Annotated in this window: 41 protein-coding genes and 3 pseudogenes; 22 read left to right on the top strand and 22 right to left on the bottom strand. The window is 59.7% G+C overall.

All coding sequences use genetic code 11. The features are described from left to right. The first annotated feature begins 5 nt into the window (after nt 1-5). A complete protein-coding gene (locus PQR08_RS35305; RefSeq protein ID WP_408163991.1) occupies nt 6-401 on the top strand; it encodes an H-NS histone family protein in 396 nt (131 codons plus the stop codon). Nucleotides 402-663: 262 nt separating this feature from the next. Continuing rightward, a complete protein-coding gene (locus PQR08_RS35300) occupies nt 664-1227 on the top strand; it encodes a sugar O-acetyltransferase (RefSeq protein ID WP_035511512.1) in 564 nt (187 codons plus the stop codon). Nucleotides 1228-1276: 49 nt separating this feature from the next. Here PQR08_RS35300 and PQR08_RS35295 read toward each other — a convergent pair whose 3' ends face one another. After that, nucleotides 1277-2239 carry a LysR family transcriptional regulator gene (locus PQR08_RS35295; protein ID WP_035511498.1) on the bottom strand — a complete coding sequence of 321 codons (963 nt, stop codon included), beginning with the start codon at nt 2237-2239 and terminating at the stop codon, nt 1277-1279. A 116-nt stretch (nt 2240-2355) separates the two neighbouring features. Here PQR08_RS35295 and PQR08_RS35290 point away from each other — a divergent pair, with 116 nt between their 5' ends. The 3 genes and pseudogenes from PQR08_RS35290 to PQR08_RS35280 all read left to right on the top strand — a co-directional run bounded on the left by PQR08_RS35290 (nt 2356) and on the right by PQR08_RS35280 (nt 7432). Further along, entirely contained in the window at nt 2356-3522 is a 1167-nt protein-coding gene (locus PQR08_RS35290; RefSeq protein ID WP_408163980.1) for a mandelate racemase/muconate lactonizing enzyme family protein, read from the top strand. Between the two features lie 157 nt (nt 3523-3679). Next, nucleotides 3680-5038, top strand: a complete 1359-nt coding sequence (dctA, locus tag PQR08_RS35285) for a C4-dicarboxylate transporter DctA (RefSeq protein WP_408163978.1) — start codon at nt 3680-3682, stop codon at nt 5036-5038. Between the two features lie 75 nt (nt 5039-5113). After that, nucleotides 5114-7432: pseudogene (locus tag PQR08_RS35280) on the top strand (NADP-dependent malic enzyme). 162 nt (nt 7433-7594) lie between these two features. On the opposite strand, the gene PQR08_RS35275 reads toward PQR08_RS35280, so the two are convergent. Both PQR08_RS35275 and PQR08_RS35270 read right to left on the bottom strand, forming a co-directional pair. Then, the gene (locus tag PQR08_RS35275; protein WP_408163977.1) at nt 7595-7846 is read right to left on the bottom strand and encodes a hypothetical protein; all 252 of its coding nucleotides are present in this window, start codon (nt 7844-7846) and stop codon (nt 7595-7597) included. 23 nt (nt 7847-7869) lie between these two features. Then, nucleotides 7870-8648, bottom strand: a pseudogene (locus tag PQR08_RS35270) (hypothetical protein). Between the two features lie 1462 nt (nt 8649-10110). Here PQR08_RS35270 and PQR08_RS35265 point away from each other — a divergent pair. Then, nucleotides 10111-10938 carry a S1 family peptidase gene (locus PQR08_RS35265; RefSeq protein ID WP_408163975.1) on the top strand — a complete coding sequence of 276 codons (828 nt, stop codon included), beginning with the start codon at nt 10111-10113 and terminating at the stop codon, nt 10936-10938. A gap of 20 nt (nt 10939-10958) precedes the next feature. After that, complete coding sequence (locus PQR08_RS35260; RefSeq protein ID WP_408163973.1) at nt 10959-11393, top strand: DUF4019 domain-containing protein; 435 nt, start codon at nt 10959-10961, stop codon at nt 11391-11393. A 14-nt stretch (nt 11394-11407) separates the two neighbouring features. On the opposite strand, the gene PQR08_RS35255 is transcribed toward PQR08_RS35260, so the two are convergent. From PQR08_RS35255 to PQR08_RS35215, 9 genes are all read right to left on the bottom strand, one after another. Continuing rightward, nucleotides 11408-12133, bottom strand: coding sequence for a M12 family metallopeptidase (locus PQR08_RS35255; protein ID WP_408163989.1), 726 nt, complete (start codon nt 12131-12133; stop codon nt 11408-11410). 2 nt (nt 12134-12135) lie between these two features. Next, nucleotides 12136-12657: a hypothetical protein gene (locus PQR08_RS35250; protein ID WP_408163971.1), complete on the bottom strand. Its 522-nt coding sequence runs from the start codon at nt 12655-12657 to the stop codon at nt 12136-12138. A 683-nt stretch (nt 12658-13340) separates the two neighbouring features. Further along, on the bottom strand, nt 13341-13550 hold the full coding sequence (locus tag PQR08_RS35245; RefSeq protein ID WP_408163969.1) for a hypothetical protein: 210 nt from the start codon (nt 13548-13550) through the stop codon (nt 13341-13343). A 673-nt stretch (nt 13551-14223) separates the two neighbouring features. Further along, nucleotides 14224-15369 carry a hypothetical protein gene (locus PQR08_RS35240; RefSeq protein ID WP_408163967.1) on the bottom strand — a complete coding sequence of 382 codons (1146 nt, stop codon included), beginning with the start codon at nt 15367-15369 and terminating at the stop codon, nt 14224-14226. Between the two features lie 243 nt (nt 15370-15612). Further along, nucleotides 15613-16251: a hypothetical protein gene (locus tag PQR08_RS35235; RefSeq protein ID WP_408163965.1), complete on the bottom strand. Its 639-nt coding sequence runs from the start codon at nt 16249-16251 to the stop codon at nt 15613-15615. Nucleotides 16252-16296: 45 nt separating this feature from the next. Then, nucleotides 16297-16908 (bottom strand): RNA 2'-phosphotransferase, encoded by a 612-nt coding sequence (locus PQR08_RS35230; protein ID WP_408163987.1) that lies wholly within the window; start codon nt 16906-16908, stop codon nt 16297-16299. Between the two features lie 152 nt (nt 16909-17060). Then, entirely contained in the window at nt 17061-17432 is a 372-nt protein-coding gene (locus tag PQR08_RS35225; protein ID WP_408163964.1) for a putative phosphothreonine lyase domain-containing protein, read from the bottom strand. 32 nt (nt 17433-17464) lie between these two features. Further along, entirely contained in the window at nt 17465-17833 is a 369-nt protein-coding gene (locus PQR08_RS35220; RefSeq protein WP_408163962.1) for a hypothetical protein, read from the bottom strand. A gap of 33 nt (nt 17834-17866) precedes the next feature. Then, the gene (locus PQR08_RS35215) at nt 17867-18496 is read right to left on the bottom strand and encodes a hypothetical protein (protein WP_408163960.1); all 630 of its coding nucleotides are present in this window, start codon (nt 18494-18496) and stop codon (nt 17867-17869) included. Nucleotides 18497-18722: 226 nt separating this feature from the next. Here PQR08_RS35215 and PQR08_RS35210 point away from each other — a divergent pair, with 226 nt between their 5' ends. Next, a complete protein-coding gene (locus PQR08_RS35210; protein WP_408163958.1) occupies nt 18723-19007 on the top strand; it encodes a hypothetical protein in 285 nt (94 codons plus the stop codon). 378 nt (nt 19008-19385) lie between these two features. Beyond that, nucleotides 19386-19643: a helix-turn-helix domain-containing protein gene (locus PQR08_RS35205; protein ID WP_408163985.1), complete on the top strand. Its 258-nt coding sequence runs from the start codon at nt 19386-19388 to the stop codon at nt 19641-19643. A 415-nt stretch (nt 19644-20058) separates the two neighbouring features. Here the strand turns inward: PQR08_RS35205 and PQR08_RS35200 are convergent. The 6 genes and pseudogenes from PQR08_RS35200 to PQR08_RS35175 form a co-directional block, all read right to left on the bottom strand. Next, nucleotides 20059-20304, bottom strand: a pseudogene (locus PQR08_RS35200) (dCTP deaminase/dUTPase family protein); the annotation flags it as partial. 11 nt (nt 20305-20315) lie between these two features. Continuing rightward, complete coding sequence (locus PQR08_RS35195) at nt 20316-21317, bottom strand: LLM class flavin-dependent oxidoreductase (protein WP_408163956.1); 1002 nt, start codon at nt 21315-21317, stop codon at nt 20316-20318. A 4-nt stretch (nt 21318-21321) separates the two neighbouring features. Next, nucleotides 21322-22530, bottom strand: a complete 1209-nt coding sequence (coaBC, locus tag PQR08_RS35190) for a bifunctional phosphopantothenoylcysteine decarboxylase/phosphopantothenate--cysteine ligase CoaBC (protein ID WP_408163954.1) — start codon at nt 22528-22530, stop codon at nt 21322-21324. Between the two features lie 55 nt (nt 22531-22585). After that, a complete protein-coding gene (lspA, locus tag PQR08_RS35185) occupies nt 22586-23092 on the bottom strand; it encodes a signal peptidase II (RefSeq protein WP_187607340.1) in 507 nt (168 codons plus the stop codon). Beyond that, entirely contained in the window at nt 23092-25923 is a 2832-nt protein-coding gene (gene ileS, locus PQR08_RS35180) for an isoleucine--tRNA ligase (protein WP_408163952.1), read from the bottom strand. Before ileS ends, lspA begins: the two co-directional genes overlap by 1 nt. Before the next feature lie 92 nt (nt 25924-26015). Further along, nucleotides 26016-27011, bottom strand: coding sequence for a bifunctional riboflavin kinase/FAD synthetase (locus PQR08_RS35175; protein WP_238295172.1), 996 nt, complete (start codon nt 27009-27011; stop codon nt 26016-26018). A gap of 150 nt (nt 27012-27161) precedes the next feature. Here PQR08_RS35175 and purN point away from each other — a divergent pair, with 150 nt between their 5' ends. The 6 genes from purN to nadC all read left to right on the top strand — a co-directional run bounded on the left by purN (nt 27162) and on the right by nadC (nt 34044). Beyond that, nucleotides 27162-27812 carry a phosphoribosylglycinamide formyltransferase gene (gene purN / locus PQR08_RS35170; protein WP_408163949.1) on the top strand — a complete coding sequence of 217 codons (651 nt, stop codon included), beginning with the start codon at nt 27162-27164 and terminating at the stop codon, nt 27810-27812. Beyond that, complete coding sequence (locus PQR08_RS35165; RefSeq protein ID WP_187607336.1) at nt 27809-29107, top strand: RsmB/NOP family class I SAM-dependent RNA methyltransferase; 1299 nt, start codon at nt 27809-27811, stop codon at nt 29105-29107. The genes purN and PQR08_RS35165 overlap by 4 nt, the downstream gene beginning before the upstream one ends. A gap of 3 nt (nt 29108-29110) precedes the next feature. Continuing rightward, nucleotides 29111-30475: a mechanosensitive ion channel family protein gene (locus PQR08_RS35160; protein WP_408163947.1), complete on the top strand. Its 1365-nt coding sequence runs from the start codon at nt 29111-29113 to the stop codon at nt 30473-30475. Between the two features lie 241 nt (nt 30476-30716). After that, the gene (locus PQR08_RS35155; protein WP_035497896.1) at nt 30717-31913 is read left to right on the top strand and encodes a DesA family fatty acid desaturase; all 1197 of its coding nucleotides are present in this window, start codon (nt 30717-30719) and stop codon (nt 31911-31913) included. Nucleotides 31914-32032: 119 nt separating this feature from the next. After that, nucleotides 32033-33160 carry a quinolinate synthase NadA gene (nadA, locus tag PQR08_RS35150; RefSeq protein WP_408163945.1) on the top strand — a complete coding sequence of 376 codons (1128 nt, stop codon included), beginning with the start codon at nt 32033-32035 and terminating at the stop codon, nt 33158-33160. Next, the gene (gene nadC / locus PQR08_RS35145; protein WP_408163983.1) at nt 33160-34044 is read left to right on the top strand and encodes a carboxylating nicotinate-nucleotide diphosphorylase; all 885 of its coding nucleotides are present in this window, start codon (nt 33160-33162) and stop codon (nt 34042-34044) included. The genes nadA and nadC overlap by 1 nt, the downstream gene beginning before the upstream one ends. Here the strand turns inward: nadC and nadB are convergent. The 4 genes from nadB to radC all read right to left on the bottom strand — a co-directional run bounded on the left by nadB (nt 34041) and on the right by radC (nt 37155). After that, nucleotides 34041-35639, bottom strand: a complete 1599-nt coding sequence (nadB, locus tag PQR08_RS35140; RefSeq protein ID WP_187607332.1) for an L-aspartate oxidase — start codon at nt 35637-35639, stop codon at nt 34041-34043. The genes nadC and nadB overlap by 4 nt on opposite strands. Before the next feature lie 184 nt (nt 35640-35823). After that, nucleotides 35824-35991 carry a 50S ribosomal protein L33 gene (rpmG, locus tag PQR08_RS35135; protein ID WP_007180630.1) on the bottom strand — a complete coding sequence of 56 codons (168 nt, stop codon included), beginning with the start codon at nt 35989-35991 and terminating at the stop codon, nt 35824-35826. 11 nt (nt 35992-36002) lie between these two features. Further along, nucleotides 36003-36236: a 50S ribosomal protein L28 gene (rpmB, locus tag PQR08_RS35130; protein WP_008351171.1), complete on the bottom strand. Its 234-nt coding sequence runs from the start codon at nt 36234-36236 to the stop codon at nt 36003-36005. A 244-nt stretch (nt 36237-36480) separates the two neighbouring features. Further along, the gene (gene radC, locus PQR08_RS35125; RefSeq protein WP_238210523.1) at nt 36481-37155 is read right to left on the bottom strand and encodes a RadC family protein; all 675 of its coding nucleotides are present in this window, start codon (nt 37153-37155) and stop codon (nt 36481-36483) included. Between the two features lie 276 nt (nt 37156-37431). On the opposite strand from radC, the gene PQR08_RS35120 reads away from it, so the two are divergent. The 7 genes from PQR08_RS35120 (at nt 37432) to PQR08_RS35090 (ending at nt 44382) form a co-directional block, all read left to right on the top strand. Then, complete coding sequence (locus PQR08_RS35120; protein ID WP_035497901.1) at nt 37432-37887, top strand: FKBP-type peptidyl-prolyl cis-trans isomerase; 456 nt, start codon at nt 37432-37434, stop codon at nt 37885-37887. Between the two features lie 2 nt (nt 37888-37889). After that, on the top strand, nt 37890-38852 hold the full coding sequence (ispH, locus tag PQR08_RS35115; protein WP_238295178.1) for a 4-hydroxy-3-methylbut-2-enyl diphosphate reductase: 963 nt from the start codon (nt 37890-37892) through the stop codon (nt 38850-38852). Between the two features lie 431 nt (nt 38853-39283). Next, on the top strand, nt 39284-40510 hold the full coding sequence (locus PQR08_RS35110) for a branched-chain amino acid ABC transporter substrate-binding protein (RefSeq protein ID WP_408163942.1): 1227 nt from the start codon (nt 39284-39286) through the stop codon (nt 40508-40510). Nucleotides 40511-40723: 213 nt separating this feature from the next. Then, on the top strand, nt 40724-41674 hold the full coding sequence (locus PQR08_RS35105) for a branched-chain amino acid ABC transporter permease (RefSeq protein WP_035497904.1): 951 nt from the start codon (nt 40724-40726) through the stop codon (nt 41672-41674). A 24-nt stretch (nt 41675-41698) separates the two neighbouring features. Then, nucleotides 41699-42868 carry an ABC transporter permease subunit gene (locus PQR08_RS35100; protein ID WP_408163940.1) on the top strand — a complete coding sequence of 390 codons (1170 nt, stop codon included), beginning with the start codon at nt 41699-41701 and terminating at the stop codon, nt 42866-42868. A gap of 15 nt (nt 42869-42883) precedes the next feature. After that, a complete protein-coding gene (locus tag PQR08_RS35095) occupies nt 42884-43660 on the top strand; it encodes an ABC transporter ATP-binding protein (RefSeq protein ID WP_035497906.1) in 777 nt (258 codons plus the stop codon). Between the two features lie 17 nt (nt 43661-43677). Beyond that, nucleotides 43678-44382 (top strand): ABC transporter ATP-binding protein, encoded by a 705-nt coding sequence (locus PQR08_RS35090; RefSeq protein ID WP_008351154.1) that lies wholly within the window; start codon nt 43678-43680, stop codon nt 44380-44382. The last annotated feature ends 71 nt before the right edge of the window (nt 44383-44453 follow it).

Here is a 44453-nt window from a genome sequence, read left to right as displayed (position 1 = left end):
GAGCCATGCACCAGCTTATCGATTCAGGGCGCCTCAAGGGTTCGCTGCGCCGGGCTCACGCCCGCCCTCGACCCGCCAAACCGCCCACTCGGATTTCAAAAGAGGCAGACAAACAATTGGCTGAATTAAAAGAGCGCGAGACGCGCCAAGCGTTAAATGAAATCGTGGCAAAGATGCGCGAGTACGGCATCTCCATCAACGAACTGATAGGCCGCAAGGCGGACTCTCTGTCTGATGAGCATTCAGCGAAGTATCGAGACCCGGTGACTGGGTCAACTTGGAGCGGACGGGGGCGCGCACCCGGCTGGCTTGCCGGCAAGGACCGTAACGAGTTCCTGGTCGATACACAGGCAGCCACTCGAGGCAAAGTTCAAGCGGCGTTGTTTGCTCGGGAACGGTGAGTAATAGTCGCTTGCAAACTCTTGGTAAGGGTTTATACTGAGTTCGTCTCCTCCATGTCTCAACCGACTTGGATTCAAGCCTGCGTTCACGCAGGCTTTTCTTTTTCGGTTGTCGTTTTTCGAGGCCCTGACTTTGACGTCAGCGTTGCGCTTCACTCCGTCACGCAGGCTTCAATTTCGCCGTAAGGTTCGAAGCGTCTCGTTGGAGTTATGCTACGTGACGTCGCGGTCGCGAACGGCCAGCCTTGAATGCGAGGTACATATGGTCCGAACAGAGAAAGAGAAGATGCTGGCAGGCGAGTTGTACACGGCCAGCTCTCCAGAGATACAGGCTGACCAGGCTGAGGCCCGAGCGTGGTTGCAGCGGTTCAACGCAAACATCGACATGCCGCTTGCCGAGCGATACCAGCTGTTGAAAGACCGCTTCGCCAATGTCGGAGTGGACTCGATGGTCCGCCCGCCGTTCTTCTGTGACTACGGATACAACATCACGCTGGGGGCTGGCGTATTTCTCAACTATGGCTGCACCATCCTTGATGTCGTGACAGTGGAAATCGGCGACATGACGCAGATTGCCACCGGTGTGCAAATTCTGACCGCTGACCATCCGCGCGACCCAGCGGTCCGGGCAAGTGGCCTAGAGTTCGGACGTCCCATTCGGATTGGGCGCAACGTTTGGATAGGCGCGGGCGCAATCATCCTTCCGGGAATCACCATCGGTGACAACGCATTGATTGGCGCCGGCAGCATCGTCACTCGCGACGTTCCGGCAGGGACGACGGCGGTAGGTAATCCGGCTCGAATTCGTATGGGCGAAACACGATAAATCGCGAGTTGGCGCGGCAGACGGACAAGCCATATCCCCCAGTCGTTCCTCAGTTCCTCGTCGAGCGCTTTCGCCTTTCGCGAAGCTCAACACCTGCGTCGACCGGCGTAAATGGTGCCTGAAACCGCGTCACCAGAAAGTCGATAAACGCGCGCGCTCGGGCCGTTTGGTTCTTCTGACGGGGGTAGTACACAAAGAGGTCAGCCGAAGGAAGGACTGTATTTGGAAGCACAAGGCTCAGCCTTCCGCTCTGTACATATTTAGCCAAGTCCCATTCCGAGCGAATCAGGATTCCGTGTCCCTCGAGTGCCCACCGAAGCACGATGTCACCGTCGTTGCTCGACAGAGCGCCTTTGACTTTGATGGCCTCCGTATGGTCGTTGACGATATAACGCCAAACACCATACGCGTCGTCGTTCTGGCGGTGGATGATGCACCGATGGTTGGCCAGGTCCTCAACCCGCTCCGGAACACCATGTTTCTCTAAATACTTCGGAGACGCACAAAGGAAACGGCGGTTGCTCATGATGCGGCGCGCGCTCAGACGACTATCGGGTAACTCGCCGAACCTAATTGCCATGTCGAACGCACCCTCGACCAGGTCGACAGGACGGTCAGTCACCTCAAATTGCACTTCAACACTCGGGTATCGCTTGGCAAATTCCGATACCAATGGGGCAATCGTCGTCCTGCCGAACCCGAGCGTCGCGTTGATGCGCAGCAACCCCTGCGGGTCGCGTTTTGCCCCAGAAATGGCCTCCTCCATTTCGCGCACCTGCCCGACTATCTGAGACGCATATCGTAGATACGTCTCGCCCTCGGGCGTGAGGCTAACGCTTCGAGTCGTTCGATTGACCAAGCGCACACCGAGACGCTGCTCGATAACCCCGAGTCGCTTCGTCGCGGCCGGCGGAGACAGGTCAAGGGCACGCGCAGCACCGGACAGGCTCCTGAGCTTCGCCAGCAAAATGAAGAATTCGAAGTCGGTCGCGGTCTGAGTTTCAGTATTCACCGAATGTGAAAAATGAAATGAATGTAAGTGCAGTTTAGCAGCGTTTTTCGCGGTTAAGCTACTTCCACATTGCAATGAACGCGTAGCAACACCTTCCAAACTCAGGAGACAGTGCCGTGAGAATCGTTGAAATCCGGGAAAAGACCGTTCCCATCAGCTCGCCCATCCGCAACGCCTACATCGACTTCAGCAAGATGACGCTGAGCCTGGTAGCGGTTATCACCGACGTTATTCGTGATGGCAAGCCGGTGGTGGGATACGGCTTCAATTCGAATGGCCGGTACGGCCAGGGGAAATTGATGCGCGAGCGCTTCATTCCTCGCATTCTGGAAGCAGACCCGGCTTCGCTGGTGAATGATGCGGGCGACAATCTCGACCCACACAAAATCTGGGCGACCATGTTCACGAACGAGAAGCCCGGTGGTCACGGCGAACGTTCGGTCGCAATTGGCACCATCGACATGGCCATCTGGGATGCGGTGGCGAAGATTGAAGGCAAACCGCTGTTCCAGTTGCTGGCGGACCGCTACGGCAATGGTCAGCCTGACCGCAAGATTTTCGTGTACGCAGCGGGCGGTTACTACTACCCGGGCCAGGACCACGAGAAGCTCAAAGATGAGATGCGCAGCTACATCGACCGTGGATATACGGTCGTGAAGAAGAAGATTGGTGGCGCATCGCTCAACGAAGACCTGCGTCGTATCGATTCAATTCTCAGCGTGCTGCAAGATGGCCAGAAGTTGGCAGTGGACGCGAATGGCCGCTTCGACCTTGACACTGCCATCCAATATGCGAAGGCGCTGTCGCAATATGACCTGTTCTGGTACGAGGAACCGGGTGACCCGCTGGACTTCGAGCTGCAAGCCACGCTTCGTAATTACTACAAGAATCCGATGGCGACAGGCGAAGACCTGTTCTCGATGCAGGACGCCCGCAACCTCATCCGCTACGGTGGCATGCGGCCCGACCGCGACTGGCTCCAATTCGACTGTGCACTGAGCTACGGGCTTGTGGAGTATCTCCGCACACTCGACATGCTTCGTGAACACGGTTGGTCCCCAAGCCGTTGCATTCCGCACGGTGGGCATCAAATGTCGCTCAACATCGCAGCGGGCCTGGGCCTCGGTGGAAACGAGTCGTATCCGGACTTGTTCCAGCCATACGGCGGCTTCCCTGACGGCGTCAAGGTCGACAACGGCTACATCACGATGCCGGACCTGCCGGGAATCGGCTTCGAAGGCAAAGCGGACCTCTTCGCTGAGATGAAGAAGCTCTCTGCCTAAAACCAGACACCAGCAATAAGCACCGACGGTTCTCGCCGGTGCGGCAAAAAAACAAAAGCAAAGCAACGAAACCGGGCCGTGCTCATCACAGCGGGGATGCTCCGCTGTGGCCGCTCGCCCATTTTCTACGATAAGACGCCATGCATAGGAGACAAACATGCTGGTATCACGAGTCAGAAAATCGCTCTCGAAGCTCTACGTGCAAGTTCTCATCGGCATTATCGCCGGCATCTTGCTAGGGCATTTCTATCCAGACATCGGCTCGCAACTCAAGCCCCTTGGAGACCTCTTCATCAAGCTTATTCGGATGCTCCTCGCTCCGATTATCTTCGCGTCAGTAGTCGTTGGCATTGCGCGCATGAACGACCTTCACGAAGCGGGACGCGTAGGTGTCAAAGCGGTCCTGTATTTCGAAGTGGCATCGACAGTCGCGCTTATTGTCGGCATGGTTGTCGTCAATGTCGTAAAACCTGGCAGCGGCATGAACATTGACCCAGCACACATTGATGGGTCTGCTATTGCCACCTATACCCAGGCCGCAAAGCAACACGGTACGCTCGACTTTCTCATGAGCATCGTGCCGAACAGCATCGTGGGTGCTTTCGCAAACGGTGAGATGCTGCCGATTATCTTCTTCTCGCTGCTGCTTGCCATATCGCTCGCGAAACTCGGCCCACGAACGGCACCGTTTGTGGACATGCTCGATATGTTCCTCCAGGGAATGTTCGGCGTTGTTCGAATCGTGATGTACGTGGCACCCATCGGCGCCTTCGGCGGTATGGCGTTCACTATCGCAAAGTACGGCATCGGGACACTTGCGTCATTCGGTCAGTTGATGCTCTGCCTTTATCTCACTTCCATCTTCTTTGTAGTCGTTGTTCTTGGCCTGGTCATGCAGATGTGCGGCCTGTCGCTCTTCAAGTATCTCCGTTACATCAAGGACGAGATTCTCATCACGTTGGGCACCGCATCAACGGAAGCCGTACTGCCGCAGATGCTCGTGAAGATGGAGCGCATGGGTTGCTCGCGTTCGGTCGTTGGGATGGTGTTGCCGACCGGCTACACGTTCAACGCAGACGGAACGGCCATCTACCTGACGATGGCAGCCCTTTTTATCGCTCAAGCCATGAACGTTCACCTGAGCATCTGGGACCAGTTGCTTGTCCTGGGCGTACTTCTGCTGACATCGAAAGGCTCGGCGGGCGTGGCCGGCGCAGGTTTCGTCGCGCTTGCAGCGACGTTGGCCTCGATGCACAAGATTCCCGTCGAAGGACTGGTTTTGCTGCTCGGCGTCGACCGCTTCCTCAATGAGGCCCGCGCTGTGACCAATCTCATTGGAAACGGCGTAGCAACCGTGGTCGTTGCCCGATGGGAGGGACAGCTCGACATGGAAATAGCCCGGGCCATGTTGGACAAGAAGACCACCGTTGAAGTAGATGACCTGGCGACGCGCGACTTTCCCGAAGCAGAACACGCCTTGGCGAAACAACCAGCGGTCCGGTCGAACGCTCACTGACGCACGGTCGGCGCCTCGAAAATCGGGCGCTGTCACTTAGAAAGAGCAGGCATCCTTTTGAGTACGAGAGTTGAAATGACCAAGCAATCTGACCAGTCAGCTTTCCGAGAAGCGGCGCTCGATTATCACGAGTTTCCGACCCCCGGAAAGATTGCAATCGCGCCAACCAAGCAAATGATTAACCAGCGCGACCTGTCGCTCGCTTATTCGCCCGGCGTCGCATTTGCATGCGAGGAGATAGTCGCCAATCCGCTGAACGCAGCTAGGTTCACCGCACGCAGCAACCTCGTCGGCGTTGTGTCGAACGGAACGGCGGTGCTGGGACTGGGCAACATTGGACCGCTCGCCTCGAAACCTGTCATGGAAGGCAAAGCGGTGCTGTTCAAAAAATTCGCGGGTATCGATGTTTTCGACATTGAACTTAGCGAGAATGACCCACATAAGCTGGTCGACGTCATCGCTGCGCTGGAGCCTACGTTTGGCGGCATCAACCTCGAGGACATTAAGGCGCCAGACTGCTTCATCGTCGAGCGCGAGTGCCGCAAGCGGATGAAGATTCCGGTCTTCCACGACGACCAGCACGGCACGGCGATTGTCGTGGCCGCGGCGGTTCAGAATGGCTTGAAGGTTGTCGGCAAAGACATCCGGGAGGTGACGCTCGTTGCTTCCGGCGCCGGCGCAGCGGCCCTAGCGTGTCTTAATCTGTTGGTCGACCTCGGACTTCCGGTCGCGAACATTTACGTAACTGACTTGGCCGGCGTTGTCTACAGAGGCCGGGCCGAACTGATGGACCCCGACAAGGCGCGCTTTGCTCGCGAGACCAGCGCCCGCACTTTGTCTGACGTGATTGAAGGGGCGGATGTGTTTCTTGGCCTGTCGGCGGGTGGGGTGCTCAAGCCGGAGATGGTCAAGCAGATGGCGGCGAAGCCGCTCGTCCTCGCACTTGCAAATCCAACGCCTGAAATCCTTCCGGAGCTGGCTCTCGAAGTTCGGCCAGACGCTGTTCTGGCGACAGGTCGGGCGGACTATCCGAACCAAGTCAACAACGTTCTCTGCTTTCCGTTCATTTTTCGTGGCGCTCTGGATGCCGGAGCGACGGTCATCACCAAGGAAATGGAGATTGCAGCGGTGAACGCCATTGCAGGGCTCGCACGTCAGGAGTAGAGCGACATCGTTGCCACTGCGTACGGAATTCACAATCTGTCGTTCGGTCCGGACTATTTGATACCAAAGCCATTCGACCCGCGTCTCATCGTGAAGATTGCGCCGGCAGTCGCGAAAGCCGCGATGGAGTGCGGCGTGGCGTCGCGACCCATTGAAGACATGGAAGCGTACGAACGGCACCTCCAGCAATTCGTCTACCACAGCGGTCCGACGATGAAGCCGGTGTTCCAGCTCGCCCGCAGTGTGGAAGCTGATAGAAAACGCATCGTGTTCGCCGAGGGCGAAGAGGAGCGCGTGTTGCGCGCCGTGCAGATACTCGTTGATGAAAAGCTGGCCAAGCCTATTCTTATCGGCCGTTCAGCGGTCATTGCCCAGCGAATCTCGAAGTTCGGTCTTCGTCTGACCGCGAATGTCGACTTCACCATCGTCGATACCGACCGCGACGAGCGCTATCGAGACTTCTGGCAGACGTACGCGAAGAAGATGGCTCGCAAAGGAATCAGCGAGCAGATGGCGAAACTCGAGATGCGCCGCCGGACGGCCCTCATCGGCGCCATGCTCGTGGAGAAAGGCGAAGCAGACGGCATGATTTGCGGCACGGTGAGCACCACGCACCGGCATCTGCACTTCATTGACCAGGTCATCGGAAAGAAGGACAGCGCGACAGTCTACGCAGCCATGAACGGGCTCGTTCTGCCGGGTCGGCAGATTTTCCTTGTCGATACACACGTCAACGTCGACCCCACCGCTGAACAACTGGCGGAAATCACTATCATGGCGGCCGAGGAGGTGAAGCGCTTCGGTATCGCGCCAAAGGTTGCACTGCTGTCGCATTCGAACTTCGGTACAAGCAACGCGCCGAGCGCACAGAAGATGCGCGATGTTCTAGCGCTTCTTCGGGAGCGAGTTCCCAAGCTCGAGGTTGATGGCGAGATGCACGGTGATGTCGCACTGGACGCTCGGGCGCGCAAAGACGTTATTCCAGAATCGACACTCGATAGTGACGCGAATCTACTTGTTTTGCCAAATATCGATGCGGCAAACATCTCTTACAACCTGTTGAAGTCCGCTGCTGGCAACAACATTGCCATTGGGCCGATTCTGCTTGGTGCGGCCAAGCCCGTTCATGTCCTGACAGCATCGGCGACTGTGCGACGAATCGTCAACATGACGGCGCTCCTTGTTGCAGATGCGGGAGCGTACCGGAGCCAATATTCAGCTCGCTCATAAGTCAATATCGAGGGACAGGTTGGGCAACGCGATGAGCGCAGGCGTAAGTTCGGATAGAAAGGATGCAAGAAACAAGAGCGACCCTATCGATGGGGCCGCTTTTGATGTGAGGGGGCGGATAGCTGGCAACCAGCGCCAGTCTTCCTCACCGTATCTCCCGCGTTACGATTTGAGCTCGGGCCACGCCTTCGCTTGGGCGAGCCGAGCTTCCTCCGAGCCCTCGGGCGCCAGGTAATCGTCGCAAACGGCGATAGCTCGGGTCACATCTGTCGTTCCAGCATCGCTCCGAGCCGATAACTCTTTGCGCCACATCAGGACGTCCTCGCGCCCTCGGTGGTTCATCTCCCAAACCATCCAATCAAGTAGATGAACCAATTCTTGGCTGGGAATTTCGGTCAGTTCGGCGTTAGTCATGACTTGTTCCTTCGTTGGCAGCGTTATGCGTTTCGCCTGAAATCCGCCGAGGCCGAGTTTGCAATCATTCGCGTGCTCCATTGTACGAGCATCGCCAGCACTAGCGCGATGCCGAAAGCAATGCCAATGCCTTGGATAGGCAGCAGCACAGCGAGCGTCAGGCAGAATGCGGCAAATGAGAAGCGACCTAGAACCATCCCTCGCAGCAACGAAACTACAAATTCTGAACCGTGAGCACGGTGCGATGATACCGACAGGATGCTTCCGAGCAGAGGAAAGACCGCGAGCAACCCACTCCATTTCGGCCCAACCGCGGCAGCTAGGTAGGTGACCACCAACGTGAGCAAAGCAGCCAGGACCATTCGCATCGCCAAGTCTCGACGTCGAAGCGGTAGTCCCGGTGCTTCAACTGTGCTGCGCGGAAGGAATCGCTGACCGATTACGACTGCCGCGAACGCGACGCCGATGCACCACGGCAGAGTAGCGGGCAGTTTGGACAACGCTGATGCGACCAAGAGCCAGCAGACTAAGGGCAGCGCAAAAGCGGTCGGCCATCTCGCCGTCCGGCAAGCCCACGCATAAGCGAAGTTGAACGCTCAGAAGCGCAGATTGCGGACACAGAAAGCATCGCCGCCTGCGCAGCGAATTCCGGCCCCTTCTCCATTGCGAGCAGAAGGAGTATCGGCCCGGCTACAGCGGGAAAGCCGGCGAGCCATCCGGCCGCTTTTGGTCCCCACCATTTGCCCGACATCGAGATGAACCAAAGGAAAGCGGGGACCAGGGCGAGCTTGAGGGCAAGCATGGAAATGGCTCGTACGTTAAAGATGCATTTTATCGACTTTGGCCAGAACATTGCGCTCAACGAAATCGCGACGAGCGGGATTGTCGGCACCGACCGAACAGCTTGACAATTGACCGGCCAAACTCAGACGAAGCGGGCGGCTGCCGTAGACGCATGCTCGGTATCGCCCTGCTGCTCAGCAAATATTTCATCGGAATTCTCTCGCGTAGGCCGACACTTTTTTCGAATCCGTGGGCCGCGGCAAAATCATGGCCTTCCACGCGACGTATACTTTAGGCAGCCTACCGCTTTGAGTCGGTTGCCGCGTGACTGGTCGGACATCAACGGCAGCAGTCGCGGGACAGCCGGTACTGTGGGATAGCCTTGAGATACCGGACAGGGTGGCGAAGTTAGCGCCCTGAGGCGAACGGCTGACGGGCGACGCTGGCTCCGAGGGGCATCTCATGATGCTTCGGAACGTGTCTGAAGGCCTCGCACAGGATAAGGCGGGGCTCAACTTCACCAAGGGGCATTCACAGAAACACAGGATGTTTGCTAGAGGGAAATGCGTTGCAGAACGCCGCTGGGTCTTTGCATGAAACGATGCTTACAAGGCGCCCTGTCTGATTTCAATGCACAACGGCATGACCGTACGATGCGAAGAAGAGGAGTGGGCGCTCGATTTCGGCCAGGAACCGAATGCGATTGACGCGGCGTTGAAGACGGCCGGGGTAGACACCGGCCGTCTCAAACAGGCGTCCAACGAGTATATTCCGAGCAGTAATTGACTGGGAGTTCGGGCGGACCCGGCATGTGTCGACTGCTATGGCCAGTGGTGAAATCAGACAGGCACTTCTTTCTGATGACTTCTAGCGGCGCCCACGGCTGCGGACTGACGAGAAAGAACTGCACGAGGCCTTCCGATTCGCCACTGGCTTCCAACTGAGCTTGGCCGACAGCGCGCCTATCCAAGAGGACAATGGCTTTACTGATGGCGGACAGCTCGGCGACCGGTCTGTGCTTCAGCGACGGTTTCATGGCTGTGCGATGCGACGCGCGAACGGCTGCGGCGCGCGCTTTACCAGCTTGAATGCGTCGAAGCCGTTTCGGACGGACTGGACGGCTGCATGCCCGCGGGAACCGTGAGTGAGGTGAATGGCCGTGGGTTGAAGCATCAGCGAATGCTTACAAGACGGCGGTCACAAGGCTACCCGGCCGGGGCTGACGAGCGGCGGGCGCTTGTGTACCGGGGATGCGGACCCGGGCATTTACGGCTCTTTCTGCCCGGTGCCGGACAATCAGGCGTCTGGTTGCCCTTGACATTTGACGTCTATTCAACAATTCTGACGCAAGAGACCGCAAACAAATGTGAGACCGTGAGAAATGAGCTTGCCCGCCGACGTGCGGAGACTCTCGGAATTAGCTGGCCGGCTGGATTCCTTGTGCTAGGCTGATAGAGGCAGGCCCGACCGGAGAGGAGGAAATGCGCTTTCTTATCGCCTCCTTGATTACTCTCGCGACGTGTGTGGCAACCTCCGTTCCGTGCCAAGCTATCGATTGGTCGACAACGCGAAAGTCCATCGTGTTCGTTACTGCAAGCGTAACTGAGCCATCCGGAAGCACGACGACCGAAACCGGTACTGGTTTCATCATAACCACGTCTGGCTATGTCATTACGGCAAACCATGTGATTGGTCCTAATCCAAATGTCAAAATCACAGTCCGAATCGGAAGCAGGTCGGGTGAGGAACTGATTGCGTATCACGTCGATGCGCCGGTCTTTTCGGATGTCGTTCTACTGCAACTACCAGATTCGAAAGGGCCCTACAACCCCGTCATGTTCCACGACCCAAAGGCTTTGAAGGTGATGGACCACTTAGAAACCGGCGGCTTCCCGCTTAGTTCCGATTTTTCGGTTGTCGACGGCACGCTAAGTAATCAGGCGAATCCAAGGGGTTTATGGCAAGTCAGTATTCCCCTCAATTACGGGAATAGCGGCGGGCCTGTATTTGATGTTGGCGGAGGAGTAATTGGAATGGTGGTAGGAGGTATTCGAGGTGCCCAGCAAGTAAATTATATCTTGCCCCTGAACATTCTCTCTCCGTTATTAAACGTCGCTGGTCTGACGTGGCCGCCGTTTACTCCTTCTTCGAACGCGAACGCGGCGATAGTTGTTCCGGATTTCAGCGCTCCAGCGCTGCCATCAGTTTCAGAGCTAAATCAGAAAGGCGGGGCGTCGAATTGCCACGAAATAACGGTGATTTCGTCAGGATTTCCGCCAAGATATGAAAAGAAAACGGAATGTAACTAAAAATCGCTTTAGGAGGAGTTATGTGCGCGGTCGCGAAAACCAAGATAGCTCTGTTGATTCTTACATCGGCATTTTTTCTGCAAAGCGCGGTAGCGCAAATATCCAGCGCGGCGGCCGCAGTGGCAAATGACTTTAACGTAAAGTTTGATAATAATCAGATAAACAAGATATACGATTCCCACGTCGGTGACTTTGTCCGGTCAAAAATGACGCGCGACAGCTCCGTCTCTCAACTTTCCGTTATGCGGTCAAGCTTGGGTGGAGGGGCTAGTTCGAGGAGTGTGATAACGCAACAGTCCAGCACGGACCCATCGACCGGTGCTAAGGTCGTAGCGATTCGTTACCAGGCCGTTTTCCCTATTGGAAAGGTATATGAGGACCTTTCTTTGGTTGAAGAAAAGCCTGGCGTATGGAAGCTATATGGCGTTTTTTTTAACCCGGTCCCAGTGGAGTGAGTTCGCGATAACTGCTAATTCCTCGCGCCATACAGAATTGATGCGGTCTTTGCATCGTTGTCACTGAGCTTAGCTTCACTATGGTAAATCATGTGACAATAATTCATGACAGAGTTTGCATCATACGGGGTACCTTCTGTGCTTGCATCCGCTGGGGGCGTATCACGTCCGTCTTTGTTATACCGCTCCTTGCAAGCCTTTGGAGCATCTTCCCTTAGATTTTCGTGCGCCAAGCCAAGCGCGTGCCCAAACTCATGCATCGACTCGATTTTGATGCATTCGGATACTCGCTTCTCGCATTCAGTATGTGACCAATTCGTGAATGTTAGATTGAGCTGCATTCCGTTATGGACACCATCCAATCTGGTTCCAATTAAAGACGTCGGCTGACTCGTGTCGTCATTTATCCGAATGCGGACGCCTTTCGTGTCTTTTTGACATTGCAGCCAGCCCGTAAAATTTATATTCGACACTTTTTGCCAGCTGCTTTCGACCGCTTTTTCGACCTCAATCCGACCAGCTTCGTTCTTCGAATCTGCATTTTCCCAGCATACATTGACAATACTTGATTGCCAAAGATGCTGCTTGGAAACATAGCCGTAGTTGACCAATGTTGAATCGATTTTCACAAAATCAATGTCTCGAGCAGCTTGAGCTTGTGAAAATTCCGGGTACAAAAATCCGACTACAAAAGCTAAACATGCGACGTGGTGGACCCGTGGTGACAAAATTTGAAGCATGGTCAATGAGCCTGTATCCATTTTTCAAACGGGGTAAGCACGGCGGCTTTTTCACCCGTGTCACATGCCGGAAGCACGCCCGCAGGCGGGGAAGCCGCTCCGGCAATTCCGAGCGCTGGGAGAGCAGCTTTCAAAAGGTCGCTCGTAGCTTTTAGGGCATCCGCCGCTGCCGGCTCCGAATTGAAGCTTAATTCTTGAAGCGTGCCGTCATCATTAAGTTTTACTGAAAATGACGTCTTATTCAAAGCTGCCGTATTTGGCCTTACGTAGTAAGTCGGACCGGTAGGTAAGCTAACCAATCTAAAAAAAGGAGTGGATGTATCGCAGGGGCCGCCCTTGCTAAGCTTAGTGTATGTTCCTTCTTCAACCCAAACTTGAGACGTTTTTATCAATATTCCATGGACCGGCTTCCTTCCCTCCGGGTCAAGGGCAGTCGAAAGGTCTCCGGAGCAGGAAATAAGTGTCGCGGCCACGAGCGGAATCGTCACGAATTTGGCGAGAATTGAAACCCGTGTCCCGGTCATAGCTGCCTCCTGTAAAGGTCTTCTTTACTCAATGTCCCGCAATTAAAATTCAGACGCGTGCCGACACCAAATGATAGGTTGTTTCTCTTTTCTTGCCGTCAGTGTTAACCTCAGCCAGTGGCATTGGTCTTATTTCGTCTGACGGTGGCGGGCGCCTTCTGCATCCAGATGCTTATGCGTGCGCAGATAGAGCGTATACCGGAGAATAGGTATTTTTTGACCAATGTTCTGTTCTTACAAACGGTTTCCGACAAGACGACGAAGCGCCGGGAGGCTACGTCGATGGATACCAACTCGCGTTCGCCAAGACTTCCGCTGACGGCTCAGGCAAATGCGATTGCAAGCGCAACCGAGGAACGGGGCACCGCGTGTTCGCTCCGCGCGGTTCGCAGCGAGGGGCACCATCACGCGCGACAAAAAGTTCGTCGAAGCGTCGGGAGTTGGCGCAGGACGCAGAAGAAGCTGAACTAGCATGGGGTGCGCCTGGATTGACTGCCATGCGTAGCGATGCGCGAGCAAGACCGATTTAGCCGACGATGAGCGCTGAAATGCCGGACGAGGCCTTGCTTGTCCGACGCACACTACGGGGTCGGCTCTGTGCCCATCTCGCCTCACTCGAAGAGACGGGCCTTGAATATCGCTTCCAGCTCCTGAACGAAGCCTCTATGCATCGAGTGCGCCATTTACTCTTCTGACCCGTGCCGTAAGCCGTTCACCGCGTCCGGGGCTATGCCGAGCATGCGGAGCGTGTCTTGTATGACGTCGGCCTCCGCCAGCATGCGCTCCATGGAGCCAACCGGAAGGTCCTCTGGCATATTCTTCCCTTGCGCCTTCCGAATGGCATCGACGGTCACGCAGAATGCGAAGGCCGCTAGATAATCGTTGTCCTCCACGTCTTCTCTCTGTCAATAACAACAACAAACTAAATATCGACCGAATTTCATCTTTCTTGATGGCAGTGGAACGTCTACTCGAAAAGGTTCGGCAATGCCCCGTTCGTCGGGCAATGGCCGATTGATTTCGGCCGGGAGCTCTATCCGCTTCGGTGAACTTGAAAGTTCAATTGGTTTGGTAGCTGGTCGTCTACCAGCGCTTAAACTCCGCAGCATCATCTGGTATGCGTCTCCGCTGGGACTTATCGAGCTGTGAAAAGATTATTCATCGGAAAAGGACAGCGAGGCCCGATGGGCACCAACGACGGAAGGCTGTCGCCCGGCCACAGTTGGCATGGTATCCGACCGCGACAACTGCACGATGACTCAACAGGCATTTGCAGCCGTGAGGTGAATTGACGTCCGTGGCAGCTTCAATTTCGCCGGTCGTGCCCGTTCGCCGAAGGAGCTTGGCTGCCTGTTCGAGGCTCGTATCGAACAGATGTGCGACCTGGTGGAGCTCGAACCAAGCTGTGTTCTCGTCGAGCGTTCCATCGATTTTCTTGCTGCTCGACGCACAGACGTGCTTCACAGACCTCATCGAGCACACTCCACGTAGTCGTCAAATCGTCACGGGACACCCTCTTCGTCTGTTCGTTTGCGACAAGCGTAAGTGCTGCGGGCTAACAGCCGCTTACGGCAAAGGGTGCTTTCCCGTGCTGCCCGCCTTCTGATTGAGCTCTCCTGCAGTCGGTGGACCTATGAAATTTGTGGTTGCAATTTGCTCCCCTATACCGGGCTTTGCTTCGTCTAAGGCGCGGGCGGCCGTGCCGATTTTGATTTCAGGGGCGAGATTACTCACAGGCGGAGCGAACTCGGGCGAAGGCGGCGTCTTAACATCTTTCTCGTTTGACTCTGGCGCGCTAAGGCACGGCCACCTAAAGGCATCCAACCCTCTGTCTAGGAGAGGTTTAATCACCATGCTCTTCGCGATTTCAAATACAACAAGGAGAATGAGAGCGTTCAAAGCCGCGATGACATAAAGGGCGTTCTTGACCAGTCCCGCTGCGAGGAAAAGCTCGTCCCTACGCAAAGCTGGCACCAGCGGCCCAAGAGTCCGCAAATGCTGGTCGACATCAAGCGTCAGAGGACTGAGGACCGCTGAGGCAATCTCCGCGACGGAATAGCCCCCATCAGTCACCGCCGCGCCTTTATGGAATAGAAGCCAGACGAGCGGAGGGGCAAGCACGAGTTCGAGAAATGTTGTTAGGTGTGTCCGACTCAAATACACCGCTAGCCCATCCTTTGCAACCGGTTTGGTACTTCTCGATAGTCGCCACATAACATGAGGGCATAAGAGAAGCGCCACAATGGTGACTAAAGTGCCTGACACCAGCAGCAATTCGAACGTACCTGATAGACCTTTAGTTGCTGCGGTAACATTGGCCAATATCTCGTCGACCAGTTGATTGCAAGAATCGGTCTTGGAAGTTGCAGAGCAGTAGGGCACTTTGTTAAGGATGGCACTTCGAACATCCTTTAGCGGTTTGAGCCTGCTTTCTACGAAACTAACGTACACGACAACCACTACAACCGTTAGTGTGGCTGCGCCGAATTGCGCTGGCCACTGTGAGGACATCATTTCCCTTTTCCAACGAGACAGATTGCAAACCGCACTAAAAAAAGACTTTAGACCTGGCGAGGTGGACGGGACCTTCATGTAATAATTGAGCCCGTACGCTGCGCGCGCTGTTTGCCACAGCCATGAGCCAGCCCACAGCGTCACCGGTAGCACAATTTCCACAGGTATATGTGCTGATAGAAGACCGAGAATGTTCATTGCGCCTCCCGTTTGCGAGATATAGACGATGAGTAGGGCGCGCTCGAATGTCAAGCACAGGGCGTTATGCACCCTAAAAGACGTGGCGTGTGGCCAATATTAAGTTTCCTTTTACAAGAAAACGCGGATTGGGGGTTTCTTGGCGCTAGCACGATTGAATTCCGAGAGAAGGCGCGCCCGTTCGCGGGGTTGGGTGTCCGTTGGAACGGAATATTGCTTCGATTTCCTTAGCGGGTGTCCTCGCTAGTCTTCGGGCCCGTCCAGCAGCAATTGCCGCGTGCGCTTCATGACCCAAGTCACTTCACATTGCGAGAAGTTCCACTCTCCCGAGTCGACCTTCAATCTCAAGCCTTTCTCGGCCCGGGTCAACGCCACGTCTTGCGACAGACCCGAGCTAGACATTTTTCGCGAAGCATACGCGGATAGCTGACTAGCAAGGTCCTCACATGCGTCGTAACGTACCCACAGTTGCTCTTCAGTGAGCCCGCTTAGATAGCGCCCGTCGACTTCGCGAACGAGAAGTTTTGGTTGAACCCCGGTTACAGAGCCTGGGTCCGGCTCTCTCGGAAAATCATCAGGCACACGTCGGGGAGTCATATCTTCCTCTTGACTGTTGGGGGTCGTTTCCGTCGCGCATTCACAAAGAGGCGTCAAGCAGCTTGAGGGTACCTTAGCGAACAAGAGCTTGTCCTCTTCGACAGCGGTTTTGATTTTGCTCCATGCCGAGTCGACGTCGGATGAAGCAGCAAAGACGCACCACTTACCGGAGAAAATAATTCCGCAGCTAGGGGATTTCCGCATCTGCCAGCTTCGACTGAAGTCTTCGGCTGGCCTGTCGGACGTCCTTGATAGCAGCTCATCGATGCGCGATTGTTCATCCATTGATTGTCGCTTGCGACGAATGTGCGGAGGGCCCGGAGTCTACGCTCACGACTTCGACCCCTGTGTATGCTGCTCTGCCTGAGAAAGATATGCCGGGGGCACTACCTGCGTTAGCCACACACCGTTGTCTGAACACGTGAATGTGTACCCGTCGGCACGCATCTGGGCGGCATTCACGACCAGTACCAGTGGAGGGCCGTGTCGAGCACCGACCTGTTTTGCCATATCCACATCCGTGCTCAAATGAACCGCGTGTCTAGTTTGAGCCGTCAACCCTTCAACGGCGATACTTTTCCAGTTACTCCAAGCAGTGCCGTGGTAGAGGACGGCTGGTGGTTCCATTTCCGCATATCCGAGATTCACCTCGACAGAGTGACCTTGTGCAGCGCGTATTCGCTTGCAATCCGATGAAATCGTGAACCGTTGTTTATCGCTCGTAGCGACCACAGCCACAATGACTTCTCTGGTCACGGTCGGCAGCGTCCTCAGCCGCTTTGATGCACCGGGGCTTCGCGCTGTACGTTCGATAGCACGTATTAACACATCAATAGAGACCCACCCGTGCTTATCGAGTTGGACACCAACCAACAGGGGCTCGTGACGCAAAATTTTCGATAGGAGTTTGCTCACCGCAATATACTCGGCTCGAACGTGCATATCGGTATTCGGCATCGTCACCTGAAGAATTATTCGTCTCAGTGTCTCTTGCGGCGCTTTGTACCGCACAGCGCCGGTATTCGATTCAAGCAGCTAGCTACGCACGCAGATACCACTCACCAGAGCCGTAAATCCCGTTCCGCGTATCAATGTCACGCTTGTAGCCGAGCTCCTTCACGAAGCCCAGCGACTGCAGCCACTTCGCGGGCGCGCATGACGTCCTGCCTATCGGCCCAGTCACGCGTGTAGACACAAATGACGTGTCCATTACGGCCCATGCTACGCACGACGGTGGACACCTTGGCACACATCAACTGGTCATTCTCGATAGCACCACCGATTTTGCTCCACGCCTCGTCCACATCGGTGGGGCTCACATAGATGCACCATTTCCCAGATGCATCTGTAGACGCGAAGTCGTTGTAGCTCGGAGACCTTTTGTAGTGCCAGTTGCAACTCAAATCCTCAGAAGGCTTGTCCGACTTCCTGGACAATCGCTCTTCCACACCAATTCCTTCCTTCATGGAAGCCTCCTCGGACCTTGCGCTTTTCCGTATCAATCAGCTTTGCCGAGCCTCGCGCGACATTGTTCTAGTTCCTTGCTGAGCTCATGTATCCGCGACTGCATGCCCACCGCTTGTTTCAGCAGTTGCCCGACTTCATGCCAGTAGGCATATCCCAAGTCTCCGTCCTCTAAGCCCAGCTCATGGAACTTACGAAGCGCAATCTCGAGGCCGATATGGTTGTCGAAGCGCATCTTTTCTCGTTGAACTTCATGCTCCGCAGCTGGCAGTTGTCGGAACAGGACTCCTTCATTGATGTATCTCTTTTTGATGCGCAGCACGACGAAGGTAAGCACGGCGCCGGCCGCAGTCAAGACCAGCAGTGCGTAATTGTTGAGGGAGAAGGTCAAGAGCGCTTTCATGGCCAGCAGACGTACGAAACTCTGTTCTTATGCCTATGGAAACAGTCGGGCATATTGTTCGGCCGCGGTGGTGGCTTCCCGAACTACCGGCGTAACATCCCCCGCGGATAGTCGTTGAAGCGGCGTCGCCCCGCCCAACGACTCAATCGCGGTCGTGAAGAAGTCGAACATGGACCATGGGTCGATTTTGCCAAGACCGCGTATGACCTTTCTGAAGTCGTCGCGAAAAATCGTAGTCGACAGGAGGAACGCTGGGTAGTAGGCCTCGGGTCCGAAGAAGACGGCAAATACCCTCTGCGATTCGACAAGCTTAGCCAGCTTCTTTTCTGTGAGGCCAGCCGAGGTACAGAAGTCGTGCTTTCGGAGCACTTTTCCTTGAAGCACAAGCGGATAACGCTTGGTGTTCGCGTCACGGTACCGGGGGAAAGGTTTTTTCTCTGGCGTCCGTTCCGACTCAGGTCTAACGCGCTTGCGAAGCCTATCTTCCTCCGCACAAAGGGCAGGGAAGTCGATGCCGTAAGCCATGGCCTGGCCAACGGCCTTGCAAAGATGATTCTTAAACATGCGGCCAAGCGCCGCGTCAGGAATTTCGAGCAGTGTTTCGGCGACTCTCGGGTCAAATAGGATGGCGGCAATCGCAGCGCGATGGATGATATGTTCCACCCATTCGTCTTCGGGCGATGTTTCGGGCTTTGTTGCGCGCGTAGACCGCGGCATGGTCATTCCTTTACTTAAGCGAGTCCACCAATCGTCGGTGTAGAGCGGCGACTCACCAACTAAGGGACCGTCGTCGAGAGGCGGCTTGCGTGGTCTCAAGACTACGTCGTCGAATTGCAGTGAAGTAGACGCCGCTCCACGCCTCGTATGAAACGCACATAGGGAACGCAATTTGGATGCTAAGTATCGCCATCACTCACAGCGTTCCGCACAACTGCTCGGTGACATCTCTGGTGGCACCTCCCTCTCTGCGAAAACAGGTGTCCCACACTTCGACAACAGTCCAGAAGAAACCTGGTTTGCCGAGCAGTCGGTAGGTAGAACCGTCGCTAGTCTGCGCTTGCATCGCGCTTTGGTCGAACTTAACAAGAGCAGAACTGACGCAACCTTGGTCGAGATTGTCGAAGCCGACAAGTCGCTTCAGACCGTCGTCGGACTCGAATATTCTCCATCGTGATAGGAGGACAACGGGCTCAGATGCGATATGAGTAATAGACCGACGGGGCATACAAATCTCCTAAACACTTGCGCGCGTCATTTTGCTGGCTCTGACACGACGGCTTTCCGGCGCTGCCTTTCTCCCGTGCAGTGCCGACCTTGAAGGGGCAAGACGGTCGTCCAGACAACATCGACGTCTTTGCCGGTCACGAATTCATCGCTCGCCGGCGGGTTACGGTCAGCAAGTGGCTGGCTGCTTGTATCAACTGCGCGATACTTGGCTTACCAACCGGACCTGTTCACGTAAAAACGAAAATATGCGATTTTGGCATATGCGATTTTGGCATATACGAATTTGGGCTGCAAGCTGTTCGTCTTGTGCCAGCTTTGTCCAGCCGTGGAAAAATCTATCTACACAAACCAATACGGTCTCTTTCTTGCTACCCTTCGGGCAGCAAGGGAGTCCGCAGGAATTTCACAGACCGAGCTAGCCGCACGGCTCAGCGTCGACCAGCCATTGGTAAGTAAATGTGAGAGCGGGCAACGCCGGCTGGACTTTATTGAGGTTCGCGAGTGGTGTGCTGCCATCGGAATAACGTTGAACGAACTCACTGATTCGTTCGAAGAAACCTTAATGCGCGCAGGGAAGAAGTAATCTGATTTGCACAGGTCACGCGATTTTCGGCCAGCAACGCCCGAGCGTGACTGCTCAGCATCGGTCGGTCATACACGCTTACCGGCACACCCCGTGTGCACAACTTCGCTGCCCACACCACAAGGGTGTGGACAGCCGCCTGGCGGCGGTTCCGAAGTTGCACACACTTGAGCCTGACGCGCCGGCGTTGCCGGCTTGCCCAAATTTAATAAAAAAAGAACGTATTGAAGTGTGCCGCGAGAATGGGCTGCAGGCTTGGAAAGAAGGGGGGCGGACAGGGCAAGCGAAGAGCTTCGACTATTGAGACAACTGAGACAGTCTAGGTGACTGCGCTTCTAAATTGAAAAAACTTGAGATTTTGCTCAAAACAAGGCGTATTGAGACATTTGACACACTTTTTTTAATTGCGCATAACGACGAGATTGCCGAGCACGATGCCGTGCTTGTGGCCCAGACCCGAGCGCGGCAGGATCAACGCGGCGTAGCCGGGATCGGCGAGATGAATGGCGAGGCCGGTCGGCACAAGCACGGTCTGATGCGGCTCGATGACGAGCGGCGCATCGAGACACGCGCGCAGATCGAGGCCCGCGCTGCCGGGCGTGGCGTAAGCGGGCATGAAGTCGCGCATGCGCGCGTCGAGAATCTTGACGTCGAGTTTCATGGATCGATGTTTCAGCGGCCGAGCTCGAACGCTTCGGCCAAAAGTTGATAGGACCGCGTGCGTGCGACGTAGCTGCCGGCGACCGTTATCACGATCAGTTCGTCGGCTTCGAATTGTTCCTGCAGCGCGTGCAGCTTCTCTGTCACGCGTTCCGGCGTGCCGATGATGCTGCGCGCTTTCTCATGCGCGATCACCGCGAGTTCGCGCTCGCCATAGACCTGCGAGATGCCCTGCGCGATCGATGGAATCGGCTGATTCAGCCCGTACGCCATCTGCACGCGGCGCAGATCGACCGCGCGTTCGAGCGCTTCGGCTTCGCGATCCGTATCGGCGCAAATCGCGAACACCGCCGCGGCGAGATACGGCTTCGCTTCGTGACCCGGCGTGAAGCGCTCGCGATACGCCTCCGCCACGCGATGCCCATATTGCGCGTTGATGAAATGCGCGAACGCGAAACGAATGCCGAGCTGCGCGGCGAGCAAACCGCCGAAATCGCTCGAGCCGAGCATCCAAAGTTCGGGACGCGTGTCGATCTGCGGTTGCAACAGCACGCCCTTGGCGCGCGAATCGTCGGGAAGCTTGCCGCTGAAGAGCGCGATCAGTTCGGCGACTTGCTGCGGGAAGACATCGCCGCGATTGTACGAACCCGCCGCGACCGCCTGCGCCGTGTGCATGTCGCCGCCGGGCGCGCGACCGACGCCGAGATCCACGCGATTCGGGAACAGCGCTTCGAGCATCAGGAATTGCTCGGCGACCTTGAACGACGAGTAATACGGCAGCATCACGCCGCCCGAACCGATGCGGATGCGCTTCGTCAGACTGCCGATGCGCGCGAGCATCACTTCGGGACACGGGTTCGACACGCCGTACAAGCCGTGATGCTCGGCGCACCAGTAGCGCGTATAGCCGAGATCATCGGCGAGCTGTGCGAGGTCGAGCGTCGCGGCGATGGCGTCAGCGACGCTGTGGCCGTGGATGACCGGCGTCTGGTCGAGAACGGAGAGCTTGGTCATCGTGTCAGGAGAGCAGCGGGCCGCCGGTTTTCGGCGCGCGTTTGGCGATTTCCGCGATCAGCGTGCGCGCGAGTTCCTGCTTGCCGGCGCGCGGCAGCGGCGTTGTTCCGCTTGCTTCGAAAAGGACGACTTCGTTGTCGTCGCGGCCGAACGTGAGCTGTCCGATATTGCCGATCAGAAGCGGCACGCCCTTGCGCTGGCGTTTTTCGGCGCCGTGCACATCGAGATCGCCGCTCTCGGCCGCAAAGCCGACGCAGTAGGGCGGATTCGGCAACTTCGCCACCGTCGCGAGAATGTCGGGGTTCTCGACGAAGCTGAACGTGGGCAAGGCATCGCCGGTCTTCTTGATCTTGTGCGCGCTGACATGATCCACGCGCCAGTCCGCGACCGCCGCCACCGCGATGAAGATGTCCGCGTCGGGCGTCGCGGCCATGACGGCGTCGTGCATCTGCTGCGCGGTCTGCACGTCCTCGCGATACACGCCCCAAGGCGTCGGCAACGACACCGGACCGGCGACGAGATGCACGTCCGCGCCCGCCTGCGCCGCCGCGCGCGCGAGTGCGAAGCCCATCTTGCCCGACGAGCGATTGGTGAGGCCGCGCACCGGATCGAGCGGCTCGAAGGTCGGACCCGCCGTGATGAGCACGCGCTGGCCGCGCAGAATCTTCGGCTGGAAGAAGGCGCAGATCGCTTCGAATGCGGCTTCCGGCTCGATCATGCGGCCGTCGCCGACTTCGCCGCACGCCTGCGAACCCGAATCCGGTCCCAGCACTTCGACGCCGTCGGCGCGAAGCTGCGCGACGTTGCGTTGCGTCGGCGGGTTTTGCCACATCTGCCGGTTCATGGCCGGAACCACGAGCAGCGGACAGTCGCGCGCGATGGCGAGCGTCGAGAGCAGATCGTCGCACATGCCGTGCGCGAGCTTCGCGAGAAAGTCGGTGGAAGCGGGCGCGATGACGATGGCATCGGCCTCGCGCGAGAGATCGATGTGCGGCATGTTGTTCGGCATGCGCGCATCCCACTGCGACGTGTACACGGGACGGCCCGAAAGCGCCTGCATCGTGACCGGTGTGATGAACTGCGTGGCCGCTTCGGTCATCACGATCTGCACGGTCGCGCCGGCCTTGATAAGCAAGCGCGTGAGTTCCGCGATCTTGTAACAGGCGATGCCGCCGGTCAGCCCTAAAACGAGATGTTTGCCCGCGAGTTCCAACTTGCCTCCATCGCAAAGAAAGAGCGGCTCCGTGAAGGGAGCCGCACTGGAAACATCACTTCGAACCGCGCACGCGCCGCAATTCGTCGAACACCAGCAGCACGGCGCCGACGGTGATCGCGCTGTCGGCCAGATTGAACGCCGGCCAGTGCCACGCGTGAACGTGAAAGTCCAGAAAGTCGATGACGTGCCCGTACGCGATCCGGTCGATCACGTTGCCGATCGCGCCGCCCATGATGAGTGCGAGCGCCGTGCAGAAGAGCCGCTGTCCCGAATGCTTCTTGAGCAGATAGCAGATCACGACTGCCGCGACGACGCCCAGCGCCGTGAACGCCCAGCGCTGCCAGCCGCCCGCCATCGCGAGGAAGCTGAACGCCGCGCCGCGGTTGTAGACGAGCAGCAGGTTGAAGAAAGGCGTGAGCGCGTGCGGATCGCCATAGGCGAACACGCGCTGCACGGCGATCTTCGTCAACTGATCGAACAGGATCACGATCAGCGCGACGCCGAGCCACGGCGCAAGCGATCCACTGCTGGAAGTTTGTTTCGCCATCGTTCGAGCCATTATGCTGCGCCTCGCGTTTCGCCGGCGCCGAAGAGGTTGGAGAAGCAGCGGCCGCACAAACCCGGATGATCCGCGTGCGAGCCGACGTCCGCGCAGTAGTGCCAGCAGCGCTCGCACTTCATATAGCTCGACGCGGTGACATCGACGCCTTCTTCCGCTTCGCCCGCCACTCTTTCCAGCCCGGCCGATGACGTGATGAGCACGAAGCGCAGCGCATCGCCGAGGCTTGCGAGCGCGTCGTAACGCGCGCCGCTCGCGCGGACCACCACTTCGGCCTGCAGCGACGAGCCGATCTGGTTCGCGGTGCGCGCTTCTTCCAGCGCCTTCGTCACATCGCCGCGCGCGTTGCGGATGAGCGTCCACTTGTCGAGCAGTTCGCCCGAGCTCGCGATCTCCGGATACTGCGCGTAGACCTCGGTGAAGATCGTGTCCTGACCGGGCTTGAGCACCTTGTACGCTTCTTCCGCCGTGAACGAGAGATACGGCGCGACCAGACGCAGCAGGCCATGCGCGATGTGGTACAGCGCAGTCTGCGCGCTGCGGCGTTCGCGCGAATCGGCCTTCGTCGTGTAGAGACGGTCCTTCAGCACGTCGAGATAGAAGCCGCCGAGGTCTTCCGAGCAGAACGTCGCGATCTTCGCGACCACCGGATGGAACTCGTACTTCTCGTAATGCGAGAGCGCGTCGTTCTGAAGGTTGTGCGTGAGCGCGACCGCGTAACGATCGATTTCGAGCCAGTCCTGCACCGGCACCGCGTTCTTGTCGAAATCGAAGTCCGACAGATTCGCGAGCAGGAAGCGCAGCGTGTTGCGGATACGCCGGTACGTCTCCGTCACGCGCTTCAGGATTTCCTCGGAGATCGCGAGCTCGCCCGAATAATCCGTCGACGCGATCCACAAGCGGATGATTTCCGCGCCGAGGCGATTCGACACCTCATGCGGATCGATGCCGTTGCCGAGCGACTTCGACATCTTGCGGCCTTCGCCATCGACGGTGAAGCCGTGCGTGAGCAGCGCGTCGTAGGGCGGACGGCCGTCGAGCATGGACGCCGTGAGCAGCGACGAATGGAACCAGCCGCGATGCTGATCCGAGCCTTCGAGATACAGGTCGGCCGGGAATTGCAGCGAATCCTTGTGCGAGCCGCGCAGCACGTGCCAGTGCGTCGTGCCGGAGTCGAACCACACGTCGAGCGTGTCGCGGTTCTTTTCGTACATGTTGGCGTCGTCGCCGATCAATTCGCGCGGATCGAGTTTCTGCCACGTTTCGATGCCGCCTTCCTCGACGCGCTTCGCCACTTCCTCCAGCAGTTCCGGCGTGCGCGGATGCAGCTCGCCGGTTTCCTTGTGCACGAAGAACGCCATCGGCACGCCCCATTGACGCTGGCGCGAGAGCGTCCAGTCGGGCCGATTCGCGATCATGCTGTAGAGACGCTGCTTGCCCCACGACGGATAGAACGCCGTGTTCTCGACGCCTTCGAGCGCGGTCTCGCGCAGCGTCTTGCCGCCGTCCTTCGGCGTGACATCCATGCCGGCGAACCATTGCGACGTGGCGCGATAGATGATCGCCGACTTGTGGCGCCAGCAGTGCATGTAGCTGTGCGTGTACTTCTCGCTCTTCAGCAGCGAGCCCGCGCCTTCGAGCGCCTCGACGATCTGCGGATTCGCTTTCCAGATCGACAGCCCGCCGAAGAGCGGCAGCGATTCGATGTAGTGGCCATCGCCCATGACGGGGTTGATGATGTCGGAATCGGCCATGCCGTGCGCTTTGCACGACACGAAGTCTTCCACGCCATACGCCGGCGACGAGTGCACGATGCCCGTGCCGCTTTCGGTCGTCACGTAGTCGCCGAGATAGACGGGAGCGGTGCGTTTGTAGCCCGGATGCGCGGCCGCGAGCGGATGATGGAAGCGCAGGTTGGCGAGCTTTTCGCCGGTCGCCGTGGCGATGACTTCGCCCGCAAGGCCGTAATTCTGCAGGCACGCTTCGACGCGCTCCTGCGCGAGAATCAGCAGGCCGCGCGGCGTATCGACGAGCGCGTAGACGATCTCCGGATGCACGTTCAACGCCTGATTGGCGGGAATGGTCCAGGGCGTCGTCGTCCAGATGACGATGCCGCCTTCCGCCTTCGGCAACCCGTTCAGGCCGAACGCCTGCGCCGTCTTCTCGGGTTCGGCGAACGCGAACATCACGTCGATGGTCGGATCGGTCTTGTCCTTGTACTCGACTTCCGCTTCCGCCAGCGCGGAGCCGCAGTCGAAGCACCAGTTCACCGGCTTGAGGCCCCGGAACACGTAGCCCTTTTCCATGATCTTGCCGAGCGCGCGGATTTCGCCCGCTTCGTTGGCGAAGTTCATCGTCTTGTACGGATTGTCCCAGTCGCCCAGAACGCCCAGACGCCGGAAGCCGACCTTCTGCTTCTCGATCTGCTCGCCCGCGTAGGCGCGCGCCTTTTGCATCACTTCAGCGGCGGGGAGCGACTTGCCGAACTGCTTTTCGATCTGGATTTCGATCGGCATGCCGTGGCAGTCCCAGCCCGGCACGTAGACCGCATCGAAGCCCGCGAGATTGCGCGCCTTGACGATCATGTCCTTCAGGATCTTGTTGACCGCGTGACCCAGGTGGATGTCGCCGTTCGCGTACGGCGGGCCGTCGTGCAGGATGAACTTCTTGCGGCCTTTCGAGGCGGCGCGGATCTTTTCGTAGATCTTGTCGTCCTGCCATTGCTTGACCCACGCGGGTTCACGCTTGGGCAGGTCGCCGCGCATCGGGAAGGGCGTGTCGAGCAGGTTGACGGGATACTTCGAAGAGGCTTTCTCTTTCTTGTCGCTCATGAATGACTCGGTGAATTCGGTGAGACGGCGCTTGATTCAGCGCGCGATACGTCGATGACGGGGCAGCGGGCGGCGCAGACAGCACCGCGCGCTCACCTAATTCGGTCGGTCGCCGAAATGGCGAAGCCGGTGGCGCGGCTGCCGGCGTTGCTCGCGGGCGGAAGGCCGAAATACGCGCGTGCGTTGTCGACATCCTTGGCGATCGCGGCGGACAGCGTTTCGAGGTCGACGTACTTCTCCTCGTCGCGCAGCTTCTTCAGGAATTCGACACGCACGAGCTTGCCGTACGCGTCGCCGTGCCAGTCGAGCACGAAGACTTCGAGCAGCACGCGGCCGGAATCGTCGACGGTCGGACGCAGGCCGAGGCTCGCGACCGCGGGCAGCGGTTCATCGGCGAGACCGTGCACGCGCACCACGAAAATGCCCGCGAGCGCCGGCCGTTTGTGCGCGATCGGCAGATTCAGCGTGGGAAAGCCGAGATCGCGGCCGAGCTTCGCGCCGTGCACGACGTGCCCGCTGATGATGTACGGTCGCCCGAGCGCGACTTGCGCCGCGTCGAGATCGCCCGCGACGAGCGACGCCCGCACCGACGACGATGAAATGCGCGCGCCGTTCGGATGCGCGACCGTGGCCATCTGCTGGACTTCGAAGCCGTATTTTTCGCCGGCGGCTTTCAGCGAATCGAAGTCGCCCGCGCGTTTCGCGCCGTAGCAGAAGTCGTCGCCGACCATGACCCAGCGCGCATGCAGGCCATCGACGATGACGTTCTTCACGAAGGTGTCGGGCGACTGTCCCGCGAACGTCTTGTTGAAATGCTCGACCACCACGCGATCGACGCCGTTGGTGCGCAGCGCTTCGAGCTTGTCGCGCAGCATCGCGATGCGCGGCGGCGCGCCCGCCGGATTGAAAAACTCGCGGGGATGCGGCTCGAAGGTCATCACGCAGACCGGCAGGCCGCGCGCGTCGGCGGCGGCCCGCACGTGCGCGAGCAGCGCCTGGTGACCGCGATGGACACCGTCGAAATTGCCGATGGTCAGTGCGCAGGGCGCCCGGCTTTCGGCATTGGGGAGGCCGCGAAAGACTCTCACGATAGGCGATGGTCGATGGGAGGGGCTGATGCTGCAAAGCGCTAGATTATAAACGCTCGCACGGGAGGAGGGGCGCGAGCGGCCCGGCTCGACGCTTAACCAACCCAGTTTGGCACGATTTTCGCCCCCTTCGAATGATAAAATCCGCGGATGAAAAAAATCGTCATTCTGATCTCCGGACGCGGGAGCAACATGGAGGCCGTCGTGCGTGCGTGCGCCCGCGACGGCTGGCCAGCCCGCGTCTGCGCGGTCATTTCAAATCGGCCTGATGCCGCCGGCCTGGGCTTCGCGGCCGCGAACGGCATCGAAACCAAGGTGGTGGATCATCGCAAGTTCGATGGGCGCGAAACGTTCGATGCCGCGCTCGCGCAGGAAATCGATCGCTTCGAACCGGATCTCGTCGTGCTGGCGGGCTTCATGCGCGTGCTGACCGACGCCTTCGTCGCGAAATACGCGGGGCGCATGCTCAACGTTCATCCGTCGCTGCTGCCGAGTTTTCCGGGCTTGCGCACGCATCAGCAGGCGCTCGACGCGGGCGTGCGCGTGCACGGCGCGAGCGTGCATTTCGTCACGCCGACGCTCGATCACGGGCCGATCGTTGCGCAAGGCGCGGTGCCGGTCGTCGCCGGCGACGATGCCGCGGCGCTCGCCGCGCGCGTGCTGAAGGTCGAGCACGACATCTATCCGCGCGCGGTGCGCTGGTTTATCGAAGGGCGTTTATCTATCGAGGGCGAACGTGTCGCCCTCGCGCCGTCTGAGCCGCAATGGCTCTTTGCCGACATTGCCGGGGAGGGCGTATGAGGCTGCATGGATTTCTGATCGGACAAACCGAAACTCTGCTCGCGGATGTGCTCCGCTTTTCCGGCCCCGCCGATGCCGCGACGAGCCGCTTCTTCCGCGCGCATCCGAAGCTCGGACACGGCGAGCGCGGCGTGATCGCCGAGGCCGTCTTCGCCGTGCTGCGCCGGAAGATGGAGTTTTCTCACCTCGCCGAAAGCGGCAGCGGCAATCAGGCGCGCCGTCTCGCGCTGCTCGGGCTGATGCAGACCGCAGGCCTCTCCGCGCTGAAGCCGTTCGTATCGGCGGACGAGTATCAATGGCTCGCGCAAGTCTCGAAGATCGATCCGGCGAGCCTGCCGGTGCGCGTGCGCACGAACCTGCCGCAGTGGATCTACGACGCGATGGGCAAGCGCTTCGCGCCCGAAGAACTCGCGCAGCTCGCCGCGGCGCTGAACTATCCCGCGCCGCTCGATCTGCGCGTGAACCCGATCAAGGCGACCCGTGAGGCCGCGCTGAAGGCGCTGACCGAAGCGGGCATCGACGCGGGCGAAATGCCGTTCGCGCCGTTCGGCGTTCGCGTCGACGGCAAGCCGGCGCTGACGCGTCTCGCACCGTTCCAGGAAGGCTGGATCGAGGTGCAGGACGAAGGCAGCCAGTTGCTCTGCTCGCTGATGGCCCCGCGCCGTGGCGAGATGATCGTGGACTTTTGCGCCGGTGCGGGCGGCAAGACGCTCGCGCTCGGTGCGATGATGCGCTCGACCGGCCGTCTCTACGCCTTCGACGTGTCCGATCGCCGTCTCGCCAAGCTGAAGCCGCGTCTCGCGCGCAGCGGGCTGTCGAATGTGAATCCGGTGCTGATCGACAGCGAGCACGACGCGAAGATCAAGCGCCTCGCGGGCAAGATCGATCGCGTGCTCGTCGATGCGCCGTGCTCCGGCCTCGGCACCTTGCGCCGCAATCCTGACCTGAAGTGGCGCCAGTCGCCCGCGACCGTCGCGGAGCTCACGCCCAAACAGCTGTCGATCCTGACGAGCGCCGCGCGTCTCGTGAAAGTCGGCGGCCGTCTCGTCTATGCGACGTGCTCGATGCTCGAAGCCGAAAACGAAAACGTCGTGAAGCAGTTCCTCGAAGCGCATCCGAACTTCCGCGTCGTGCCCGCGCGCGACGTGCTGGCGGAGCAGCGCATCGATCTGGACACGGGCGAGTTTCTGTCGCTCTGGCCGCACAAGCACGGCACGGACGGCTTCTTCGCCGCGGTGCTGGAGCGCGTTCCCGACGCCGCGAAAGCGCCGAAAGCGGCTGAAGAAACCGCGTAAGCGATGCAGAACCACTTCCTGAGCGAACTCTCCGCGCGGCTCTTCCGCGATTTCGGCGAGCCGGAAGTGATCTGGCAGGTGGCGGTTCTGCTCGGGCTGCTCGTGGTCGCCTGGTGGTGCGCGCGCGTGCTTCGCAAGAAGCTCGATGCGCGCCGCCAGTCGCGCTTCGAAGCCGTGCGTTTCGGCGCGGAAAGTCTCAACAAGGCGCTGTTCCCGTTGCTCGGGACGATTTTCGTGTCGATCGCGCAGATTGCCGTCGCGCCGTTCATCCACACGTCGCTCCTGCGCCTTGCGCTCGTGCCGCTGTGCGGCATCACCGTGATCTACACGATGTTTTACGTCGCGCGGCGCGTGTTCAGCCGCGGCCAGGCCGAGCACGAGGCGAACGCGCTGCTCTATCTGTTCGAGAAGCTTGTGACGGTGATCGTCTGGATCGCGATGGTGCTCACCGTGATGGGCATTCAGGACGACGTCGTGCACTGGATGGCGAGCGTGCGCTTCAATTTCGCGAACGCGCACATGACGCTGCTCTCGCTCGCCTCGGGTGTGCTGTGGGTGTGCGTGACGCTGATCGTCGCGATGTGGGCGGGCGCGCTGCTCGACGATCGCCTGATGCGCGCCCGCTCGCTCGATGCGAATCTCAAGGTGGTGCTCGCGCGCGTCGGCCGGGCGCTGATGATTCTCGCCGCGATTCTCGTGAGCCTGTCGATCGTCGGGATCGACATCACGGTGCTCGGCGTGTTCGGCGGCGCGCTCGGCGTCGGGCTCGGGTTCGGCTTGCAGAAGATCGCGAGCAATTACGTTTCGGGCTTCATCATCCTGCTGGACCGCTCCTTGCGGCTAGGTGACATGATCAATGTCGGCGGAAGTCAGGGCACGGTTACGCAGATCCGCACGCGCTATACGGTCGTGCGTGGGCTGGACGGCATCGAAACGCTGATTCCGAACGAAAAACTCATCACCGACGTAGTGCAGAACCACTCGTCGTTCCTCACGCGCGGCAACGCGAAGATCGCGGTGCAGGTGAGCTACCGCTGCGACGTCGAACGGGCGATGCAATTGCTCGTCGAAGCGACGCATGACGTGGAGCGCGTGCTGCAGGACCCGGCGCCCGCCGCGCTGCTTGCAAGCTTCGGCGCGGACGGCATCAATCTGGAGCTGAGTTTCTGGATCGAGGAGGCCGCGAAGGGCACGGGCGGCGTAAAGTCGCACGTAAACCGTGCAGTTTGGCGGTTATTCTGCGAGCATGGTATTGAAATCCCGTACGCGCAGCGCGAAATAAGGATTGTCGATGACGCCTGCCAAACGACCGGCAAATCGGTACTAAATGCCGAACATGGCGGCCAGGGCGCTGCGCCTGTCGCCTGATTGCTGATCGACAGGATCGATCTCTCGATTTGACCGGTGAACCAACACCAATTCGGGGCGTGAGATTTCCCTCGTTTTGGTACGATTCAAAAAATTTCACCTTTAGGACAAAGACTTGGAACGCATGAAGTAGAATGCGATCGAACCTGCGCACGTTCCTTTCACGTGCACAACAAGTTGCCCGAAGTCAGTTTTGACTGGCCATTTTTCCCGAATTTCACAGCTACACAGGTAAACTGCCTTGCTGAATTCTTCCCTCGAATTTCTCGCCAACGGATTGCTCGACTTTTCCTGGTGGCAGATTCTGCTGTTCACGCTTGCGATGACTCACGTCACCATCGCCGGCGTCACTATCTATTTGCACCGTTGCCAGGCGCACCGCGCGCTGGATCTGCATCCCGTCGCGAGCCATTTCTTCCGCTTCTGGCTGTGGATGACCACGGGCATGCTGACCGGTCAGTGGGCCGCGATCCACCGCAAGCACCACGCGAAATGCGAAACCGAGGAAGATCCGCACAGTCCGCAGACGCGCGGCATCTGGAAGGTGCTGCTCGAGGGCGCGGAACTCTATCGCACGGAAGCGAAAAATGAAGAAACGATGCGCAAGTTCAGTCACGGCACGCCGAACGACTGGATGGAGCGTAACGTCTACACGCGTTACCCGATTCTCGGCATCAGCGTCATGATGGTGATCGACGTCGCGCTGTTCGGCATCGTCGGGCTGTCGGTGTGGGCTGTGCAGATGATCTGGATTCCGTTCTGGGCGGCTGGCGTCGTCAACGGTCTCGCGCACTTCTGGGGCTATCGCAACTTCAACTCGGCGGATGCGTCGACGAACATTTTCCCGCTCGGCATTCTGATTGGCGGCGAAGAACTGCATAACAATCACCACACGTTCGCGACCTCGGCGAAGCTGTCGAGCAAGTGGTACGAGTTCGACATCGGCTGGATGTATATCCGCCTGATGTCCATGGTCGGCCTCGCGAAGGTGAAGAAGGTTGCGCCGACGCCCAAGCTCGCCGCGAGCAAGGCGGTCGTGGATCAGGACACGTTGCAGGCCGTGCTGTCGAACCGCTACGAAGTGATGGCGCGTTACGGTAAGGCGCTCAAGCGCGCCTACGCGCAGGAACTGGCGAAGCTGAAGGAAGCCGGCGCGCGCGAGAAGTATCAGTTGATGCGCGGCGCGCGCGGCTGGTTCCACAAGGAAGAGGACGGCCTGAACGAGCCGCAGCTCAAGCAATTGCCTGAACTGACCTCGGACAACCAGAAACTGCGTACGTTCATCGAACTGCGCAAGGACCTGTCGGCGATGTGGGACCGCTCCAATGCATCGCGCGAGCAACTGGTCACGCAATTGCAGGACTGGTGCCATCGCGCGGAAGAGAGCGGCATCAAGGCGCTGCAGGATTTCGCATTGCGTCTGCGCCGCTACGCCTGACGCGCGATATCCGTTAAAATTTAAGAACGTCACAAGACCCCGCTCTGGCGGGGTCTTTGTTTTTTGGCGGCCGATTTTCGCATTTCGTTTTGCTTGAGTAGCAAGTGGGGACAGGAGACATGGAAGCGATCAGGAGCGTCGAGTACGATCGGCCGCAAGGCCTAACGTGTGGGGTGGGCGAGGCGTGGGCACGCGTGCCGGACGCACCGTCGGCCGAGCGGCGGCGTGAGTTGAAGGAACGCATTCGCGCCCTGCTGAAGCGGGAGGAGGCGGTTCTGGTCGCGCATTATTATGTCGATGCCGAACTGCAGGAACTGGCCGATGAAACCGGCGGCTGCGTCGCCGATTCGCTGGAAATGGCCCGTTTCGGGCGTGACCATGCGGCGAAGACGCTGGTCGTCGCGGGCGTGCGCTTCATGGGCGAGACCGCCAAGATCCTGAGTCCGGACAAGCGCGTGCTGATGCCCGATCTCGACGCGACATGCTCGCTCGATCTCGGTTGCCCCGCCGACGAGTTCTCCGCGTTCTGCGATGCGCATCCAGACCGTACCGTCGTCGTCTATGCGAACACGAGCGCGGCCGTGAAGGCGCGCGCGGACTGGATGGTTACCTCGTCGATCGGCCTGGAGATCGTCGCCGATCTCCACGCGCGCGGCGAAAAGATTCTTTGGGCGCCGGACCGTCACCTCGGCGGATACATCCAGAAGAAGACCGGCGCGGACATGCTGCTGTGGCAGGGTTCATGTCTTGTCCACGACGAGTTCAAGGGTATCGAACTCGATCTGCTGCGTAACGAATATCCCGACGCGAAAATCCTCGTGCATCCGGAATCACCGGAAGCGGTCGTGGCGCTCGCGGATGTGGTCGGCTCGACCACGCAACTGATCGATGCCGCCGTGAAGCTCGACGCGAAACGCTTCATCGTCGCGACGGATCTCGGCATCCTGCACAAGATGCGGCTCGCCGCGCCGGGCAAGACCTTCATCGAAGCGCCGACCGCCGGCAACAGCGCGACCTGCAAGAGCTGCGCGCACTGCCCGTGGATGGCGATGAACGGCCTCGCGAACCTCGCCGATGTCCTGGAACGCGGTCACAACGAAATCCACGTCGATCCGGCTGTCGGGCTGCGCGCGCGCTTGCCGATCGACCGCATGCTCGACTTCGCCGCGCGTCACAAGAAGCGCGTGCAGGCGAGCGGCGATCTGGCGAAAGACGCGACCTTGTTCACGAATGTGGGGGCCGCGTGATGGCGGGTTCCGTGTTCTATGCGCCGATTTTCGACGAGATCCGCGCCCAGTACGGCCAGGCGTTCGACGCGGCGCTCGTGCGCAATGTTGTCGATGCGCTCGATGAAGATGTCGGCGCTGTCGATCACACCGGCCGTCTCGTGCCCGCCGACGCGCGACGCACCGCTCGCATCATCGTGCGCGAGGAAGCGGTGCTGTGCGGTGTGCCGTGGTTCGATGAAGTGATGCGTCGCGTCGATCCGTCGATCGAAGTCGAATGGAAGTATCGCGAAGGCGATCGCATGGCCGCGAATTCGCCCGTCGTGCTGCTGAACGGCCCCGCGCGTTCGCTGCTGACGGCGGAGCGCAACGGTCTCAATTTCCTGCAACTGCTCTCGGGCGTCGCGACCGCGACGCGCCGTTACGTGGAGGCGATCGAAGGCACGCGCGCGCGTATTCTCGATACGCGCAAGACGCTGCCGGGCCTGCGGCTCGCGCAGAAGTACGCGGTGCGCGTGGGCGGCGGCGCGAACCAGCGGCTCGCGCTCTACGACGGCATTTTGATCAAGGAGAACCACATCGCGGCGGCCGGCGGCGTCGGCGCGGCGATGGACGCGGCGCTCGCGCTGAATGCGGGCGTGCCGATTCAGATCGAAGTGGAAACGCTGGAGCAACTCGAAACGGCGCTGGCGCATCGGGCCGAATCGATCCTGCTCGACAACTTCACACTGGACATGATGCGCGATGCCGTGCGCATCACGGCGGGCCGCGCGTTGCTCGAAGTGTCGGGCGGCGTGAACTTCGACACGGTCCGCGCGATCGCGGAAACCGGCGTCGATCGCATCTCGATCGGCGCGCTCACGAAGGACGTGCGCGCGACCGATTTCTCGATGCGTTTGCTTTAAATACTCGTGCGGCGCGCGACCGGCGGCATCAGCACCGTCGGCAGCGCCTTCGGCAAAGTCTCGGGCCAGTCGCGGCTGTAGTGCAGGCCACGGCTCTCGCGCCGCGAGCACGCGCTTTCGACGATCAGCGAAGCCACATCGACAAGATTGCGCAACTCCAGCAAATCGCGGCTCACCTTGAAGTTCGCGTAATACTCGTGGATCTCGTCGCGCAAGAGCGCAAGCCGATGTTGCGCGCGCGCGAGGCGCTTGTCCGTGCGCACGATGCCCACGTAGTTCCACATCAGACGCCGCAGTTCATCCCAGTTGTGCGCGACGACGACTTCCTCGTCCGGATCGGACACGCGGCTTTCGTCCCAGTCGGGCAATTCGGCGTGACAGCCGTTCGAGAATCCGTCGGCTTCGATCGCTTGCGCGGCCGCGCGGCCGATCACGAGGCATTCGAGCAGAGAATTGCTCGCAAGCCGGTTCGCGCCGTGCAGACCCGTGTACGACGTCTCGCCGACCGCATACAGCCCCGGGCGGTCCGTGCGCCCCGCGAGATCGCTGACGACGCCGCCGCACGTGTAATGCGCGGCGGGCACGACCGGAATCGGCTGCTTCGTGATATCGATGCCGAATTCGCGGCAGCGCGCGAGAATCGTCGGAAAGTGCTCTTCGAGAAATGCGCGCGGTTGATGGCTGATGTCGAGATACACGCAGTCGATGCCGCGCTTCTTGATCTCGAAGTCGATCGCCCGCGCGACGATATCGCGTGGCGCGAGTTCGGCGCGCTCGTCGTGCGCGGGCATGAAACGCGTTCCGTCGGGCAGGCGCAGGACACCGCCTTCGCCGCGCACCGCCTCGGAGATGAGGAACGACTTCGCGTAGGGGTGAAAAAGACACGTCGGATGGAACTGGATGAACTCCATGTTCGCGACGCGGCAGCCGGCGCGCCACGCCATCGCGATACCGTCGCCGGTCGCGGTGTCGGGGTTCGTCGTGTAGAGATAGACTTTGCCTGCGCCGCCCGTCGCGAGGACGGTGTGCGGCGCCTGAATGGTCACGGTGCGGCCGCTGTTCAGATCGAGCGCGTAGAGTCCGTGGCAGCGATGGCCCGGCAGCCCGAGACGGTCGGAGGTGATCAGATCGATCGCGTAATGATCTTCGAGTACGGTGATGTTCGGATGATTGCGCACGCGTTCGCCGAGCGTCGTGACGACGGCGTGGCCGGTCGCGTCCGCCGCGTGGATGATCCGTCGATGGCTATGGCCGCCTTCGCGCGTCAGATGGAAGCCGAGCTCGGCTGAGACATCGCGCGTAAAGGGCACGCCTTCGTTAATGAGCCATTCGATCGCCGCGCGCCCGTTTTCGACGATGAAGCGCGTCGCGGCTTCGTCGCACAGGCCGCCGCCTGCCACGAGCGTATCGTCGACGTGGTTGTCGACGCTGTCGGCCGAATCCAGCACGGCCGCGATGCCGCCCTGCGCCCAATCGCTCGCGCCGACGCTCACCGCGCGCTTCGCGAGGATCGCGACGCGCCGCGTTTCAGCCAGATTAAGCGCGACGCTCAGACCCGCGAGTCCGCTCCCTACGATCGCTACATCGAAATTCATGCTGCCGGTTCTCCGTCCGTGTTCTCTTCGATAGCCGGCAAGCATAACCCGCATGAACACTCGGTGACAGCGAAAACCCCCGCACGATCGTGTGTAAAGCGCGTGAAAAGAGCGCCGAAAAACAAAAAGCCCCGCGTTTGCGGGGCTTTTTGCTGTCTTCGTACAGGAATCTCTAAATCAAGAGTTACTTGATCTTGGTTTCCTTGTACTCAACGTGCTTGCGGACGACGGGATCAAATTTCTTGATCAGCATCTTTTCCGGCATGTTGCGCTTGTTCTTGGTCGTCGTGTAGAAGTGACCCGTGCCTGCGGTCGATTCCAGCTTGATCTTGTCGCGTGCGCCCTTGGCCATTTGCGTGCTCCTTAGATTTCACCGCGTGCGCGCAGGTCTGCGAGCACGGCGTCAATACCGTTCTTGTCGATCAGGCGCAGGCCGGCGTTCGAGACGCGCAGACGGACCCAGCGATTTTCACTTTCAACGAAGAAACGGCGGTTCTGCAGGTTCGGCAGGAAACGACGCTTGGTCTTGTTGTTTGCGTGGGAAACGTTGTTGCCCGACATCGGGCCTTTCCCAGTTACTTGGCATACGCGTGCCATGAGGACACTCCTAAATACACGTTAAGTCTGAGTGGAACGCTCGAATCGAAGCACTCGCTTCCAGTTCGATGCCTCTTATCGCCCAATTTGCCGATCGGGGACTTGGCAGCACGGTTATGCCAATGAGGACTGCGCTCAGTTCATCCTGAGATGAACCGTACCCAGAACAGGTGGGTTGAGAAAAGCAAACGCGGATTGTAACAGGAAAAACGCTGCAATATCAAACCATTTATGGTCCTTTCGATCACAGCCAGCCGTGCCGCGCGAACGAGAACACTTCGTTCGCGGCCACGACGATGTGATCGAGCAGCCGCACATCGATCAGCGTCAGGGCGTCCTGCAGCGTCTTGGTCAGCCGCCGGTCGTTCGCGCTCGGATCGACGCCGCCCGATGGATGATTATGCGCGACGATGAGCCCCGCCGCGTTCAGGGTGAGCGCGCGCCGGACGATCTCGCGCGGATATACCGCGACGCGCGTGAGCGAGCCGCGCGCCGACTCTTCCGCGTGCAGCAACTGGTGACGCGCGTCCAGATACAGGCAGATGAACACCTCGTACGGCCGCGTGCCGATCAAGAGCCGCAGATAGTCCTCGACCGCGCCCGGCGCGTTCAACAGTTCGCGATCGCGCGCTTTCTCCGCGAGCGCTCGCCGGCACAATTCGGACACGGCGAGAAGAGTCGCCGCGCGAGCCGGCCCGATGCCATGCTGCTCGCGCAACTCCGCGGCCGACGCGTCGAGCACGCCGCGCAGCGATCCGAAGCGGCGCAAGAGCTGGCGCGCCACATCGACGGCCGTCACACCGGAGACACCGGTGCGCAGGAACAATGCGAACAGTTCCGCGTCCGACAGCGATGCGGGACCGGTATCGAGCAGGCGTTCGCGCGGACGGTCGGCGCGCGCCCATTTGCGGATCGACATGAAGGGCGCGACCTTGGCGATGTCGTTGTCGGGCGAGGCGGGCGCATGCACGAGTCGCAGATCGGCGTTCATCGCGGCCCTCCGGGACGTCTTGTCGCGCGTGCCGGCGCACGCAGGACACGGCCCCGTGACGCGTCACGACACAACTCTGTCTTACAATAGCGGTTTTGGCGTCCGGTTCGCACCGGCGCCGCGCGGTTCGCTGCCTCGCGCCGAAGAGCCGCCCTATGCCGGGCCCGCGCCCTGCCTTCAAACGAACGGCCACATCCAATACTCATGAGCATCATCGATATCTCCGAGGTGAAACCCGGTTCGCACGTCACGCTTCATTACCGGCTCGCGCTCGCCGACGGTGCTGACATCGTCAACACGTTCACGGACAAGCCCGCGACGCTCCTGCTCGGTGCAGGCCAGCTCGCGGAGCCGTTGGAAGAGATTTTGCTGGGCCTGAAGGTCGGCCACCATTCGACCTTTCAGCTAACGCCCGATCAGGCGTTCGGGCCGCGCAATCCGGAGCTCGTCCAGTGGGTGTCGCTCGCGACGCTGCGCGAAAACAGCATGATCGGCGAGGATTTTTCTCCCGGCGATCTCGTCGAATTCAACGCGCCGGGCGGCGGACGCTACGCGGGCGTGCTGAAGGAAGTCGGCGAGACCGCGGCGCTGTTCGACTTCAACCACCCGCTCGCGGGCCAGGCGCTCGTCTTCGAAGTGAAAATCATCGGAATTTTGTAACCATGATTGAAAGCCTCAACGAAGTTCAGACCGACGTCGAAATCCTGCTCGCGCAGCCGCGCGGGTTTTGCGCGGGCGTCGATCGCGCGATCGAAATCGTCGAGCGCGCGATCAAGCTGTTCGGCGCGCCGATCTACGTGCGTCACGAGATCGTCCATAACGCCTATGTCGTCGCGGATTTGCGCAAGAAAGGCGCGATCTTCATCGAAGAACTGTCGGACGTGCCCGAAGGCGCCACGCTGATTTTCAGCGCGCACGGCGTCTCGAAGGCGGTGCGCGGCGAAGCCGAGGCGCGCGGCCTGCGCGTGTTCGATGCAACCTGCCCGCTCGTGACCAAGGTGCACATCGAAGTCGCGAAGATGCGTCAGGAGGGCTTCGACATCGTGATGATCGGCCACAAGGGACATCCGGAAGTCGAAGGCACCATGGGCCAGTCGGGCGAGGGCATGCATCTCGTCGAAGATATCGAGGACGTGCTGAAGCTCGATCTGCCCGACCCGCAGCGCATCGCGTACGTCACGCAGACGACGCTTTCGGTCGACGACGCCTCCGCGATCATCGACGCGCTCAAGAACAAGTACCCGGACGTCAAGGAACCGAAGAAGCAGGACATCTGCTATGCGACGCAGAACCGCCAGGACGCGGTGAAGTTTCTCGCGCCGCAATGCGATGTCGTGATCGTCGTCGGCAGCCCGAACAGCTCGAATTCGAGCCGTCTGCGCGAAGTCGCCGAGAAGCGCGGCATCCCCGCCTATATGGTGGATTCGCCGACGCAGATCGATCCGCGCTGGGTCGAGGGCAAGAAGCGCATCGGCGTGACGGCGGGCGCATCGGCGCCGGAAGTGCTGGCTCAGGCCGTGATCGCGCGCTTGCGCGAACTCGGCGTGCGCAACGTGCGCTCGCTCGAAGGCATCGAGGAGACGATCTCGTTTCCGCTGCCGCGTGGGCTGTCGTTGCCGCAGTGAATCCGGCAGAGTCTTCAGAAAAAGCGCCTCCGGGCGCTTTTTTTTTCGCCCGAAATAAAGCCGCGCGACGCGCGAAAAGGAACCCTTGGGCGAGATACGAAACGAAGCTTGTGCACAGTTCGAGGGCGCGCGCCAATAAGGCGTTTTCTTCTAAATCGCTTAAGGGTTTGCCCGTAAATCCGATAAGCAAACGTAACCCTGGCATTCCGGCCGAATAAACCTGTTTTCGTTATGGTGCAACTACTGCACAAAATCGAATCGCAACCCGGTTGCGCTTTTGCGGAAAAATAGCCGGGAAATGGTGGTTGCAATGCTGGAAAACCCCGCCACGCAAGAATATTGCTCGTCTCATATTTAGCGTTACAATGCGCGCGTCTTGAGGCCAGAAGCGTTCACGACGACTGTTTTTAGAGGCGCAGGAGACCTATTTGATGCGATTCAAGTTTGCTCACGCCGTGTCCATCGCGGCTGCGGTTGCAATGGCAACTGCATGCGGCAAGAAGGACGAAGGCGGGGCGAGCACGGCAGCGTCGGCGACTAGCTCCGCCGCGGTGGCGGCCGCGTTCACGCCGGCTTCCGTGCCGGCGAGTGAAGCAACCGTCGTGAAGATCGGTCATGTCGCGCCCCTGACGGGCCTGCAGGCCCACCTCGGTAAAGACAATGAAAATGGCGCGCGTCTGGCACTGGAAGAGATCAGCGCGCAGGGTTTGACGATCGACGGGCATTCCATCCGCCTCGTGCTCGACGGCCTGGACGATGCAGCCGATCCGCGTGTCGGCACCGAAGCCGCGCAGAAGCTCGTCGACGACCATGTGATCGCGGTGATCGGTCACATGAACTCGGGCGTGTCGATCCCGGCGTCGAAAATCTACAGCGACGCGGGCATCGCGCAGATTTCGCCTTCGACGACGAACCCGGAATACACGAAGCAAGGTTACAAGACGACGTTTCGCGTCGTGGCGACCGACGCGCTGCAAGGCCCGGTGCTCGCCGGCTACGCGATGAAGACGCTGCATGCGAAGAAGGTCGTCGTGGTGGACGATGCGTCCGCCTATGGCCGGGGACTGGCCGACGAATTCGTGAAGTCGGTGCAGGCTGGCGGGGTGAAGGTCGCCGCGCGCGAGGCGACCACCGAGAAGGCCCGCAATTACAAGGCGATTCTCACGAAGATCAGGCGCATCCAGCCGGACGTCGTGATGTACGGCGGCATGGACGTGACGGGCGGCCCCTTCGCCAAGGAAGCGGCGGCGCTCGGCATCAAGGCGAAGATTCTCGCTGGCGACGGCGTCTGCACCGACAAGGTGGCCGAACTCGCCGGCGATGCCGTGCAAAACATCATCTGCTCGGAAGCGGGACTCGCGCTTTCGAAGATGGACAAGGGAGCGGACTTCGAGAAGAAGTACGAAGCGCGCTTCCACACGCCGGTGCAGATTTACGCGCCGTTCACGTATGACGCGATGTACGTGATCGTCGATGCAATGAAGCGTGCGAACTCCATCGAAGCGCCCAAAGTCCTCGCTGCGATCGCCTCGACCGACTACAACGGTCTGACGGGGCATATCGCATTCGACGACAAGGGCGATCTGAAGGCGGGGACGATCACGCTGTACGACTTCAAGGATAAGAAGAAGGACGTACTCGACGTCGTCAAGCAGTAGGCAGTCTGGCGGCGCCAGCTATCCGGCGGCGCTGTTTTCGTATCCGTCCGTGAAACGCTCGCAGCCTCATCCGGCGGCGGGCGGACGATCGGCGCTCAACCTTTACCGGTTTTTTAAAAAGTACGCGCAGTGCCGCTTCAGATTTCGCTTCCCACCGGTTTATCGGCCGGTGATAAAGGCGTAATCGAATCGCACGGGGCTAAGGAGCTTTAAATGGATATTTTCATCCAGCAGATCCTCAACGGTCTGGTGCTTGGCAGCGTCTACGCCATCATCGCACTCGGCTATACGATGGTGTACGGCATTCTCGGCATCATCAACTTTGCGCACGGCGACGTGCTGATGGTGGGCGCGATGGTTGCGCTTTCGGCCATCGGCGTCATGCAGAATCACGTTCCCGGCTTGCCCGGGCCGATCATGCTGACGATCGCGCTCGTGGTCGCCGCAGTGGTTTGCGCGCTTGTCGGCTACACGATCGAAAAAGTCGCGTACCGGCCGCTGCGCAAGGCGCCGCGTCTCGCGCCGCTGATCACCGCGATCGGCGTATCGATTCTGCTGCAGACCGTCGCGATGATGATCTGGGGCCGCAATCCGCTGGCGTTCCCGCAGCTCCTGCCGACCGATCCGATCAACGTGATCGCCGCCGACGAAACCCGTCCGGGCGCCGTGATCTCGATGACCGAAATCGTGATCATCGTCGTCGCGTTCATCGTGATGGCCGGCTTGCTGCTCCTCGTGCACAAGACGAAGCTCGGCCGCGCGATGCGCGCCATCGCCGAGAACCCGGCCAACGCGTCGCTCATGGGCGTGAACCCGAACTTCGTGATCTCCGCGACCTTCATGATCGGCTCGGCGCTGGCTGCTCTGGCCGGTGTGATGATCGCGTCGGAATACGGCAACGCCCACTTCTACATGGGCTTCATTCCCGGCCTGAAGGCGTTCACGGCGGCGGTGCTGGGCGGTATCGGCAACCTGGGCGGCGCGATGGTCGGCGGCGTGCTCCTCGGCCTCATCGAACAGTTGGGCGCTGGCTATATCGGCAACCTGACGGGCGGCGTCTTCGGTTCCAACTACCAGGACGTGTTCGCGTTCATCGTGCTGATCATCGTGCTCGTGTTCCGTCCGTCGGGTCTGCTCGGCGAACGTGTCGCGGACCGCGCTTAAAGACCGTGTGAGGAGCTCATAAAAATGACTTCGATTCAACCTATCGAGCCGTCCACGACGCTCATCCCCGAGAAGAACATGACGAAGACGCTGGTCGTCGGCGTCATCACCGCGATCTTCGTGATCGCCGCGCCGATGGTCATCGGTGCAGCGGGCGGCAACTACTGGGTCCGCGTGCTCGACTTCGCGATGCTCTACGTGATGCTCGCGCTCGGCCTCAACGTGGTGGTCGGTTTCGCCGGCCTGCTCGACCTGGGCTACATCGCGTTCTACGCGGTGGGCGCGTATGTCGCGGCGCTGCTGTCGTCGCCGCAACTGACCACGCAATTCGAATGGATCGCGCATCTCGCGCCCGGAGGATTGCATGTGCCGTTCCTCATCATCGTGCCGTGCGCGATGGCGCTCGCGGCGACCTTCGGCGTGCTGCTCGGCGCACCGACGCTGCGTCTGCGCGGCGACTACCTTGCGATCGTGACGTTGGGCTTCGGGGAAATCGTCCGGATCTTCATGAACAACCTCGATCGTCCGGTGAACATCACGAACGGTCCGAAGGGCATCACGGGCATCGATCCGGTGACGGTGCTGGGCTTCAACCTGTCGCAGACGCACGAGTTCTTCGGCATGAAGTTCCCGTCGGTGTACATGTACTACTACCTGTTCGTGCTGTGCGCGCTGTTCGTGATCTGGGTGTGTACGCGCCTTCAGCACTCGCGTATCGGCCGCGCGTGGGCCGCGATCCGCGAAGACGAAATCGCCGCGAAGGCGATGGGCATCAACACCCGTAACGTGAAGCTGCTCGCGTTCGCGATGGGCGCGTCGTTCGGCGGTCTGTCGGGCGCGATGTTCGGCGCGTTCCAGGGCTTCGTGTCGCCGGAATCGTTCACCTTCTGGGAATCGATCGTCGTGCTGGCGTGCGTGGTGCTGGGCGGCATGGGCCACATTCCGGGCGTGATTCTCGGCGCGGTGCTGCTCGCCGTGTTCCCCGAATTCCTGCGCTCGACGATGGGCCCGCTGCAGAACGTCATCTTCGGCCATCAGATCGTCGATACCGAAGTCATTCGTCAGCTGCTGTACGGTCTGGCGATGGTGTTGATCATGCTGTATCGCTCGGAAGGCCTGTGGCCCGCCGCGAAACACGAAGACAAAATCGCGAAGATCGCGAAGCGCAGCGGCAAGAAGCCGGTGCGCGCATAAGGCGGAGATCAGAACATGAGCGAAAAGCAAACACGACTTTCCGTCAAGGGCGTCAACAAGCGCTTCGGCGGCTTGCAGGCTTTGTCGGATGTGGGCCTTCAGATCGAAGAAGGCACGATTTACGGTCTGATCGGCCCGAACGGCGCCGGCAAGACGACGTTCTTCAACGTGATCACCGGTCTCTACACGCCGGATTCGGGCGAGTTCAAGCTCGATGGCCAGGCTTATACGCCGACGGCGGTGTATCAGGTGGCGAAGGCGGGCATCGCGCGCACGTTCCAGAACATTCGCTTGTTCGGCGGCATGACGGCGCTCGAAAACGTGATGGTCGGCCGTCACGTGCGCACGAAGCACGGTCTGATCGGCGCGGTGTTCCAGACGCCGGCCGAGCGCCGTGAAGAGCGCGAGATCAAGGAGCGCGCGCTCGAACTGCTCGAGTATGTCGGCGTGCTGCAATACGCGGACTACACGTCGCGCAATCTGTCGTACGGTCACCAGCGGCGTCTGGAGATCGCACGCGCGCTCGCAACCGATCCGAAGCTGCTCGCCCTCGACGAACCGGCGGCCGGCATGAACGCGACGGAGAAGGTCGAACTCACGCGTCTGCTCGACAAGATCCGCTCGGACGGCAAGACGATTTTGTTGATCGAACACGACGTGAAACTCGTGATGGGATTGTGCAACCGCATGACGGTGCTCGATTACGGCAAGGTGATCGCCGAAGGTCTGCCGCAGGACGTGCAGAAGGACCCGAAGGTGATCGAGGCATATCTGGGTGCGGGGGTGCACTAATGGCGACCACAAGCGCAATGTTGAAGGTCAAGGGTTTGCAGGTGAACTACGGCGGCATCCAGGCGGTGAAGGGTGTCGATCTGGAAGTCGGGCAGGGCGAACTGGTTACGCTGATCGGCGCGAACGGCGCGGGCAAGACCACGACGATGAAGGCCATCACGGGCCTCAAGCCGTACTCGGGCGGCGATATCGAGTACATGGGCCAGTCGATCAAGGGCGTGCCGACGCATGAGCTGCTCAAGCGCGGCCTCGCGATGGTGCCGGAAGGACGCGGCATCTTCGCGCGCATGTCGATTCTTGAAAACATGCAGATGGGCGCGTATCTGCGCAACGATTCCGATGGCATCCAGAAGGACACCGAGCGCATGTTCGGCTTCTTTCCGCGTTTGAAGGAACGCGCGTCGCAGTATGCGGGTACGCTCTCGGGCGGTGAGCAGCAGATGCTCGCGATGGCGCGTGCGCTGCTTTCGCGTCCGAAGCTGCTCTTGCTCGATGAACCGTCGATGGGGCTCTCGCCGATCATGGTCGAGAAGATCTTCGAAGTGGTGCGGGAGATCTCGAAGGAAGGTCTGACTGTGCTGCTCGTGGAGCAGAACGCGCGTCTCGCGTTGCAGGCGGCGAATCGCGGTTATGTGATGGATTCGGGCACGGTGACGATGTCCGGCGATGCGAAGGTCATGCTCGATGATCCGAAGGTGAGAGCGGCTTATCTGGGGGAGTAAGGGGCGGTCGTTCGGCTACGCGTGATTCCGCCGGATCCCATTATCGTGTTGGTCTATTGGCGCTGCCCCTA

It is taken from the genome of Caballeronia jiangsuensis (genome assembly GCF_046030135.1).
Taxonomy (GTDB): domain Bacteria; phylum Pseudomonadota; class Gammaproteobacteria; order Burkholderiales; family Burkholderiaceae; genus Caballeronia; species Caballeronia jiangsuensis.
Note: the sequence above shows the minus strand (reverse complement) of the source record. Positions and strands in the feature narration are given on the sequence as shown.

Excerpts from the sequence above, each read along its gene's own strand:
- PQR08_RS35305 (WP_408163991.1), top strand. The coding sequence starts at position 6 with ATGCACCAGCTTATCGATTCAGGGCGCCTCAAGGGTTCGCTGCGCCGG.
- PQR08_RS35300 (WP_035511512.1), top strand. The coding sequence starts at position 664 with ATGGTCCGAACAGAGAAAGAGAAGATGCTGGCAGGCGAGTTGTACACG.
- dctA (WP_408163978.1), top strand. The coding sequence starts at position 3,680 with ATGCTGGTATCACGAGTCAGAAAATCGCTCTCGAAGCTCTACGTGCAA.
- PQR08_RS35275 (WP_408163977.1), bottom strand. The coding sequence starts at position 7,846 with ATGACTAACGCCGAACTGACCGAAATTCCCAGCCAAGAATTGGTTCAT.
- PQR08_RS35265 (WP_408163975.1), top strand. The coding sequence starts at position 10,111 with ATGCGCTTTCTTATCGCCTCCTTGATTACTCTCGCGACGTGTGTGGCA.
- PQR08_RS35260 (WP_408163973.1), top strand. The coding sequence starts at position 10,959 with ATGTGCGCGGTCGCGAAAACCAAGATAGCTCTGTTGATTCTTACATCG.
- PQR08_RS35255 (WP_408163989.1), bottom strand. The coding sequence starts at position 12,133 with ATGCTTCAAATTTTGTCACCACGGGTCCACCACGTCGCATGTTTAGCT.
- PQR08_RS35250 (WP_408163971.1), bottom strand. The coding sequence starts at position 12,657 with ATGACCGGGACACGGGTTTCAATTCTCGCCAAATTCGTGACGATTCCG.
- PQR08_RS35240 (WP_408163967.1), bottom strand. The coding sequence starts at position 15,369 with ATGAACATTCTCGGTCTTCTATCAGCACATATACCTGTGGAAATTGTG.
- PQR08_RS35235 (WP_408163965.1), bottom strand. The coding sequence starts at position 16,251 with ATGGATGAACAATCGCGCATCGATGAGCTGCTATCAAGGACGTCCGAC.
- PQR08_RS35230 (WP_408163987.1), bottom strand. The coding sequence starts at position 16,908 with ATGCACGTTCGAGCCGAGTATATTGCGGTGAGCAAACTCCTATCGAAA.
- PQR08_RS35225 (WP_408163964.1), bottom strand. The coding sequence starts at position 17,432 with ATGAAGGAAGGAATTGGTGTGGAAGAGCGATTGTCCAGGAAGTCGGAC.
- PQR08_RS35220 (WP_408163962.1), bottom strand. The coding sequence starts at position 17,833 with ATGAAAGCGCTCTTGACCTTCTCCCTCAACAATTACGCACTGCTGGTC.
- PQR08_RS35195 (WP_408163956.1), bottom strand. The coding sequence starts at position 21,317 with ATGACCAAGCTCTCCGTTCTCGACCAGACGCCGGTCATCCACGGCCAC.
- lspA (WP_187607340.1), bottom strand. The coding sequence starts at position 23,092 with ATGGCTCGAACGATGGCGAAACAAACTTCCAGCAGTGGATCGCTTGCG.
- ileS (WP_408163952.1), bottom strand. The coding sequence starts at position 25,923 with ATGAGCGACAAGAAAGAGAAAGCCTCTTCGAAGTATCCCGTCAACCTG.
- purN (WP_408163949.1), top strand. The coding sequence starts at position 27,162 with ATGAAAAAAATCGTCATTCTGATCTCCGGACGCGGGAGCAACATGGAG.
- PQR08_RS35165 (WP_187607336.1), top strand. The coding sequence starts at position 27,809 with ATGAGGCTGCATGGATTTCTGATCGGACAAACCGAAACTCTGCTCGCG.
- PQR08_RS35160 (WP_408163947.1), top strand. The coding sequence starts at position 29,111 with ATGCAGAACCACTTCCTGAGCGAACTCTCCGCGCGGCTCTTCCGCGAT.
- nadA (WP_408163945.1), top strand. The coding sequence starts at position 32,033 with ATGGAAGCGATCAGGAGCGTCGAGTACGATCGGCCGCAAGGCCTAACG.
- nadC (WP_408163983.1), top strand. The coding sequence starts at position 33,160 with ATGGCGGGTTCCGTGTTCTATGCGCCGATTTTCGACGAGATCCGCGCC.
- nadB (WP_187607332.1), bottom strand. The coding sequence starts at position 35,639 with ATGAATTTCGATGTAGCGATCGTAGGGAGCGGACTCGCGGGTCTGAGC.
- rpmG (WP_007180630.1), bottom strand. The coding sequence starts at position 35,991 with ATGGCCAAGGGCGCACGCGACAAGATCAAGCTGGAATCGACCGCAGGC.
- rpmB (WP_008351171.1), bottom strand. The coding sequence starts at position 36,236 with ATGGCACGCGTATGCCAAGTAACTGGGAAAGGCCCGATGTCGGGCAAC.
- radC (WP_238210523.1), bottom strand. The coding sequence starts at position 37,155 with ATGTCGATCCGCAAATGGGCGCGCGCCGACCGTCCGCGCGAACGCCTG.
- PQR08_RS35120 (WP_035497901.1), top strand. The coding sequence starts at position 37,432 with ATGAGCATCATCGATATCTCCGAGGTGAAACCCGGTTCGCACGTCACG.
- ispH (WP_238295178.1), top strand. The coding sequence starts at position 37,890 with ATGATTGAAAGCCTCAACGAAGTTCAGACCGACGTCGAAATCCTGCTC.
- PQR08_RS35110 (WP_408163942.1), top strand. The coding sequence starts at position 39,284 with ATGCGATTCAAGTTTGCTCACGCCGTGTCCATCGCGGCTGCGGTTGCA.
- PQR08_RS35105 (WP_035497904.1), top strand. The coding sequence starts at position 40,724 with ATGGATATTTTCATCCAGCAGATCCTCAACGGTCTGGTGCTTGGCAGC.
- PQR08_RS35100 (WP_408163940.1), top strand. The coding sequence starts at position 41,699 with ATGACTTCGATTCAACCTATCGAGCCGTCCACGACGCTCATCCCCGAG.
- PQR08_RS35095 (WP_035497906.1), top strand. The coding sequence starts at position 42,884 with ATGAGCGAAAAGCAAACACGACTTTCCGTCAAGGGCGTCAACAAGCGC.
- PQR08_RS35090 (WP_008351154.1), top strand. The coding sequence starts at position 43,678 with ATGTTGAAGGTCAAGGGTTTGCAGGTGAACTACGGCGGCATCCAGGCG.